Consider the following 57,671-nt stretch of genomic DNA (forward strand, 5'->3'; position numbering starts at 1 on the left):
AAGGGTCAGGCGCAAAACCTATCGGACCAGAAGACAGGCTCGCGCCGATGTGTTCGATTACATTGAGAGGTTCTACAATCCAACGCGTCGCCACTCGACCATCGGCTATCTAAGCCCTATGACCTTCGAGGAGCGAGCTATGAAAGCTTAAGTTGCCGTCCACGAAACCGGCAGCAGCTCAGTGCCCCCCATCCCCGGTCCGCAACTCGGACACACCCTAGGAAAACGAAAATCGTAGGCGGCGTTCACCCGGCATATGAAAGATCGAAACTCAACTTGGGACAACACCCGGAGGTTGACAGAAACACAACTCAGACAGCATAAGTGTGACACGAAGTGCGACACACAACTCAACCTCGCACTCGATTATTTAGGCCGTCCAATGGCTTAGAAAAATGGTAGCGGGTCCGGTACTCGCCTCCAAATTCCAAGCCCCGAATTCCAGCGTGCCTCGCATATTCATTCCCGACCGGATTTCAATCCGGTGGAAACTGTCTGGCCTGCTCCATCTTCCAAAGCGCAACACCGCGCGTCCTTCGGCGACAGATTCACCCGCGAAGCATTGACACGCCCCCTCCCTCTCTCCAGTCTCTGCGCCAACCGGTGTTGTCGCTCGGAAAGTTGTTTTGGAACAAGCCTCTCAGACCCCCACGCAGATCCTTGTTGTCGATCTCGACGGCACGGTTCTTCGCTCTGACATGATCTATGAAACCTTCTGGTCCGGCCTTGCCCGGGACTGGAAACTGCCGTTTCGGGCGCTCGCCGCCCTCACCAACGGCAAGGCCGCGCTCAAAAGGCTTCTGGCGGAGCGCTCCGATGTCGATGTGACCACCCTGCCCTATGACGAAACCGTGTTGCAGCGGCTGCGCGACTGGCGCGCGAAAGGCGGGCGCACGGCGCTTGTGACCGCAACCGATCAGCCCATCGCCGAACGGATCGCCGCGCATCTCGGCCTGTTCGACGTGGTGATCGGCTCCAACGGCACCGCGAACCTCAAGGGCCCCGCCAAGGCCGAACGGCTGATCGCCGAGTTCGGCGAGGGGAATTTCACCTATATGGGCGATCACGAGGCGGATCTGGCGATCTGGAAGGTCGCGGGTGGGGCGATCACGGTGAACGCCTCCTCCGCACTGCAGGCGCGGGTGCAATGCGGGGGCCCCATTGAGCACCTGAGCACCACGACCCGGACCCTGCGCCCCTATGTCAAGGCGATCCGCCCGCATCAGTGGCTCAAGAACATCCTGATCTTCGTCCCGATGCTGGCGGCGCACGAGTTGAGCTTCGGCGTATTCTTTCGCGCGCTCGTCGCTTTCATTTCATTCAGTCTCATCGCCTCCTCGGTCTATGTGCTGAACGATCTGCTTGACCTGAAAGGCGACCGGGCGCATCCGCGCAAGCGTCTTCGGCCCTTCGCTGCCGGGACGATCCCGATTGAACGCGGTACGGTCATGGCAATCGCACTGCTGATCGCCGGGCTGATCCCGGCGATCCTCCTTGGCCTACCCTTTCTCAGGGTCATGGTCGCCTATTACATCCTGACCACCGCCTATTCGCTCTGGCTCAAGCGGCAACTCGTGGTCGATATCTTCGCCCTCGCGGGGCTTTACACCCTCCGCATTCTCGCAGGCGGCACCAGTTCGGGCATCCCCATGTCGGTCTGGCTTCTGGCCTTCTCGATCTTTTTCTTCTTTTCGCTCGCCGCCGTGAAGCGTCAGGCCGAACTGGTCGACAGCCGCAACTCCGGCAAGCTCAAGGCACACGGGCGCGGCTATCATGTCGAGGATGTACCGATCGTGACCATGATGGCGCTCGCCTCCGGCTATGTCTCCGTCCTCGTCATGGCACTCTATATCAGCGCGCCGACAGTGCTCGAAATGTATCCCCGACCGGGCTATCTCTGGGGCGCCTGTCTCGTATTGCTCTACTGGATCAGCCGCATGGTGATGACCACCCATCGCGGCCAGATGAATGACGATCCCGTGCTCTATGCCGCCAGGGACAAGGTCAGCCTGTTCTGCTTCGGCCTCATTCTCGCCCTCGGCGTCGCGAGCGCAGTTTGATGAGCGCCACGCCGCTGTCCCTGCCCGCTCTGGTCCTGCGCTACGGCCTCTTCGCCGCCGTCGCAACACTGGTCAATCTCGGGGCACAGCGCATCGCCATCGCGCTTTGGCCCGGCCCCGGAGCATTGCTCGTCGCCCTCGTCACAGGCACCGGCATCGGCCTGGTGGTAAAATACCTGCTCGACAAGCGCTGGATCTTTTACGACATGGAAACCGGTGCCAGGGCCCATGGCCGCAAATTCGGCCTCTATACCGCCATGGGGCTGATCACCACGGCAATCTTCTGGGGCATGGAGGCCGGGGCATGGTGGATATGGCACAGCACCACCGCACGCGAGGCCGGCGCAGTCCTCGGCCTCGCCATCGGTTATGTGGTGAAGTTTCAACTCGACCGGCGCTATGTGTTTCACTCGGTGCACTAAAAAGCGTTCGGCCAAAGACTGTGATCGAGGTTTTGGGCCGAACGCTTTAGGCCTTTACGCAGGCGTCAGTCCCGGCGGGTGCGGCAGTTTGTGCCCGCTGTTCGCCAGACAACTCATCAACGCATCCTGCAAGGTCTCTTCCAGAACCGGGTGATAGAACGGCGCTTCCAGACAGGCGTCAATCGTCATCCCCTGCTCCATCGCCAGCGCCAACCAATGCGCCATATGCTCCCCGTCGCCAATCGCCAGCGTCGCACCCAGAAGTTTGAGCGTGCTCTTGTCGGCATAGACCCGGATCATCCCCACCGTCTCCGCCTTGACCTTGGAGCGCCCGTTGTTCTGCGCCGAAGCGCTGCCAATGGCAATCTGCTCCGGGTCGAGCGCATCGAAGGTCGCGCCGACCGTGGCAATCTGCGGCCCGGTGAAGGCAACCCCTAACGGCACGCGCCGCCGGAAGGGTTTGCGGGTCCCGGCAATGATGTTCAGCGCTGCGATCTTGCCCTCGTCCTTCGCCTCGTGCAGCAGCGGTCGGTCGGCGTTCACATCCCCGGTCAGATAGACCGGCAGATCGCCGATCTGAAGCGTCTCGCGGTCATAGGCGGGCATGCCATGGGCATCCAATTCGACGCCAAGGGTCTCAAGTCCCAGCCCCGTGATATTGGCCCGCCGCCCGATGCTGGCCAACACACGTTCGACATTGACCGTCTTGTCGCCCGCCGTGATCGTAACCGTACCGTCTGCTTCCAGCTTCGGCTCCACATTTGCGCCCGTGGTAATACGCATATCGCGCCCGAGCCATTCGGCGGCGGCCTCCGCCACCACTGGGTCCTTGATCCCCGCGATCACCGGTGCGGCATCAAAGCCATGCACCTCGACGCCCAGACGCCCAAGCGCCTGACCTATCTCGCAACCGATGACCCCAAGCCCAACGACCGCGATGGATTTCGGCAGGTCCGGCTCTTCGAAAAACGTGTCCGTCGTCAAAAGCGCATCCCCCAGCGCCCGAAACGGCGCAGGCAGCACCGGAGTCGAGCCGGTCGCGATAATGATCGCCCCGGCCTCGATCTCCTCGCCATTCACCTCGACACGGTTCGGGCCGGTGATCTTCGCATGCCCGTCGATGAACTGAGTCTCGTCGAGATGTTTGTGCGTGCGGGTGATGAACCCGTTCACAAGCTGGTCCCGGATCGCCCGCACCCGCGCCATCACGGCCGGGCCGTCGACCCGAAGCGCCTCCGTCCCGCGCAAACCGAACATCTCCTGACGGTCCTTGTCATGATAGAGCGACGCCGCCTCGATCAGCGCCTTGGACGGCATGCATCCCACCCGGGCACAGGTCGTCCCCTCCGGCCCGGAATTGATCAGAACGACGCTCTTGCCCGCCCTGAGCAACACGAAAAGCGCCGTCACACCGGCACTGCCCGCCCCGAGGATGGCCACATCGACTTTGCGTGTCATGAAACGAATCCTTTATCTGCACCCACGAAGCGCCCCAAACCGGCGTCGCCCCGTGGCTTCAATCATCTTGATATCTACATAACATGTATCTTTTGCAGAACAATTGTCGAGCCACGCGACATGACGACACCCGCCTGCGAAAAACCCCGTAAACATCCGGGTCACGAAGCCGTCGCGGCTGTATATCTACGATGAAATGTCCTGAGAAATTGGCGATCCCTTGAGGACTCGAACCCCAAACCTGCTGATTAGAAGTCAGCTGCTCTATCCAGTTGAGCTAAGGGACCGCACTTGGGCCGTGTCGGCCATGAAAAAGCGCCGGAAGACCGGCGCTGTCTCCTTGAGATGTGGCGCCGGATCAGTGGGTCCAGGGGGCGCGTCTGTTCGTGGCGAAGTTCTCGCCATAGCCGCCCGGGCGCACGTTGTGCCGACGTTTGTGCGGCTCCTGTACCACGTAGTCGATGCCATGTTCTTCGGCATAGGCGATCGCGTGTTCCTTGCTGTCGAATTTCAACCGCACTTGGGTTTGCGTGTCATGCGACGAGGTCCAGCCCATAAGCGGGTCGATGTCACGCGCGGAGGCAGGCGCATAATCGAGATACCATTGCTTGGTCTTGGCTTGCCCGGATTGCATGGCGTTGCGGGCGGGCTGGTAGATACGAGCGCGCATCGAGTGACTCCTTTTTACCTTGGTGCCGGTTATCCCCGTTTCCGGAAGGCGTTTCAAGCCCTTCACGTACTGCCCCATGGTCCAGACGTAAGAAAACCCGCCAGAGCGGGTTCGATACGATGGTTTGGCCGTTGCTTTGGGTGACTGCCCGGTCGGATGTGAGGGAGCGAGGGTTGGGGGTGGGTATACACACCCGACCGGGTCAGTCTTTTCTGCTGCTTGCAAAAACAGGTTAGGCGCAAAGGCCGTACCGATACAAGGAAAAATATCGCTATGATTGCAATATAAGGAAAAAATTCTCCTTAAAGTGGTAAGCTTTTGTTAATCTCCAGACTGCGGACCACAAGACTTGAAAGGTGAACAAAAAGGGATCATCTGTTAACCAGCCCCGAAACCTCACCTGACAAGACGAAAAGGGACCCAATGGATCCGCGCCTGATGACCGATCCGCCGAAGGATCTGAAACACCGTCCGAAACTCGAAGGCGGCAAGAGATTCGTCATGCACAGCGCCTTCGAGCCCTCTGGCGATCAGCCTACCGCCATCGCGGAGCTTTCCGCCGCCATCGAGGCAGGAGAGCGCGATCAGGTGCTCCTCGGTGCGACCGGCACGGGCAAGACCTTTACCATGGCCAAGGTGATCGAGGCGACGCAACGCCCGGCGATCATCCTTGCCCCGAACAAAACGCTCGCCGCCCAGCTTTACGGCGAGTTCAAGGGCTTTTTCCCGGAGAATTCCGTCGAATATTTCGTCTCCTACTACGACTATTATCAACCAGAGGCCTACGTCCCGCGCTCCGACATCTTCATCGAGAAGGAAAGCCAGATCAACGAACAGATCGACCGGATGCGCCACGCCGCCACCCGAGCCCTGCTCGAACGTGACGACGTGATCATCGTGGCTTCCGTCTCCTGCATCTACGGCCTCGGCTCGCCCGAGCTCTACATGGCGATGACCATAGACCTGCAAATGGGTCAGGACTACGACCAGCGCGATCTCATGGGTGAGCTGGTCGAGCTGCAATACCGGCGTAACGACACCGCTTTCGACCGCGGCTCCTTCCGGGTGCGCGGCGACAGTCTTGAGGTTTGGCCCGCGCACATGGAGGACCGGGCCTGGAAATTTTCCTTCTTCGGCGAGGAGTTGGAGAGCATCACCGAGTTCGACCCGCTGACCGGCAAGAAGACCGACACGCTCGAACACGTCCGGATTTACGCCAACAGTCACTATGTGACGCCGAAACCGACGATCCGGCAGGCCATTGCGGGCATCAAAAAGGAACTCAAACAACAGCTCATCAAGTTCACTGACGAGGGCAAACTTCTTGAGGCCCAACGCCTTGAACAACGGACCAACTTCGATCTTGAAATGCTGGAGGCCTCGGGCTTCTGCAATGGGATCGAGAACTATTCGCGTTACCTGACGGGGCGCGCGCCGGGCGAGCCGCCGCCCACGCTGTTCGAATTCATCCCCGACAATGCGATTGTCTTTGCGGATGAATCCCACGTCACCGTGCCCCAGATCGGTGGCATGTATCGTGGCGACTATCGGCGCAAGTTCACGTTGTCGGAACATGGTTTCCGCCTGCCGTCCTGCATGGACAACCGGCCTCTGAAATTCGAGGAATGGGACGCCATGCGCCCGCAATCGGTCTTCGTCTCCGCCACGCCCGCAAAATGGGAGATGGAACAGACCGGTGGCGTCTTCACCGAACAAATCATCCGTCCGACGGGTCTTCTGGACCCGGTGGTCGAAATCCGCCCCATCGAGACACAGGTGGACGATCTTCTGGACGAGGCCAAGAAAATGGCCGCGCTGAACCGACGCGTCCTTGTCACCACGCTGACCAAGCGCATGGCCGAAGACCTCACCGAATATCTCCACGAACAGGGCGTCCGCGTGCGCTACATGCACTCGGACATCGACACAATCGAACGGATCGAGATTCTGCGCGACCTGCGGCTCGGTGCCTTCGACGTGCTTGTCGGGATCAACCTCCTGCGCGAGGGTCTCGACATTCCCGAATGCGGCCTTGTCGCCATTCTCGACGCCGACAAAGAGGGCTTTTTGCGCTCGGAAACCTCGCTGATCCAGACCATCGGCCGCGCCGCGCGCAACGCCGAAGGCCGCGTCATCCTCTATGCCGACAAGATCACCGGCTCGATGCAGCGCGCCATGGACGAGACCGACCGCCGCCGCGCCAAACAGATGGCCTATAACGAGGAACACGGCATCACGCCGCAGACCGTCAAGAAGAACGTCGACGACATTCTGGCGGGGCTGTATCAGGGCGACGTGGACATGAACCGCGTGACCGCGACCATCGACAGACCGGCGGCGGGACAGAATTTGCAAGCGGTTCTGGAAGGCCTGCGCAACGACATGCGCGTGGCCGCCGAGAATCTGGAATTCGAAGAAGCTGCGCGCCTGCGGGACGAGATCAAACGCCTGGAAACCGTCGATCTGGTGCTCCACGACGACCCGCTGGCGCGGCAATCCGCGGTGGACGACGCGGTGGCAGATGCGAAGGCGAAGAGCGGGCGGTCTACCGCGGGGAGACCGGGGCAACGCGGTGGCAAGGCTGGACGGGGGAGGAAGAAGTGAATCTGGGTTTAGGACTTGGCTTAGGAAGCATTGCAGTTCACCAAAGACCTGCAACCGTACGCGCAAATTTGGACAATCTCTCACATGAATTGATAATTCCAATTCAATTGCTGCAAGTTGAAGAACGTGTTGCACAAGGGACGATTGTCAAAGCCCTCTCCCACCCATGGGAGGCAGTATTTGAGCAAATCAAAACAAATTCCAACCTGCTTTATCAATTTTCAAAATTCCCCAGAGAATTTGAAGAATTCATAGCGGCATCGTATGAAAGGCAGGGCTTTAAAGTCCTCCTCACTCCGCGCAGTGGCGATGGAGGGGTTGATCTTATTGCGGAGAAAAGTGGTATCGGCACATTGCGCATCTTAGATCAGTGCAAGGCTTTTTCGAAAGGCAACCGGGTTGGACTTAACGATGCGCGCGCGATGATGGGCACTTTTAAACGCCTTACGGACTTCAATAACACGCCTACACGAGCAATCCTTACAACAACATCAACTTTTGCTCCGACGGCAAAAACCGAATGGAAAGACTATATCCCCACGCAGCTTGAACTACGCGAACATGATGATCTGATTAAGTGGCTATCTCGATCCTAGTGTCGACAACCTGCCCAAATCTCTGATTTGGGCACTCGCCTGCCCCTCCCCCCAGGGGAGGGCGCGTTTCACGCCCCCACCCCTAGGGCCAGGCGCGGGGCTAGATAGATCACGTTGCCCCCTACTCCGTCACCGTCAACCCCAGCATCCGCCAGACCTGCATCCCGCCGCGGTAATAGAAAATCTTCTCCGCCGGAAAGCCCGCTTCGATCATCCGCCGCGCTGCCGTGGGCGACTGGCCGCACCACGGCCCGTTGCAATAGAGCGCGACGGTTTTGACCTGATCGCCTTCGCAGATGAAGCCTTCAAAATCCGGCTCACAGCCCAGCTCGCCCAGACGATCCGCCGCCTCCGTGTAAGGCATATGCACCGCACCGGGGATGGCGCCGCCATCGAAATCCGGTTTCACCCGGCTGTCGAGTACCATCGCGTCGGGGTCCTGCAACATCGCGATCAGTTCCAGTTCGCCGATCGTGGTTACGCCTTCCGCCGGGGTCATCGGCTGGATGCAGAAATTCGGACAGGGGCGCGAGGTCTGCGCCCATTCGCCGCTTACCTCGTTCGCATTGTCCTGAATCCGCGAAATCTCCACCGGACCGGAAGGCGTTTCCACCACCGCCGACATCATGTCGGGCGTGATCCCCACCGGATCGGCAAATGCGCCTCCGGTCATCAAAACCAAAGCTGTCGCAGTCAAAATCTTTTGCATCAATACACTCCTTCCACGTCATACATCACCGGCTCAAACGACTTGCACATGCCGTTGATCACCCGGTTGCGGGCGCGCATTTCCTCGGTGCGCAACATCGCCTGATAATCCTCGCGCCGATCCCATTGCGAATAGTTCGCGATCCTTGTCTGCGCATCGTTGATATGCAAAGCCGCCGAGATGAATCCCGGCTGTTGCGAGATCACCTCCGCATAGGCGGCCTGCAACGCTTCCATAAGATCTTGCGCCACGCCGGGCGTCGTCTCGAACGTTGTCAGAACCGTCTGGCAGGTCGTGTCCTGTGAAATAACCGGCATCGTCTCCTCCCTGAAATGAGCCTGGCCTGATCTGAGCCTGTTTCAGCATAGCATGAATATCCCGCATGTTCGCCAGCCCGGATTTGGCGAATGTCGCTTGTTGAAACCCATTGAAATGTCATGATTGTCACCACTGGTTTGGTCACGCAAAACCCGACAATAAAACTCGGTTTTCTCTGGCCTGCCTGGGCTTTACGCATTAGACAAGAAACATGACACAGGACATCCCCTCTCCGATCCGCCCGACCGACACCGAAGCCCGCACCATGGCGCGGGATTTGATCACCGGTGCGCGCATTGCCGCCCTCGCCGTTCTCGATCCGGACAGCGGTGCCCCGCATGTCACCCGGATTGCCTTCGGCCTCGGCTCCCGGGGCACATGGCTGACCCTCGTGTCCGATCTTGCAGCCCATACGAAAGCGCTGCGTGCGTCTCCTCGCGCCGGGCTGTTACTTGGCGAAGCGCCGAACAAGGGCGACCCGCTGGCCTTCCCGCGCCTTTCGGTCCGGGCCGATGCGCGTTTTGTGCCACGCCACACGGAAGAGCATCTGAGCCACCGTGCGGCCTGGCTGACGCATCACCCGAAGGCCCAGCTTTACGTGGATTTCGCGGATTTCTCCTTTGTCAGCTTCACGCCCCTGTCTGCCGATCTCAACGGTGGCTTCGGCAAGGCCTATCACCTGACACCGGACGACATGGACCTGACGGTCTGAGCCAGACAGCAGAACCCGACATGAAAAACCGGACAGCCAAAGCTGCCCGGTTTTCCGCCTGCATCCCGAAAGGGCTCAGATCGGCCGATCCATCCGCGCGATCATGTTGACCGTACCCTTCACCGCCTGCGGGAAGGTCAGCCGGATCTGGTTGTTGGAACTGCCGTGATTCACCGTCACATAGGGCATCGCGGAGACCGCATTACCCGAAGCATCGGTCAGTACATTGCGGAACACGAGCCCCTCGACCACCCGCGCCCAGCCGCCGAAGGGCAGATAGCCGGAAGGATCTAGCACCCAGGCCGTCGAAGCCGTGCTCTGGGTGTATTCCGCAGACACCGGATTGACCGTGATCTGGCTCACCCCGTTGAACGTGTTGCCCTCGAAAGTGACATTGCGTGTCGAATTATATTCGAGATCGGCGAATGTGGTGTCCACCCGATCCACCCGCTCGATGAAGCCGTTGAGCGCCTTGAACGTGTTGTTCTGCACCGCCAATCCCTGAAGGAAATGACCCGGACCATAGGGCTTGATCACGATCCAGGAAAAATAGCTCGCCACATCGTTCGCCGTAAAAATATTGCCCGTGATCGTCAGCCCGCCAAAGGAATATTCCGACGAGAAATCCGGCGCGGCATCGTGTTCGTTCGTCATCTCGATGTAGGAGTTGTCGATGTAATTGCCCGTCACGATGGATTTCACGTTCGGATAGGTGAACACGAGCCCCGCCACGCGTGGGCTGTCGGTGTCCTCGTCGCCCTGAAACCAGTGGTTGCCGATGAACATGTGGCCGTTGCCATAGACGATCCCGGTGTGGCCAAAGCGCTGGAACCGGTTGTCGCGGATTTTGCAATCGTTCGAATTGATGTTGAACGCAACCGACTGACGCGCCGTCGCACTGACCGTCGGCTCGTTCGAGACAAAGGAACAGCGGTCGATATGCAGATCCTGACAGCCACCGCCGATCGAGGTCACGCCGCGATTGAGCGGCGATTTGATGTGACAATCGCGCAATTGGAAATTGTTCCCGCCCGGCGAGAGCATCACGCCGGAAGCGCGCCCGTTGCACAGAAGCTCCACATCGGAGAGATGGAACTGCGACAGTTTCGAGAGGCCGGAGAAATCGAACACGTATTTGAACCGCGTGAACGTGTAGGTCTGGCTGGAATTCGGCCCGTAAAGCGGCTGGCTCAGGGTCAGGGACTGATTGCCGACATTGACATCGCGCACATAAACCTCGCGCCCGACGCCGGTGCCGGTAACAAGGCTGCCGATCTGAATATTGGCGATGTTGGTGACATTGCTCAGGGTCTTGGGCGAGGTCGCGCTGTAGCTCGCTGTCGAGGTTGCCACATCGTTGTCCCAGTTGCTCGACGCGTTCACCGTAATCTGACCGTTGCGGATCACCCGGCGCACCTCAAGCGAATCCGCCCCGGTGATCGCCGCCACGTCCAGCGGCTCGTCCAGTTCTATCCGACGCCCGCGCATGTCGAGACTGTCATGGTCGGTGTAATAGAACATCGCCTGAATGGCGCGTTTTAACCCTTCGACCTCGCTCCCGAAAGCGTCGATATAGGCATTCAGGTGGAAATTCTTGCGCTGCACCAGACGTTTGTCTGCGGGCATGGTCACGGTGCCGTCGAACACGACCTCTTCGGTGAAGGACACCGTGTTCGCGAGATGATAGACACCTTCCGGCACGATCACCTTGCGCCCGGCGGCAGCGGCATTGGCGGCGTTGAACGCGCCGGAAGCATCGGTCACGCCATCGCCCACCGCGCCATAATCGCGCACGTCGATCATGCCGGAACTGTCCGCCAGAAACCACTGGGACACATCCTCGATCTCGATATCGTCGACCCTGACCGTCCCGCCATTCGCGCCGGTCAGATCGAGGCCGAAATGACCATAGACCGCATCGAGGCCCCAAGGCATATCGACCCCGCCACGCCGACCGGAGCCGACGATGGCCGTGACCTCGACCACATCGCCATAGGCGGTCAGAGTGGTTTCCCCGCCGATCTCGGTCAGCCCGTTCACATGGGCAAGCGAAGCGTTCCCCGCCCAGCCCGCGATGCGCACGGTCGGCAGATTGCCGGAAATCGCCTTCACCCGTGCCTTGATCTGAAGATACATGCCGGGCTGGAGCGGCGTCTCGCCCATGTAGCGCAGTTTCGTCAGAGTGTCGTTCTTGACGATTTCGAGACAGCCGCCGAAATCGGCATCCGCCGCCACCAGAGCGGCATTCGCCGCCCCGTCATAAGTGGCCGAACCGGGCGTGCCATCTTCGCTGGACCATACGGCCAGACCGTCCTCAAACGCCGGCGGCATCAGCACCAGCCCATCTGTTATGGCCTTGTTCATCCGAACCCCTTTCAATCCTTCAATTCGATGCGCGCCATTCGGCATGACGACACCCTGCGCGACCGGGGCCTCCGGCACGTTCAATCGCAATGTCTCGTCATGAAACCCCGAAGCGCGCATGTGCCCTGAGATGCAAAAAGGTCTACCGCATGGGGCTGACGATGCTGTTAACCCTACGGACGCCACGCTCGATGCCTGCGCAACATCGCGCCGTTCTACCTGTCATGTCTCCCTGTCATGGACCGGTCACATATCCTGTCCTATGTTGGGCATGAGAGGTGATCATGAGCTACCGCATCCGCCCCAAAGACCCCGACATGAGCGCCACGCTCCGGCGCATCGCCGAGGACCGCCTGAACCGTGCCATCGAGGCCACGAAGGCGGAAACCGCCGAGACCCGAATGCCTGCCGTGCACGACATTCGCAAACGTCTCAAGGAAATGCGCGCTCTGCTGCGTCTCGTCCGACCGGATTTCGACGATTTCAAACCGGCGGACCGCGCTCTGCGTGACATCGGGCGCGAACTGTCGGCGCTACGCGACATCAATGTACGTTGCGACACGCTGGGCCATCTGGCCGATTATGTCGATCTGCCGGACGATCCTCTGGCCCCTTATCTCGCAGAGCTGACGCGGAGTCGCGACACGGCCTATGGCCCCGCCTCCGACAGTCTGCTCGCTACGACCCGCACCGCCCTCATCGCAATGCGAGATGCGTCCGCGCACTGGCGGCTGCGACACAACGGTCGCAAGGCGATCTTTACCGGTCTTTCAGGAACTTACGCAGATGCACGCGAAGCCATGGGACGCGCTCGTGAAACCCGTGCGCCCGAGGATTTTCATGAATGGCGCAAGCATGTGAAATATCACTTCTACCACGCCCAGATCCTCTCCCCGATTTGGCCCGAAGCCATGGAGCCCCATATCGCCGCCGCCGAAGCTCTGGGCGAGTTGCTGGGCCAGCATCACGATCTCATTGTGCTGGGCGAAGAGGCCCGCGCCGCCGGTCTCCCCGCCGCACCGCTCGCCGTGCTGGAGGCCGGTCTGCACGACCGTATCGCAGCGCTTGAGAAACAGGCCTTCCTCGACGGAGCGCGCCTTCTGGCCGACAGTCTGGAAGCCCTGTCGCGGCGCTGGTCCGTCTGGTACCGGCTTTGGCGCCACGCCAACTGAAAAGGGCCACCCCGAGAGGCAGCCCTTTGTTTTAGAGAATTAAAATCGGCTTACGACAGATCGCCGTTCAGCCCCTTCTCAAGAAGCGCAATCGTCTCGTTCACACCGTAAAGCGCCGCGAAGGAACCGAAACGCGGACCCTGGCTCTGCCCCAGAAGCACCTCGTAAAGCGCCTTGAACCAGTCGCGCAGGTTCTCGAACCCGTGGTTCTTGCCGACGGCAAACACGATGGATTGCAGGAAGTCGCCATCGGTGAAATCCACGTCCGGCAGCGGCTCGTCGTTGCCCATGGCGGCGTTTTTCCGGGCGATCTCGGCCAGAGCCACCTCGGCGGAACCAAACGCCGCCTTGAGGTCTTCCATCGCCGCGCGTTCCTGATCGTTCGGCGCGCGGAAGGTTTTTTCCGGTTTCACGAAATCGTTGTAATAGCGCACCGCATAGCCCGCCGCCGCGTCGAGCTGCGGGTTGGTTTCCGGCGAAGCCTCCGGCGCATAACGCTGAATAAAGCCCCAAAGCTGCTCTTTCTCCTCGGCTCCCGCGACAGAGGCAAGGTTCAGTAGCATCGAGAACGGCACCACCATGTCGGAGGCCGGCACATCCGCACCGTGGATGTGGAAGACCGGGTTCGCCGCCTGCTGTTCGGCCGTCTGGCCGGGATAGGCCCGAAGTTGCTGGTGATATTCGTCCATCATCCGCGGGATGACATCGAAATGCAGCCGCTTCGCGGTTTTGGGTTTCTGGTACATGAAATAGGCGAGGCTCTCGGTCGAGGCATAGGTCAGCCATTCGTCGATCGACAACCCGTTGCCTTTCGACTTGGAGATTTTCTCGCCATTGGCGTCGAGGAAGAGTTCATAGGTGAAGTGCTCCGGCTTCTGCCCGCCCAAAATCTCGCAAATCCGGTCGTAGATCGGCGTATTGGTCGAGTGGTCCTTGCCGTACATCTCGAAATCGACATCCAGCGCGGCCCAGCGCGCCCCGAAATCCGGTTTCCACTGGAGTTTTACATTGCCGCCGGTGACCGGAAGCGTCCACTCGCGGCCATCTTCGTCATCGAAGGTGATCGTGTAATCGTCCCTGTTGACCGATTTCATCGGCACATAGAGCACACGCCCCGTCTCCGGGTGAATCGGCAGGAAAATGGAATAGGTCTGCTGGCGCTCTTCGCGCAAGCTTTTCAGCATCACCTTCATCACCTCGTCGTATTTATCGACGGCACGTTTCAGAACCTCGTCGAACTGACCCGACTTGTAGAACTCGGTCGCCGAGTAGAATTCATACTCGAACCCGAAGGTGTCGAGGAACCGGCGCAGCATCGCGTTGTTATGATGACCAAAGCTCTCATATTCTCCGAACGGGTCCGGCACCGAGGTCAGCGGCTTGTGCAGGTTTTCCTGCAAAAGCTCCTGATTGGGCACATTCGAGGGCACCTTGCGCATCCCGTCCATGTCGTCGGAGAAACAGATCAATCGCGTCGGCACGTCGGAGATCACCTCGAAGGCACGGCGGATCATCGTCGTGCGCAGCACCTCGCCAAAGGTCCCAATATGCGGAAGACCCGACGGACCGTAACCGGTCTCAAAGAGCACATAGCCCTTCTTGTCCTTGGACGCTTCATACCGCTTGAGGACAGTCCGGGCCTCTTCAAAGGGCCAGGCTTTCGAGCTCATACCGGCATCACGCAGGTCCGTCATTTTCAGCAATCCTTTTGTCGCACGGGGATCGTCCCGCAAGGCGCAACTCCTATTGCCCCTCCCCGCTTGCGTCAATATTGTTTGACCGCACACGCCCTATGAAGAGCCAATAAAATGAACGATATTCCCCATTCCCTGACCCCGCAGGACTGTCTCGTCGCCGTGATGATCGCCCAGTCCATGTCCGACGAGAACATCCGCACCGCCGAGCTTGTCACCATCGAGAATATCGTCAACCATCTTCCGGTCTTCGGCGAATACGACACCGACCGGATCAAGGTCGTGTCCTCCACCGTCTTCGATCTCTTCTCCGAAGAAGACGGGCTGGACGCACTCTTCGGCCTCATCCGCGACAACCTGCCGGAGTATCTCCACGAGACCGCCTATGCTCTGGCCTGCGATGTCGCCGCCGCCGATGGGCATACCTACGAGGCCGAGCTGCGTCTGCTCGAAGAGATCCGCTACGAACTCAACATCGACCGGCTGCACGCCGCCGCCATCGAGCGCGGCGCGCGGGCACGGTATATGCTGGTGCATCCAACCAACTGAGGCCCGCCATGAGCCTGATTTCGGAACTTGCGGAGATCGCGGCAAAGCAGCCACAGAAGATCGCCCTGATCACAGAAACCAGCCAGATGAGCTATGCCGATCTGCTGGACCTGATCCAGAGGCTTGACGGGCCTCTGGCGATGAAGGGGCTGCGCGCCGGCCACACCATTGCCCTCGACAGTAGCCGCGCCGAATTCGTCATCGCCATGATCTTTCTGGCCAGCCTGCGCGGGCTGACCCTCGCGCTCGCCCCTTCGGCGCGTTGCCGGGCCGTCGGCTTGATTCCCGATTTCAGCCTCGTGCACAAAACCGACCCCACCCTGCCCCGCGACCGGCAGATCGTGATCGAACCGGGCTGGTTCTCCACGCCGCTGCGCCAGCGCGCCGATTATCGCGGTCTCGGCAAAAACACGGCGCACTATATCTTCCAGTCCTCCGGCTCCACCGGCCAACCGAAACTCGTGATCGCCGAGGAGAGCGAATGGCGCGCTGCCATGGCACATGCCATGAGCCTCGGCACCGATCCCGAACGCGGACAGCGCCTGCTCTCCACCCTCGCGCCAACCACCAACTGGGCGGCCGGCTGTAACATCGAGACCTTGCTCATCGGCGGCAGCATCGTCAGCCTCCGCACCCAGAGCGACCGGCTATTGCAATATATCGACCTCTATCGCGTCGACACGCTGGCCACCGCCCCGGGCATGGTGCCGAAAATCCTCGAAATGCCGCAGGCCGGGCAATACCTCACCTCCCTGCGTGACGCGATCTTTGCCGGCGCCGTGGTCAGCCCCGCCCTGCTCGACCGCTTCGCAGAACTCTCCACCGCGCGGCTCCATATCGACTACGGCTCGACCGAGGTCGGTGTCTGTTTTCGTGCCATCTACCACCCCGGCACCCCGCAGACGCCAGGCCATGTCGGGCGGCTGGTGCGCCCGGATCTCGAAGTGGTGTTCTGCGACGACAGCCTCACCCCCGACCCCGAGGCATGTGAAGGGCGCATCGCCTTTCGCCGACCCGCAGGACAGATGCGCGCCTACATCGACCGCACCGGGCCGGACGAAACCGGTGCGGGTTTTACCGATGAGGGGCTGTTCCTGCCCGGAGACCTGATGCGGCGCGAGGGGGAAGACTATTTCATCCTCGGTCGGGTCAAGAACATCGTCAATTGCGGTGGGAACAAATACCGTCTCGAACACATCACGCAGATACTTGAACAGGCCTTTCCCGGCAGCCAGATGGTGCCCCTGATCGAAACGGGACGCGATGACCTCGAAGGCATCGCGGTGGCCTATCGCGCCCCGAAAGAGATCACCGCCGCAGAGATGATGGCCGTGCTCAAACCACAGTTCCGCGGGCTCGACATTCTGCGCATTGTGCGCCGTGACAGTTTCCCGCTGACCCCGACTGGCAAGATCGACCGCCCTGCCCTGTCGGAACTCCTTGCGGAACACAACTAAGATAGACAACAAAACGGGCGCCTTCAGGCGCCCGTCTCAAACATTTGGCTATACACCGGTTCAGAACCGGAAGCCGACCCGCACGGAAGCCGTGGTCAGCTTGTCGATGCCGACATAATAGGGATCGGCGTCGCCGCCATAGACCGTGCCATCGACATCGAGATCACGGCTGAGCAGTTCCAGACCGACGAAAGCACTGCCCTTCAGCATGGTCTCGACACCGACGCCATAGTTCATGCCTTCCACCTCGACGTCCTTGGCATCGTTACCGTAGATCGTCGTGTTCGGCTCACCCTTGCTATAGCCCAAAATGCCATAGACATAGGTCTTGCCGAAGACCCGACCGAATTTCGCCTTCAGGTCGACCATATTGTCGATGCCCGCGCCGTCAATCCCGTCGAGATCCAGCCCGCCGTTGAACGCCACTTCGCCACCGAGAACCCAGCCACCGAGATCGGCGTTGTATCCGGTGAAGAACCCCGGTGCGACGCCGGACAGGTCATCCGTGTCGCTGAAATTGTAGGTCATCTCCGAGTCGAATGGAAAAGCCCCGGAGAGGCCTGCGTAGAACCCGGTGAAATCCTGCGCCATCGCCGGCGCGACAAACCCCAACATCGTGGCTCCGCTCGCGAAAACCACGCTACCAATGGTCGTACTGACCGTCTTGTTCACCATGATGCACCCCCTTATGAAATATATTTCAATAGGTGCATTTTACCGCCGAAACCGCCTTTCCGACAAGCTCTGTCGCTACGTAAGGCACGGGGGGTGTTGCGCCTGCATCACCCCGTATAAACCTCCGCCCAACGCTCGATCAGCGCCTGTTGCAGCCGTTTCGCCCGCGTGTTGAAGGTCCGCGCGCCCTGCGGTCGTTCTTCTGCTCCTGCCGCTTTCGCCGCCTCACGGCGCGGCACATCGGCGGCGAACACGGCAAAGGCCATGCGCTGACCACCCGGCGCATCGACATAGCCCGCCAGCGCGGAGACGAAATCCAGCGTCCCGGTCTTGGCATGCACGCTCACCGGGCTGTTCTGGATCACATTGCCCTTGTCGTCGCGCATCGGGATCGGTTTCATCAAGGGTGCAAGCGTGGCCTCGACCCCCGGCGCGCTCAGCATATGTACCATGTCCACCGTGGTCACCTTCGAGGCGCCGCCGAGTCCCGAATGATCCACCAGCGCCACATGCCTCATACCCAAAGCCTCCCGCGCCCAGTCGCTCATCGCCGTTGCCGAAGCCGCAAGCGACCCCGGCGACAGCCCCCGCGCCCTGCTCGCCGTCAGACCGATCACCTCCGCCGTCAGGTTGGTCGAGTATTTCAGCATATCGCGCACCACGATGCTCAGGGGCGCACTCTCGATCCGCGCCACCTCCGTGCCACTCATCACCTTGCGCTGTCCCTGCGGGAGACGCACGCCCTGCGCGCGCGCCACCGCCTGAAACACCTCCGCCGCGTAAAGCCCCGGCAGGCGCACCGGCAACCACCGCGCGCCGCCATTGCCAAGCGCTGCCTGCGCGACTGTCCAGTCGTCATAGCCCTGCCCGGCGACGTGATCGAACACCGGCACATCCCGCGCCGCCACTTGCATGCGTGCGATCCGCACATCCGGCGCATAGCGTTCGGCACGTGCGTCCATCTTGAGACTGTAGCTTTCGCCCTGCCGCTTCCACTCGAAATGCACCCGGTTGTAATTCAGGTTCAGCCCGGAAATCGTCGGATTATATCCGGCATATTCCACCTGTTCTCCGTCGATCTGTTCGATCTGCGGCAGAGCCGTGTCGTCGACACAGAACCGCCCGTTGACCCCCGTGATCCCCGCCTCGCGCAGCTTACCCGCCAGCGCGGCAAGGGCATCCGTATCGAGCGTCGGATCCCCGCCGCCCACCAGCACCAGATCGCCTTGCACTACCCCGCTCACCACCGGCCCGGTCGCAAGCACCCGCGTCACAAACCGATGCTCCGCCCCCAGATGATGCAGCGCGTAAAGCGCCGTCACCGTCTTCGCCACCGATGCCGGCGGCAGGCGCAACAGAGGCTCATGCACCTCGTAAATCTCCCCCGCACTCCCCGCGACCGCATAGCTCACCTCGCCCGACAGCCCCGCTGCGGCGACCAGTTCCTCCCCTGCGGGGATCGACTGTTTGAAAAGCTCCGGTGGACGCGCTTTCGGGATCGGCGAGGCGATCAGCCCTTCCGCCCCGGCCCGCATGGCCATGACTTGCGCCGCGCCGCCCAAAAACAGCCCAAGCGCGCGTCGTCGGGAAATCTGTCGGTTGATCTGAGAAAATCCGTGCTCTGTCATGACCGCGAGTTAAGCGCGGCTTTGCGACACGAGCAAGACGGGAAATCCCGTCTTGCGCTTTCCGTGCTCATTCCCCATGCCATGTCGTGCTCGAATACGCCGTTCTCCGAGCCAATCGACATCAGAGCCAATATGCGTCATCACCGGTCACACATGGATCGTTCCCCTCGCGTTAACCTTAATCTGATTAACCTTAACGCTTTCGGGAACCCTGGCAGAGCATCGCGACACGATCCCTGTCACCCCCGCGCCCAGCCGCCCCGCGCCCGGATGTCTGTTGAGGAGGCGTCCGACATCGGCACGTTGATGAAACACCAACACGGTGCCCCGCAACGCCCCAGAAGCCGCGAAGCACGCGCGGGCAGTCTCGCATGGGCAAAGCTCTGCGCCGCCACCGAATTGCGCGCCGCGCCGCGTGTTCCGGGACGGGCGATCACCCCCACCGGCGTTGTTTCCATGATGTCCTTCCAATCCTGCCAGAGATGGAATTGCGCCAGATTGTCCGCGCCCATCAGCCACACGAATGTGACGCCGGGGTACAGCCCCTTGATCGCGTCCAGCGTGGCCGCCGTATAGCGCGTACCGGTCCGGGCTTCGAGATCGGTCACCCGAACCTTCGGGTGCTGCATGATCTGCCGGGCATGGGCGAGGCGCTTCCCCATCGGTGCGGGCCCGCGCGTTTTCAGCGGATTACCGGGGCTTACCAGCCACCACACGCGATCCAGCCCAAAGCGTTTCAGCGCCATCTTTGTAATATGCACATGGCCCTCATGCGCGGGATCGAAGGATCCCCCGAGCAACCCGATCACCTGACCGGGACGGGCGTATGGCAGGTCGGAGCGCATGGTAAACTGCATGACGCTCTGCATGGCGACAAGCATGACGCCTGTCAATCTCCCACGCTTTCGAACATCTTGACGAAAGATTGTAGCTGACTAAAGTCAGACAAAATAACAGACCAAAGTCAGGTATATTTCATGCCCCTCTCCCCGATTGCCCGCATCCGCCGTTTCAACCGCGCCGTCACAACGGAAACCGGCGCGTTGGACCAGAGCTTTCTCGGGCGCGGACGCCCGCTCGGCGCTGCACGGGTTCTGAACGCCATTGGCCCCTCCGGTCGTGCCGTGTCCGATATCCGCGACTTTCTCGATCTCGACACGGGGCTTCTGTCGCGCCTGCTGCGCGCTCTTGAGGACGAGGGGCTGATCGGCGTCGTCGAAGATCGCAAGGACAAACGCCGCCGCTTCGCCGTCCTCACACAGGAAGGCCATCGTGAATACGAAGCCTATGAGAAACTTTCCAACGACCGCGCGCAAACCCTTCTGGATCGCCACCCGCACCCGGAACAGCTTTTGGCCGCGATGGACCTCATCGCCTCCGCGCTGGGCCGCGACCGGATCGAGATTGTCGCCACGGACCCGGAAAGTGCGACCGCCTTTCACTGTCTGGAAAGCTACTACGCCGAACTGGCGGCGCGCTTTTCCATGGGCTTCGACCCCGCCAAAGCCGCCCGCCTCGACAGCGCCGACATGCGCCCCCCGCGCGGGCAGTTCCTCGTCGCCCTTTCCGACGGGCTTCCGTCGGGCTGCGTCGGCCTCAAGGGCACCGATAAAGGGTTTGCCGAAATCAAACGCCTCTGGGTCGCGCCGTCTGCGCGCGGACTTGGCCTTGCCAAACGCCTGATGTCAGAGATCGAAACCCACGCGCGGGAAATGGGCATCACCACTTTGCGGCTGGACACCAACTCCGCCCTGCCCGAAGCGGCGGGACTGTATCACAAGCTCGGATGGACCGAGATCGAGCGGTTCAACGACGATCCCTACCCGGATTTGTTTTTTGAGAAGAGGGTGTGAGGCTGGACCCTTTCAATGCGACCTTTTTTTCATCGAAGTCAGATAAAAGGAATGCGTGACTGCTTGATATCAGGTCGACCACATCCAAACTGAAAGAAGTAATTTTCGGCATAGCGCTCAAGCTTGTCAAAATTCATTTTCGGCCCAGCCCAAAGCTCCTTAATAGCTAGCGGCTTTTTCAACTTCATAAATATTTTCTCATCATCAAAACTCAGTCGAAAGATTTTGCGAAATTCGCCATTTACAACTTGGTAGGACTGACGGAAACGGTCAATAGAAACGATACCTCCACGACAGAGAAGTCGGTATTCTTTTTCTTCTCGAAAGGCGTCGTTTTTACTGAGTTTTATCCAATCATCAACCTGACATACGACCGACATGTGTCCGCCCTCCGCCAACTTTGTCCGAACATCCGTCCCATTGAGTTGAGGGAGGAAAGACGCATCATAACGCACCCTTTGAGGGTCGGAGAAATGACTTAACTTATTCTCCAGATGCTCTTGCGCCAAAGTTTTCAGATCTTCCACGTTGAACACAATCGCAACGGCCTGATTTCCGCCAACGGCCCCGCCATATCCGCGCCACATCGACAGACTGTCTCGCGCTTCTGAAAGGCTTATAATTTGACCGTTACAGCGTGTTTCAAGGTCACTCAAGACGTCCTCTACTTTCTCGAAGTGGTCAGAAGGCGCAAACCCTTCTCTGGCAAAAATCTCTTTCAAAACATTAATGCCGTACTTGAATTCCTGCGTATCATTCAACGCGCGAAAATCTGTGGCCAACAAAGACTGAGACTGAAGAATAGCCGTCAAACTATCGAATGTCGTGTAGTGCCAAAGCTCTGATGGTTCAGACAAGTCAATGCCTCCTGTGAAATCAGGAGCCATAATATCCACTCAGACAGTGACGCGCAAAGTGGGTTCCTTCGCATCCCCCCTTCCCATCCCCCCTCTTCCCACGCTAAACCACCGCCCAAACCAGACATCCCAAGGAGCCCCCAATGGCAGCCTATCAATACGTCTACCACATGGACGGCGTGTCCAAGACCTACCCCGGCGGCAAGAAGGTGTTCGAGAACATCCGCCTCTCCTTCCTTCCGGGCGTGAAGATCGGTGTGGTCGGTGTCAACGGCACCGGCAAATCGACCCTCATGCGCATCATGGCGGGCATCGACAAGGAGTATCAGGGCGAGGCCTGGGCCGCCGAGGGTGCGAAAGTCGGCTACCTCCCGCAGGAGCCCGAGCTTGACCCCTCCCTCGACGTCCGTGGCAACGTGATGCTCGGTGTCGCCGCCAAGAAGGCCATTCTTGATCGCTACAACGAACTCGCCATGAACTACTCGGACGAGACCGCCGACGAGATGGCCAGGCTCCAGGACGAAATCGACGCCCAGAACCTCTGGGATCTCGACAGCCAGATCGACGTGTCCATGGAGGCGCTGCGTTGCCCCCCCGATGACGCCGATGTCACCACGCTGTCGGGCGGTGAGAAACGCCGTGTCGCGCTCTGCAAACTGCTGCTCGAAGCCCCCGACATGCTCCTCCTTGACGAACCCACCAACCACCTCGACGCCGAAACCATCGCCTGGCTGCAACAGCACCTCATCGAGTACAAGGGCACGATCCTGATCGTCACCCACGACCGCTACTTCCTCGATGACATCACCGGCTGGATTCTCGAGTTGGACCGCGGCCGCGGCATCCCCTACGAGGGCAACTATTCCGCATGGCTCGAACAGAAAGCCAAGCGGCTTGAGCAGGAAGCCAAGGAAGACAAGGCCCGCCAGAGGACGCTTGAACGCGAACTTGAATGGATGCGGCAGGGGCAGAAAGCCCGTCAGGCCAAGCAAAAGGCCCGGATCGACCGCTACAACGATCTGGCCTCACAATCCGAGCGCGACAAGATCAACCGCGCACAGATCGTCATCCCGAACGGACCGCGCCTCGGCTCCAAGGTCATTGAGGTGCATGGCCTCTCGAAACACATGGGCGACAAGCAACTGATCGAAGATCTGTCCTTCTCTCTGCCGCCGGGCGGCATCGTCGGTGTGATCGGCCCGAACGGCGCCGGTAAATCGACGCTCTTCCGCATGCTCACCGGCCAGTTGGAGCCCGACGCCGGCACCATCGAATATGGCGATACCGTCAAGCTGTCCTATGTCGACCAGTCCCGCGACGATCTCGACCCGAACGCCACCGTGTTCGAGGCGATTTCGGATGGGCAACAGGTCATCGCCTTGGGCGACGCCGAAATGAACGGCCGGGCGTACTGTTCCGCCTTCAACTTCAAAGGCGGCGATCAGCAGAAGAAAGTCGGCGTCCTCTCCGGCGGTGAACGCAACCGTGTGCACATGGCGCGTCTGTTGAAAAGCGGCGGCAACGTGCTCCTACTCGACGAACCGACGAACGACCTGGACGTCGAAACGCTACGCGCGCTGGAAGACGCGCTGACAGACTTCGCAGGCTGCGCCGTGGTCATCTCCCACGACCGCTTCTTCCTCGACCGCATCTGTACCCACATTCTGGCGTTCGAAGACGACGCCCATGTGGAATGGTTCGAAGGCAACTTCGAGGATTACGAGGAAGACAAGAAGCGCCGGTTGGGGCCGGATGCCTTGGAGCCCAAGCGTCTGAAATACAAAAAGTTTTCCCGCTAAGAACGTGCAAAGGCTCCCTCGGGAGCCTTTGTCACGAGCGCGAGGCAGCGTATTTTCAAAGAAAATGCGCGTTCGCTCCCTGTGGAGCAAGGGCGGAAGGTTTCAGATCAGGATCATTGACAAAGGCGCCCTCGGGCGCCTTTATTTTTTAGATAATGGCAATTCTGCTTTTACACTGCGACCGACATACGCGACGACATCTTGAGTATTTTATGTCCCAAAACATCAACAAAAACGCTTTAAAAACGAACCTCTTCAATGAAGGTCAGAAAGCATTAGATGCTCTCGGAATTCATGAAGACATATACATATGCCCGCTGTGCCTAGACGAGCACGACAGAGGTTCCCTTGGTCGTGAGAACGGGCAGGAGCCGCAACTCACATTAGAGCATGTTCCGCCGAAATCAGTCGACGGAAAAGAAATCATCCTAACATGTAAAAAATGTAACAACTTCGCAGGCCATGCCTACGACGCCCATCTCGCTGGCGCAGGAAGATTACACAAACGCTCACATGGCACATTGAGCAAAAGCGATGGCGAGTATGGCTCCATCAAAATAAGTGCGGCAAGCATCACCGTAAATGCAAAAATTGCAGTAAAAAACGGGGGATATCATTTCCAAATAATTGAAAACACTAATGACCCTTCAAAAATCAAACAATTCGCAGACTTCATGCATGGCGTGAAAGCAGGAAGCGAAATGACATTTACATTTGAGGAAAGGGCAAATGCCAAAAGGGCAAATTTTTCTCTGCTCCGTAGCGCGTATCTCACAATGGTAGCAGCGTTTGGGTACACTTATGTTTTCGCACAAAACATTCAAAAATTACGCTTGGCAATTGTTAACGAACAACTCGATTTCCCAACTCGCTTTGTCTATCCGCGAAACGAACCCGGGAATAAAATTATCTTCATTAGTGATCAGAAAATCGCGCTTGTTCAGTTTGATCGAGTTGCTGTCGTGATGCCACTTCTTCACTGCGACGAAGAATCTTATCAAGAAATCACCCGTTCAGCGCACAAGATTTCTGGTCAATGCGAATCCATTAAGTTGCCTCAAAGCTTCATCGCGCAGCTAGACCATTCTGGACGTTATTCGGCCAAGTTTTACAATCCCCCCGCGCCTGACCCTTAGGGGGAGGTGCGTGAAACGCGCCTTCCCGTCGCACCAAAGGTGCGCCGTTCATAGTCGGCACGCCTCCGGCGTGACGGGGAAAGGGTAAGGCGGCTCCGCCGAAGGCTTGCGTCAAAGATGCCAAGGCATCTTTGATTGATCTCCATTCCCCCACATTCAGTCTCTCTCACACCCCTCTCAGAACACACCTCTCCCAGCGTCTTTGCCACGCTGAGAAGCGAACACCAACAAGCTTTCACGGCCCAACACGAGGGGGCGCGTGCGGTATTCGAGGGCGTTGAGGCGTCCGTTGCGGGCTTTTTCTGCAAAGTTGGTCATGGCATCTCTCTGTATGTATCTGGGCGGTGTTGGGCTGGGGGCGTTCGGGGCCTGAGCCGATCAGATCAGGCGACCGGACCGTTCAAGCGGCGTGTTGCAGAACACAAAGATCCCCTCGTTCCTGCGGCGCGGCGCAATATGACGCGTGCGTTGCTCGGGCGTGTTGTTCCGGTCAGGATGCGTGATGCCAGCGAAAGTATCCATGGGGCTGTTCCCTGTAAGTCGGTGTCTCGTTTGTTACTCGAACCGCCACAATCGCTACGTTGAATCACTATTGCGTCGCGTTTTGTCGGAAAATGGACCAAAAAGCGCCCAAATCGCGCCCATTTTTGGCCAAAACTGTGTCAACCAGAGGCTGGACCCTTCTTTAAAAGGGATGTTTTGGGCATCAATGTGATCAAAAGGCGGTTTTTCCTGACATCTCGCCCAACTTGCGGACACGGCCCGACACACCGTTTCGCCATGGAAGAACCGCAATCCTCTCGTTGCCCGGCCCTTCTCTCTCCGGAACGTTTCGCCCTTGCGGAAATCCCTATACAACTCCCCGAAAACCTGTCATACGGACGGCGCGACGTTACCTCTATCGACCCTTCTGTTCTCCTTTACCGGCCACAGTCTTCGATCGACCACTGACTAGCCGGGTCCCTGCAATCTCGTGAGGGACAAAACAAAACAGGAGTACACACGATGGCCAATGGCACCGTGAAATGGTTCAATTCCACCAAAGGTTTCGGCTTTATCCAACCGGAAGGCGGCAGCAAAGACGTGTTCGTTCACATCTCCGCCGTCGAGCGTTCCGGCCTCACCGGCCTGGCCGATGGCGCGAAGGTCACCTTCGACATCGAAGCCGGTCGTGACGGTCGCGAATCTGCGGTGAACCTCGTTCTCGCCTAAACTTAGGCAAACGCAGGACAATTCGGCTCGGGCGCCTGTCGCGTCCGGGCCTTTTTCATATCCGGCGCGCAGAAAGATAGACAGGGCATCGGGGTCATTCCCCGCAGCCAGAGGGAAAGCGATCTCCACTCCAAAGCCTCAGGCAAACGCCATCAGATCGCCATCGCCCTCGCGGTCATGGCGTAGCGTCAACCCGCTCGCCACCACCGCAAGGCCATTGACCTGCACACCGCGATCTTCACGGATCACGCAGGGCGTCATACGGATGGAGCCAAACCCCGCCTCCCTCAGAAGGGCCTCGACATAAGCCTGTGAATGAGCAAATCGGCAGCTCTCGCGCAGTTGCACCGGCGCCACGCCAAGCTCGACGGTAAAGGCCAGAACCCCGCCCACGGCCAGTGATCCGGCGCACCAGCCGATCACCCGTTCCAGCGCGCCCAGATAGATGAACACATCCGCCGCCACGATCAGGTCGTAACGCCGTTCCGTCACATCGAGCCGGGCGATGTCGCGCTTTTCCAACACGTCGTAAATGCCTTTGCGATCCGCCTCGACCAGCATGCCATCGGAGATGTCATAGCCTACGAGATGTGTGCAAACGGGGCGCAGAACCGCCCCCATCAATCCGGTGCCACAGCCGAGGTCGAGCGCAGAGCCGAACTGCGTCCGCCCGGCCAGTCTCAGGGACTCCATGAGAATTTCCGGCCCGCGATAAGCGAGCTTGTCCACCAGAGAGCGTTCGAAACGTGGGGCATATTGATCGAACAACAATTCGACGAAGGCGGGTGGCATGGCCTCGGCCACCGGCACCCGGCGCGCCAGATCGCGTTTCAGTCCGGCGCCCAGAGGATCGCGCGGGTCGGCCAGAACCGCCTTGTCCCAGGCCTGACAGGCCGCTTCGATCTCACCCGCAAGTTCGAGAAATTCGCCCAGACGAAACCATCCTGCCGCCCAGACGGGCGCTAGTTCGAGCGCCCCGGACAGGGTTTCGATCGCCCCGGCGAGATCGCCCAAATGCGCAAGGGTTTCGGCAAAGGACGCCCGACGGTCTGCCGTCAGATCGCCCGAGGGAAACAGGCTCCCCGCCATGATCCGGATCTTTCAAAAGGGCCCGCTCATTTGCCGCGTCGGAAATATCGACGGGCCACGCGACGGGCGGCACGCTGCATCCATGTGCATCATCCGCCCGATACGCCACCTTTGGAAATCTGTCAATTGTCCCGTGAACCGTTCCGCGATCTTCCCCGAAACCGCGCATCTCAGCGCTTTTTCACGAACTCGGTCAGGATCACGATGCGCTGACCTTCGACGCGACCCTCGATATGGTTCGCATTGTCAGGGACAAGCGAGATGCCCCGCACCGCCGTACCGCGCTTGGCGGTAAAGCCTGCGCCCTTGACCGGCAGGTCCTTGATCAGGGTCACCGTGTCACCGGCGGAGAGCACGGCACCTTGGCTGTCGCGGTGGATGATCTCCGGACCGGCCGCCTTGGCCCAGTCTTCGATCTCCGGTTCGAGATAGAGCATATCGAGCGCATCCGCCGCCCAGGCCTCGTCGCGGAACCGGTTCAGCAGGCGCCAGGACAGCACCTTGACCGCATCGCGCTCCGACCACATCGAGGTGGTGAGTGCCTGCCAATGCCTCTCCGGCACCGGCTCACCCTTGAGACCCGCGGCGCAGGTATCGCAGAGGGCAACCACATCCGTACGCGGGCTCATCGCCACCTCGGTCAAGGGACCCGATGCCCCACAAATCTCACATTCGGCCATCTCGCCCTCCATTTTTCGCGGACCCTAAGGCGCTCCCCCTATCGGAGCAAGCGACAAACTGCCGCCCATGTCGCAGCAGAACCTGAAACGGGGAGAAAATCGGCGCAGAGCCCCTTTCCTCCCGCGTGCAAAATCCGCATAGTCGCAACGACGGGGGGACCGTCTGAGGGAAAGTCGACCGTGCCGAACGCGACAAGATCAACTGTTCTATCCGCCATCCTGCTGCTCTGCGCCAGTGCCGCGCAGGCCTTTGACGCGCGTCTGGAAACCACTGCGGGAGACGATCTCAAGGCCCAGCTCAAAGCGGCCTCCGCCGTACTGGAAGCCGCCGAAACCGATGTCTCTGCACCCGAGGAAATCATTGCCGCCGTACAAAGCGATTACCGCAGCCTGATCGGCGCGCTTTATCGGGAAGGCTATTACGGGCCAACCGTTTCGATCCGGGTGGACGGTCAGGAAGGCGCGTCCATGTCGTTGATTTCCCTGCCATCGTCCATCCGAAACGTCGTCATCTCCGTCACCCCCGGCCCGCGTTTCGTCTTCGGCACTGCCCGCGTTGCCCCGCTTGCGCCCGGCACCGAACTGCCCGAAGGCTTCGCCTCTGGCGAGACAGCACAGTCGAACCTCATCGCGGATGCCTCTGAGATCGCCATCGACAGCTGGCGTGCCGCCTCTCATGCCAAAGCCGAACTGGCCGATCAATCCATCGTCGCTGATCATCGTGACAAAACACTCGACGCGAAACTGACCATCGCCCCCGGCCCCGCCGTTACCTTTGGCAAGCTGCACTTCGCCGGCAAGACGACCGTGCGAAACAGTCGCCTCTCGCGCATCGCCAACCTGCCGACGGGGAGCGCCTACAGTCCCGAAAAGCTCGACCTTGTGACCAAACGGCTGCAAAAGACCGGCACGTTCCGCTCCATCACGCTGCGGGAGGCCGAAGACCTGAACCCCGACAACAGCCTCGACATCACCGCCACGCTGGTCGATGAGAAACCACGCCGTTTCGGGTTCGGTGCCGAATTGTCCTCGCTCGAAGGTGGCACACTCAGCGCCTACTGGATGCATCGCAATCTGACCGACAATGCCGACCGGCTGCGCTTCGAGGGCGAAGTGGCCGGGCTCGGCAGCACGACCGGCGTGGATGTGACCCTTTCGTCCAGCTACCGACGCCCCGCGACGGTGACGCGCAAGACGACACTGGTTCTGAACGCCACCATCGAGCATCTCGACGAACCGGAATATCTTTCCGACAGCGGCGAGTTTACCTTCGGGTTCGAGGTCGAGACCTCGCCCAATTCGACCTTTTCCGCGGGGCTCGGCTATCGGTATTCCGAGGTCGAGGACGATTTGGGCTCGCGCAGCTTCTCCCATGTGATCCTGCCGATGGAAGGGAGCCGCGACACCCGGGACAACTCTCTGAACCCGACCTCCGGCACCTATTTCGAGGCGGAAATCCAGCCCTTCATCGGGGTGAGCGGATCGGCCTCCGGCACCCGGATTTTCGCCGACGGACGCGCCTATCGCGCCTTTGGCGACGACGACCGCTTCACTCTTGCGGGACGGTTGCAACTCGGGTCCATCCTGTGGGCCGATTACACCGAAGTGCCACCCGACATGTTGTTCTTCTCCGGCGGCGGCGGCACGGTGCGGGGCCAGCCTTATCAGTCCCTGGCCGTCGATCTCGGCGGCGGGGACGAGACCGGCGGGTCGAGTTTCTTCGGCTTTTCCGGCGAGCTACGCACCAAGGTCAAAGGCAATATTTCCGTCGTGGGCTTCTACGATCTCGGCGGCATCGGCACCAGTTCCCTGCCGGGTGACAATGCCGAATGGCATGCGGGCGCGGGGCTTGGTCTGCGCTACAACACGGGCTTCGGTCCGATCCGTTTCGACCTCGCGGGGCCGGTCTCCGGCAACACCGGAAACGGCATGCAAATCTACATCGGGATCGGACAGGCGTTTTGAAAAAGCTTCTCCCCATCACCCTCGCCGCGACCCTGCCGCTCGCGCTTGTCGCTCAGGACAATACGTCTGACGGCGAGAACGCGGCCGAAACCGCGCGCGACCGTTCCATGATCGTCGGCTTTCTCGAAGACAACCTGTCGGGCGCCGGGCGCGACATTCGTATCGAGGGCTTCAAGGGGCTTTTGTCCTCCACCGCCACGATGGACGAACTGACCATCGCCGACGAGACCGGCGTCTGGTTCACACTGCGCGATGCTGAACTGAACTGGAGCCGCACGGCGCTTCTGGCCGGACGGCTCGAAGTGACGCGGATCGCCGCAGGCGAGATCCTGTTCGACCGTCTGCCTGTCGCAGGTCAAGAAGAGGGCGTGGATCTGCCCGACCCGGAGGCCAAGCCCTTTTCCCTTCCCGATCTGCCGGTCTCCATCGACATCGGCGTGATCGAGGCCGAACGCGTGCGCCTTGGCGCGCCGGTGCTCAAACTCGGCGAGGCGGTTGAGATCAGCCTCACCGGTTCCGCCCGGCTCAAAGATGGCTCGGGGGAAACCGCGCTCGAAATCGCCCGGATCGACGGCACGGAGGGGGCGTTTTCCCTTTCCGCGTCCTTCGACAACGCGAGTGAAGAACTGTTCCTCGATCTGTCACTGGCCGAAGGCCCCGGCGGCATCGTCTCGACACTCGCCAACCTCCCCGGCTCGCCCTCGCTGGCGCTGACCGCCAAGGGATCGGGCCCTCTCGACGGGTTTGCCACCGACATCACACTGGCGACGCAGGGACAGGAACGACTCACGGGCCGTGTCGCACTGACCGCAGAGCCCGATCCGGAAACACCCGACGCGCCCGCACCACGCCGCTTTGCCGCCGATCTCTCCGGCGATCTGACTCCGCTGTTCAGCGCCGAATACGCCCGCTTCTTCGGCCCCTCCTCCACCCTCACCGCGCAGGGCCTGTCCTATCCCGAGGGCGGTTTCGATCTCGAACGGTTCGCGCTGTCGACCCGCACCCTGTCGCTGGTCGGTGCCACGAATATCGCCGCCGATGGCTGGCCCAATTCCTTTTCGCTCTCGGGCACACTCGAAAGTCCCGACGACCGCCCCGTGCTTTTGCCCTTCGGCTCTTCCCGCTCCATGGTGCAACATGCTGAAATTCTCGCCAATTACGACGTGACGCGCGGGCAAAGCTGGTCCGCCTCCCTCGATATGCAGGAGTATGCGCAGGACGGGCTCGATATCGGTTCCGCGCGTTTGGGCGCACAGGGCACGATCACCCGGCAACGTCGTGAAACGGGCACCGATGCGGGAACCATCCTGGGCGCGATCAAGGCCCGTTTCGGTCTGACGGTTCAGGACTTTGCCTCCGAAGACCCCGCCCTGCAAGAGGCCGTGGGCAGTGCACCCGCGCTCACCGGACAGGTGTTCTGGCGCGAAGGACAGCCTTTTGTCATCGAAAGCCTTGAGGCACGCACCGACGCCACCCGCGCCACCGCTTCCGGCAGCATCGACGGGTTCGACGACGGGTTCGAATTCACCGGGCGCATGACGCTCGACACGCCCCGGCTCGCCCGCTTTGCCGCGCTCTCCGGACAAGACCTGTCCGGGGCGTTGAGCGCCACCGCGAAAGGCAGCCTCTCGCCGCTGAACGGCACGTTCGACATCGACATGGAGGCCACTGGCACGGACCTGAAATTCGGTATTGAGCAGCTTGACGCCCTGACCGGGGGCGAAAGCTTGTTGAGCGTGGGAGTGAAGCGCGACGAGACCGGCCTGACCCTGCGCCCGACCACGCTGAACACCCGTGCTCTCGACGTCGAGGCCGAAGGACAACTGACCACCGAGAGCGGGGCGCTGTCGCTCACCGCGCGGCTCGACGATGTGGCGCGGCTTGGTGTGGCGCTGAGCGGTCCGCTGAGTATTGAGGCCCAGATGAACCATGCGGGGGCCGAGACGCCCTGGAGTGCGCAGGCGGAGATGACCGGACCGGGCGGCTCGGATGCAAAGCTTTCCGGCACGTTGGCGCAGGACTTCGCAACCGCCGCCCTCTCCCTCACAGGCACCGCGCCTCTGGGCCTGTCGAACCGTCTGACCAGTGCGGCGCTGACCCAAGGCACAACCAGTTTCGATTTTGCCGTGAACGGCCCCCTCGCACTCTCCTCGGTCAGCGGGGAGGTGCAGGTCAATTCCGGCGCACGGGTGGTAATTTCCACAGCCGGGCTGGCGCTCACCGTCGATCTCGGTGTGGTGACGCTCAACGGCGATCAGGCGCAACTCGATTTCGCGGCCAGCGCCGACACCGGCGGCAGCCTGAGCACGAGCGGCCGGATCGGTCTCACCGGCACGCTGCCCGCCAGTCTGACCATCGGACTCAACGCATTGGGCCTCACCGATCCGCAGCTTTACAGCACAACGCTCGACGGCGATCTGAGCTTTGACGGTGGGCTTGCGGGCGGCGGCAATATCGCGGGCACCCTCACGCTCGGGCGCACCGATGTCACCGTCTCACCCGCCGCGCTTGGCAGCGGCGGCGACATTCCCGAGATCACCCATGTCGGCGCCTCCTCTGCCGTCACCACCACGCGCGATCGGGCGGGGCTGATCTTGAGCGAAAGCGGTGGCAGCAGCGCGGCCTATGGGCTCGATCTCACGATCCGCGCGCCGAACCAGATTTTCATCCGCGGGCGCGGACTCGATGCCGAGCTGGGCGGTCAGCTCAGGCTGCGCGGCACCACAGCGGATGTGATCCCGGTCGGACAGTTTTCCCTGATCCGCGGGCGGCTGTCGCTTTTGGGCAAACGCATCACCATGGAAGAAGGCTTCGTCACGCTTCAGGGCGAGTTGGACCCGACCATGCGCCTTGTGGCGGCAACCGAAACCGACACGATGACCGTGCAACTGATCACCGAAGGCCCGCTCAGTTCGCCGGAATTGACACTGTCGTCTTCACCGGAACTCCCCCAGGACGAAATTCTCGCGCAGTTGCTTTTCGGCAAAGATCTGACCGAAATCTCGGCCTTTCAGGCCGCGCAAATGGCCGATGCTGTAGCTACACTCACCGGCGGCGGCAGCGGACTTGTCGGCTCGATCCGGGACAGTTTCGGATTGGACGATCTCGATCTCCAGACGTCGGAGGAAGGCGGCAGCTCGCTCAAACTCGGCAAGTACATTTCCGACAAGGTCTATACCGATGTGACCATCGACAATGAGGGACAGTCGGTGATCAACCTCAATCTCGACGCCAGCCGCAACGTAACGATCAAGGGCTCCGCCAGTTCCGATGGCGACACCGGGGTCGGTGTCTTCTTCGAACGGGACTATTGATCTCCTTGACCCGGCGCAAAGCCATGCCGTGAAAAGGTGCTAAGATCAGACAACGAGATCAGGGAGAAGCGACGTGGCGGAAACGGTCTTTCATACAGAGAAGCTTGTGAAGACCTATCACACCGGCGGCACCGAAGTACGCGCGCTCGACGGTGTGGACCTCGATCTCTATGCGTCCGAATTGACCGTGTTACTGGGGCCGTCCGGGTCGGGCAAATCCACGCTTCTCAACATTCTCGGCGGGCTCGATCATGCCACCTCCGGGCTTGTGGAGTTTCGCGGGCGCGATCTCACCCTGCTGTCGGATCGTGCGTTGACCCGCTACCGGCGCGATCATGTCGGCTTTGTCTTTCAGTTCTACAATCTGGTGCCTTCGCTCACCGCCCGCGAAAACGTCCAGATGGTCACCGACATCGCCCCCAACCCGATGAGCGCCGAAGAGGCGCTGGATCGCGTGGGCATGAGCGACCGGATCGACCATTTCCCCGCCGAACTCTCCGGTGGTCAGCAACAGCGCGTCGCCATTGCACGCGCCATTGCGAAACGCCCCGAGGTGCTGTTGTGCGACGAACCCACCGGGGCTTTGGACAGTGCGACCGGAGTGCAGGTTCTGGAAGCGATCCGCGACATCAACGAAGACCTGGGCACCACCGCCATTGTGATCACCCACAACGCCGCGATTCAGGCCATGGCGCATCGCGTGGTGCGATTTCAGGATGGCAATATCGCCTCGGTGTCCACGAACGAAACCCGGATCAAACCCTCCGAGATCGTGTGGTGAACCATGCATGCGCTCGACAAGAAACTCCTGCGCGATTTCCGACGGCTCTGGGGCCAGTCGCTCGCCATCGCGCTGGTGCTCGCTTGCGGCGTGATGATCCTTCTGACCGCTTTTGGCATGTACCGCGCTCTCGACGACACGCTGGAGGCGTTTTACGAGCGCAATGAATTCGCCGACGTCTGGGCCTCCGCCGAGAAAGCGCCACGTCCACTCCTGAGCGAGATTGCCGCCATCGAGGGCGTGCAACGTGCCGAGGCGCGGGTGCAGGAATATCTGATGCTCGACATTCCGGGCCGGGTAAAATCCGCCACGGGGCTGGCGCTGAGCCTGCCGGAGAATGGTGAATTGCCGGTGCTCAACGTGCCCATCCTGCGTTCCGGTCGTTTGCCCGATCCGCAGGCAACCGACGAGGTTCTGGTGACCGAACCCTTTGCCGAGGCGAACGGATTTACTCTGGGCAACACATTCGATGCGCTGATGTCGGGGCAGAAACGCACACTGATCATCACCGGTACGGCGCTCTCGCCGGAATTCGTCTATGCGATCGGCCCGGGGTCTCTGATGCCGGATGATGCGAGTTTCGGCGTGATGTGGATGCCGCAGCACATGCTCGCCTCGGCATTCGATATGTCTGGCGCGTTCAACACGCTTACCTTGTCGCTGTCGCGGGACGCCAATGAAGACCGGGTGATCGACGCGCTGGACGATCTTCTGTCGCCCTATGGCGGCACCGGTGCCTATGGGCGCGAGGATCAGGCCTCGAATGCTTTCGTGGCCACCGAGATCAAACAGCTCAAGAGCATGGCGACCATATTGCCGCCGGTGTTTTTCGGCATCTCCGCCTTTCTGGTGAATATGGTGATCGGGCGGATCATTGCACTTGAGCGAGCCGAAATCGGATTGCTCAAGGCGCTCGGCTACACCGATCTTCACATCGCTGCACATTATGTGTTGATGGCCGGTCTCATTGCCGTGCTGGGCATCGTGATCGGCTGGATCACCGGCGGCATGTCGGCGCGCTGGATGGCGGCAGAATATACGGAGTATTTCAAATTCCCCTACCTGATCTTCAACGTCTCCTATGACGCCTATGCGATCTCCGGCTTTCTCGCCCTGCTGACCGCCGCCTTCGGCGCGTTGCGCTCCGCCATGGGAGCGGCCCGCCTGCCCCCGGCCGTTGCCATGTCGCCCCCTGCTCCGCCGCGTTACAAACGCACGCTTTTCGACAGAATGCTCGCGAGCGCCCGCCTCAGCCAGCCTTCGATGATGATCTGGCGGTCGGTCTTTCGCTGGCCTGTGCGCGCGGCGGTCTCCGCGCTTGGTCTGTCGCTCGCCGTGGCGATCATGATTGCCGTCGGGTTCTTTTCCTACTCGATAAATGAAATCTCGGACGTCGCCTTCAACCAGTCGAACCGCGAGGACACCGTGCTTCTGTTCTCCAAGGACCGCTCGCTGTCCGCGCTCGAAGACGTGCGCAAACTGCCCGGCGTGATGGAGGCGGAGGGCGAGTTCTACTCGGCCGTCAAGCTGCGTAACGGGCATCTGGAAAAACAGCTTTCCATCATCACCCGTGAGCAGGGCGCGACTCTTGCCCGTTCCATCGACGAAGACGGGCATGTGGTCGAAGCGGAGGGTGGCGGCCTGTTGATCACCACTCGCGTCGCAGAGGTGCTGGAGCTTGCTCCCGGCGATATGGTCGAGGTCGAGTTCATGTCGGGTCGGCGGGAGACCTATAGCCTGCCCGTGGCCGGGGTCACCGAACAGTTTTTCGGCCTCGGCGCTTACATGACGCGGGAGGAAATGGCCCGCATCACCCGCAGCATCCCGCAAATCTCGGTCGCCAATGTCACGCTCGACCCGTCCGAGGATGAGGCCTTCAACGAGAAAATCAAGGACACGCCGATGATCTCCGGGGCGGTGCGCGTCACCGATATGAAAGCCTCGTTTCAGGCCACGGTGGATGAAAACATCTCGATCATGAACGGACTTTTCATCATCGTCGCCGTGCTGATCACCGTCGGGCTGACCTACAACAGCGCCCGCATCCAGCTCTCGGAACGCGCCCGCGAACTCGCGTCCCTGCGCATCCTCGGCTTTTCGAACTGGGAAGTGTCCTACGTTCTGGTCGGAGAAATCATGCTGATCGCCGCACTGGCGCAACCCTTGGGCTGGCTGATCGGCTACGGGCTGGGACATCTCATGGCCGCAAGCTTTACCTCCGATCTCTACAGCATTCCGATGGTCCTGCCGCCCGCCGCCTATGCGACGGCCTCGCTTGTGGTCTTGGCGACTGCTCTCACCTCCGTCATGGTGGTGCGGCGGCGGGTGGACCGTCTTGACCTTGTCTCCGTGATGAAAACCCGGGAGTGACCCGATGACTTCGAAATCCCGCAAATCTCTTCTGGCCCTGATCGTCTTGGCCCTTGTCGCCGCACTGCTGTTCATTGCCTTCCGCCCGCATCCGGTGGCGGTGGACCTTGCCGAGGTGACGCGTGGGCATATGGAGGTGACGATCAACGCCGATGGCAAAACCCGCATTCGTCATCTCTACGAAGTGTCCTCTCCCATCGCGGGCACGGCGCTGCGTTCGCCCGTCGAGGAAGGCGATGCGGTGATTGCCGGGAAAACCGTAGTCGCGCGGGTCGAACCCGTCGCCCCCTCGCTGATCGACGCGCGCAGCCGGGTGCAGCTTGAAGCCGCCGTGCGCGAAGCCGAAGCCGCCGCCGATCTCGCCGCCGCGCAATTGAGGCAGGCAGAGGAAGAACTGTCCTATGCGCAAAGCCAGTTCGAACGCACCAAGGCACTGGTTGCACGCGGCGTCTCCTCGATCACCACGTTGGAGGACGCGCAACAGGTGCTCTCCGTGCGCAACGCCGCACGCGACGCCGCCGTGTCGAATGTGCAGATGGCCCAGTCCTCTCTGGCCCGAGCCAAGGCGGCGCTGATCGAACCGGATGCGACGGAGAACACCGGAGAAAGCTGTTGCGTTGCGCTGACCGCGCCCATCTCCGGCACGGTGCTTTCGATTGAACAGGTCTCGGAACATGCCGTTTCCGTCGGCTCGTCGCTTTTGTCGATCGGCGATGTGACGGACCTTGAAATCGAGGCGGATTTGCTGTCCTCAGACGCGGTGGGGCTCGTCATTGGCGCCCGCGCCATGGTCGAACGCTGGGGCGGGGCACCCGCACTCGAAGCCCGGCTCAAAAGCCTCGCTCCCAAAGCCGAAACCCATACCTCCTCACTCGGCATCGAGGAACAGCGTGTCTCCGCCGTCTTCGATCTCGTCACGCCTGCCGAAGACCGCCCCGGCCTCGGCCATCAGTATTCGGTCTTTCTCAAGGTCGTCGAATGGGAAGACGACGATGTCCTCATGATGCCGGTGTCCGCGATGTTCCGGGATGGAAACGGCTGGGCGGTCTTCGTCAATGACGGCGGCACGGCACGACAACGGGCGATCGGGATCGGCCATCAGTCGGATCGCATGGTCGAGGTGCTCTCCGGGCTGCAAGAGGGCGATCAGGTCATCCCGCATCCTGCCGACACCATTTCGGACGGGGTCAGCATCGTGGACCGCGACAAACTTTGATCCCATCGCCCATTGCGCCCCTACCCCGCCTGTACTGCGACGCACATCGTCTCAGGAGAAATAGCCGATCTGTTCCGCCAGCGACCGCCCCTCTTCGGTGTCCAGAATATGCGCCACCTTGGCCTTATGTGTCGCCACGGCAAAGTCATGCCATTCGGCCAGTTCCGGATCGCGGGCAAACGTCGCCCGGATCTTGCGCGCGGCAGGTGAAGGCGTGGCATAGCGCAGATCGTCATCGCCGGGGGTGTTATAACCCTTCCAATAGTTCAGAGAAGCCCCCAGCCGCTCCGTCAGCACCGCATCGCCCCGATCCACCTTGACCAGAAAGGCCTCCATGCTGCGGATGGCGTAGTGGTTGAGCTGGGCAAATTGTACCGTGCTCAGTGCATCAATCGCCTTGGCGCCACCATCTGTGTATTCCGCATCCAGCACATGACCCGATCCGTCTCGCCAGACATAATTCGTCTGCGAAAACTCCGGTAACAAGGGACGGTGATTGCGTCGCCTGTGGAAATGGATGTCGTTGCGAAAGATCGTCTTCACCGCGTTCATGACCGGCTTGCCCGCCTGTTTCGCCGCTTCATATGCCTTGTTGCGCTGGGTGAACTGTCCCACCAGCGGCGCATCGACCAGTTCCTTCTGCCCGTTGCTGTTGTAGGGGATCGAGGTGAAGGAAATCACATCCGTCGGTCCCACCCGTTCCAGAAATCCGTCGAGGGTCTTCGACCGGGTGTTGACCTGAAGATATTCGTCCACGTCGGAGAACATGATCCAATCCGCATCGCGGTAAATGTTGAACAACGCAGCATAGCGCAGCGTCATGACATGCCAAGCGCCCTGACTGCGTTTGAGCATACGCGGGTTGGGCACATGGGTGACATGACCCATCTCGGCCAGACGGTCGAGAATGCGGTCGGTACCGTCGTCGCAATCGTTGGTCACGACAAAGAAATGATCGAACCCGAGGGACATGTGATGGGCCACCCAGTCGAGGATGTAGGGCCCTTCGTTCTTCATAGGGGTCACGATCATGTAGCGGCTTTTCTTCGCCATTCTCAGCGCCCTTCTTCCATGCCGGTCTGTGTTGGCAGTTTCATCGTCCGGGCGACAGCCTCCACGTCCGAGATTCCTTCGAGGATCACCACAGAGGCGCCAAGCCGGATCTGCACCTCCTCCCCAATGACGTCGATCTCCAGCTCGCCCGGCCAGTCGGACAGATCGAGCACCACCCCCGGATGCCAGTCGGTGATCCGGGTCAACCCACCATAAGCGATGACATAGCGCGTGTTGCCGGGACCACCTGTCAGCGTGTTCTCCCCGGTGCCCACAAGGATCGTGTCGTCGCCCTCTTCCGAGATCACCCGGTTGCGCCCCGGCCCGGTGTCGATCTCGGAACTGCCCGGCCCGTCGTAAATCACGTCATTGCCATGCCCGCCGAGAATGGTGTTATGGCCTTCGTTGCCGTGAATTTCATCGTCACCCGTGCCGCCGTCGAGATGGTCATGACCACCGCCTCCCCACAGGTAATCGTTGCCCGCGCCGCCAAAGAACCGGTTGCGGTCCTTGCGCCGTTTCGAGCGCGCGATCAGCCGGTCATTGCCCGCCCCGCCGTGGAATTCCGCGCCCGCGTATTTCGGCCCGATCATCACGTCATCGCCCAGAGAGCCCTGCACCTCGATGGTCACACGCTCCGAGGTCTCGAACTCGATGGGGCTGTCGGGATGGGCAACGATGCGCAGGCGTTTGCCGTCGCGCGAACCGTCCGCATTGGCTTTCTCGTTGCGCGAGACCACCGTGGCGATGCGGATTTTCTCGACATTCGCGGGGGCATACAGCACGTAATCATCCGGCCCGGCCATGTACCACAGCGTATCCGTACCGCCGTCTTTTTCCTCAACGATCTTCTCGGCATCTGCACCATAGGCCCAGTAATCGTTATTGCCGCGCCCGCCGGCCATCACCACCGTGCCATCCACCGCCATCATCGCGTTCACGCCGTCGGCGGGGTTCTCGAAACCGCGCAGATCAAGCCCGAGGTTGAGCGCACCCCGCACAAGCTCGTCGCGCAACCGCTCAAGGGGGGCGTTCCCGACAAGGTTCGTGGTCTCGCCCGGATCGGCCACAACGTCATAGACATGCTCTTCACCGTTCGGATAGCGGAAGTAGCGATACTGGCTCAGCCCCTCGATGGAGGGCCTCACGGAAAGCGTTCCAAACACGCAAGTGATCGGCGATTTCGTGGTGTCGAAATCCCCGAAACTCTCGTCGATCAGCGGCAAAAGGCTCTGCCCCGACACCCAGTCGGGTCGGTAGGGCAGCCCCGCAAGGTCCATGATCGTCTTCGGTACATTGTGCAGCGACACCGGCAAGGCAACCTCCGTCCCCGCCTCCATCCGCGGCGACCAGACACAAAGCGGCACATGAGCGGCGCTGTCCCATTGGCTCATCTTGTGGAAACTGTCGTGATTGCCGAGATTGAAGCCGTTGTCCGAGAGCAGAAGCACCGTAGTGTTGTCGGCAATCGGGGAGGCCTCCAGCGCATCCATGAAGCGCCCGATCTCGTGATCCACATGCGAGCAAGCGGCGAAATAGGCGCGCACCACCTGCCGCCAGCCCTCATCCCCCGCCTTCTCCGGCGTCCATTGGCCGTTGACGATATAGGCGAGCTCATAAACCGCCATGCCCGGCTGCGGGCCGTGGTAATCCTCTTCGGCGGCAATCTCCGGCCAGACGATCTTGTCGACATCATACATCTGATAGAACCGGTCCGGCGTCACCAGATTGTAATGCGGATGCTTGAACCCGAGCTGGATCAGATGCCGCCGTTTGGGGTCGATCTTAGGCAGATGCTCGATGGCATTCTGCGCCACCCAGTAATCGAAAAACCTGTCGTCCTGTGAGCCGTCGTCATTCGGGTGATTGACGCCCGCAACGCCCGGCCCCTTACCGTCCAGATAGTCCTTGACGCCCTTGCGCCCGCCCTTGTCGTTGGCCTCAACGTCGTGATGGAACAACAGACGTTTGTACTCCTCGGGCATTGCCTTGTAATTGCCGTCGGTTTTGCCGGTGGTAAAGGTCTCGAACCCCGCCCGCCGCAGGTCGTATTGCCAGGCAGCCGTCGGCGGCAGCACATCGCGCCACAGCCGGTTGAGGTCCACAAGCCCGGTGCGGAACGGCGACAGCCCGGTCGCAAGTTCGGCGCGGCAAGGCGCGCAGAGCGGCACCGTCGCATAGGCATTCGTGAACCGCGCGCCGCGTGCCATCAGCCGGTCGATATTGGGCGTCCTGATCTCGATCCCGAAGGCGTTGCGCCATGTGAAAATGTCGATCATGTCATCAATCCAGATGACACAGATATTGTCGCCCTGGACGCTTTCGCGATCAAATCCCATAGGCCGCCTCCTTCTGCCAACAGGCAATCAACTTGTCATAGCGCTCGCCCGCGAAAACATCTTCCCCCGCCCAGATCCAGAGCCGCGCGATCTGTGCCTCGCCCAGCGTCTTGACGATCCCGGCGCGGTCACTGCGACAGCCGATGAAAAGGTCATGGAACCCGCTCTCCAACCCCGAGGGCACGGCAAGCCCACCCGGCGTCTCACCATTCACAGCGAGCTTCATCTTGCCACCCTCGACCGAGGCACAGACCAGCGTAAAACGCCCCTCGGAAAGCGGACAGGGCCGGGTCAGACCTGCCACACCATCACGGAATTTCAACTCCACCACCCCGTCGCTCTCGGTCAGGAACAGGTAATCGCGCCCCTCACGCGGATTCAGCGTCATCAACGTGCCCGCCCGACCAAGCGGGGAGGCGAACACCACCGCCACGCTGAACCGGGGCTGATCGAGCAGCAGTTCCTCATGGGCAAACCCGCAATTCACCCCGTCGCGCAGCCGCAAGACCGGGCGCGCGCCAAGTGTTTCCTGCCGCGCATGACCTTCGTTGGGTTTCGACGGACGCGCGAGCCGCATCCCCGAACGATCGCGCCAACCGGTCACTGTGTCACCCTCGATCACCAGACCCGCCGCATCGAAAACGATCCCGCCGGGGTCCTCGGCGGCTCCCGGTTCCAGCAACAAAGCGCCTTGCGGCAGATCCAGATCGACATAAAGCATCAGCCATGCACCTCAAGTCGGGCGGGTAAAGCCCAGCGTTTCACATCCGGCGCGAGCACGGAGGTCCAAGTATCGCGCAGCGCACCGGGACCGTCCCAGGCATAACTCAGCATCAGCCCCTTGCGCGGGGCCTCCTGCGTCAACTCGATCAGGATATCGCGCGGCTCCTCCGGGTCCACTGTAACGGAGGCTGTCTCCACCGCCCCCTCAGGTCCCTCGATCCGCAATCCGTGATCGACACCGGCCCCGAACGGGTCGTCAGCGTCGATCACCAGAGGCTCTGCGGCGTCGGAGCGCAACCGGATCATCCGCTCCCCCTCCCACTCGGCCAGAAGCAACCGCGGACAATGCCAATTCCGTCCGGCCTCCATCTCCATGAGCGCCGCCGCCTCGGTGCGGGCGCGCTGGCGCATGGCCTCATCGGTCGGACGCAGGGTCGCATTCATCTTCATCGCATAACTCGGAAGGGTAAAAACCGGCCCCATCTCGCCGCCATAAACCGCCAGTTCCCATTGCGCCTGCCGCCGGTCACGACCGGGCACAGAGGCCGTGGTGTCGAACACCATCAACACCGGCACCGGACGCAGGTCGATCTTCCAAAACGCCCGCGCCAATGTTTCAAGCAAGCCACGCATCGCGGAGGCGAACTCCGCCTCCAGCGTCAGAATGTCTTCGAGCACGAAATCGACGCTGAGAGCGGCAAGTTTCGCGGGTTTATCCAAAGTTGCGGCCAGCGCCTTGAGATTGGCGGCGGCCCGCATCAGGTTCCCAAACGCCTTGCCCGCCGCCAGATCGGCCAGAGACGCGGCGCGATCCGTCTCGCAACGCGTCAGCATCAGCGGCAGCCCGCGCCCGGCCTTTTGCCGGAGCCGCAGCATTTCTTCGGCCAGAAGCGCGTCCTGCGTCTGCTCGCGCAACCCTTCGGCGCGAGCGGTCTCCGGCGCATCCTCGATCCCGGCCATACCGACCGCGCCAATGTCATCTTCGGGGGCAACGACGTGATAGGGATAATCCCCCTGCCCTGGAATGGCCCGAGTGCGCCGCGCACCACCGAGGCTCAACACGCCCAGCACCGGCCCCGGCGTCTCCGCCAGAATGGCCCCGCCCGTGACTGCCCGACGATAGCCACGCGGCCCCGCCATACCCGGCAGATTAGCATCGAAAAAAATCCAGTCACCCATCGCCCGCAAGTTCCAGGCATCGAGATCGCCCAGCATCTCCGCGTCCATCGGAGCAAAGAGGCGCTGACGCAGATCCGCAACGACCTGATCGGAGAGTTTCAGGATCAGCCCGGTCTCGTCGAACCGGATCACATCACCGTTGCGCGCGCGCAAAAGCACCCGCCCGTCACCGCCCCGTTCATTCTCCTGTTCGCTGCGCCTGTCGTCGGAAGACATCACCTGTCCCTGTTGAAATCTGTCTGGAAGATAGTCCGAAATGGATCGCCCTGTCACGCCGTCACGTCGGGGTGCGCTCAAGGGGCGCGGTTGCGGTCGAACACCAGCATGCCGCGATCCTGCCAATCTTCGTTCAGGGTGAACCCGAGACCTACAAGCGCCTCCGTATAGGACTCCTGTGGGCCCTCCTCGCTGAACAGCTCCATCGGCAGGATGATCCGCCGCAACCGATCTAGCGTCATCTTCATAAGCACGCCGGACGTCACATCGCGGTCGCAGATACGCAGCACCGAGGGCCGGAAATCCTTGGCATAGGCGAGAAACCCGCTGGCCTCATCCTGACCGTCGCTGGCAAAGACCAGCGGCCCGTCGGTGACCCGGAGCCGGGAACTGTCCATGAGATCGTTGCGTCGCGCCAGTCCTTCAGTCACACGGGCGATGTCGGGACGGCTGTGCTGGGCCATGGCAACGAGATCGGGCACGGTCTTGAGCGCCTGAAGCACCACAACGCCTGCCTCCCCACCGATGTTGAGAAAGCGGTCTCCGGCCTGCAACTGGCCCGTGATATAGCGCATGTGACGGCGGGCGTATTTCCCGGCCGCGATCTGATCCAGCGCATCGGGTCCGAAGACAGCGGCATCGGCGGGGATCATGATGGCATGGTTGGCGGCCACCTCGACATGCGGATTGTCCTGCAGGCGCACTTTCGGCGGCAGGAAATCGTCGTGCCAACCATCCGCGACCGGGTTGCGACGCTCTTCTTTCGGCTTGTCGGAGACGGTTTTCTCGACCTCGCTCATCAGCGCTGCGATCTTGGCCGGGTCACGCGCCTGCGGCGGTTTGGCGACAACCTTGTTGATCGGCACCTTCCCCGCCTCGATCAGCCCTCGCTTCATCTCGGCATAAGCTTCGGTCTGTTTGTACTCATTGAGACGCGCCTCGACACGCTCAAGGGCGGCAAAATGCAGCTTGTTCAGAACCGGGTCTTTCAAAAGCTCCGCCATGATCTCCGCACGGCGTTTCGCATGGCGCAGAATCGAGTCGTCTTTCACCTCGTTGCGGTCCTGAAGCGACCAGTAATCGGCGTTGTACTTGTCTTTCTTGTTGTTGACGTTGCCGCGGAACTTGCGGATTGCATAGGCGTCGATGCCCTTGACCGCGTAGTGGTTCATCTGCGCCCAGTCGTAGCCGAGCGTGCGCCGGATCGACCGCCAGCCGCGGAACTTGAAATAATCCTCCATCGGCGCGCCGGAACCGTTGAGCCAATGCACGGTCTCGGGGAAACCGTCCTTGAGATGCTTGGTCTTGATCTTCGGGCGGTGGATGCCGAGCTTCCAGTATTCCGGATCGAACTTGAACAGCGTCTTCACCCCCCAGCCCTTGTTCCACAAAGGCGGTGCGGCGTAGAGATATTGCTCGGTCACCGGATCGCGCGACCAGTCCTCGACATAGCCGGAGCCGAAAATCCGCCAAGTAATAACGATGCCGTTGGCGCCCTTTTCCTCCGCCTCGCTCAACATGCCGTCCAGCGTACCGTCGCCATGTTTGATGCAGAGGAACTCGTCGGCATCGAACACCAAAACCCAGTCTGCCGCACCGACCAGAGGCTCCTCCTGCGCATAGTTGAGCGCGGAGGGCTGCGGTTTGATGCCTTCGGGGATGTCATTGCGCCGGTGATAGCCCAGCCCCAGCTCTTCGAGCCGGATCAGCATATCGTCCGTGCCGTCGCTGCAATCGTTGGTGTAGACGAGAATGTCCGTAAAACCGACCGCCATGTGATGGGCGAACCACTCCAGAAGATAGGGCGCTTCGTCCTTCATCATCGACACGGCCATCACCGTGCCATGCGGACTGACATGCTTTTTCAGGGCCATGCCGTGCGATCACTCCAACGCCAGAGACGGGTCGATGCCCACCTCCTTGCACATACGATCGGCATAAGAATTCTCCAGCGGCACGTTCTTGCGCCACCACGGCTTGGTGCCGTTGGTGTAGAGATGCACGCTCACGGTGTTCTCGGTGAACCAGCCTTCGACACGCCCGTAGGGATCGTAGAAAATGTCGTTGAGCTGGAATGGCACCGGATAGAGCACATCGTTGGTCATCGCGCGCTCGATGTCACCGGTCTGTTGCGCGAAATAGGTGAAGGCCTGCGGCCCGAAGGCCGTGCGCTCGGTTTTGTAGATTCGGACCGGCAGCGGGATGGACGGATCGAGCCGGTCCATTTTCTTGCGCTGGTTCTTGTTCCACCAGGCCGGATAATCAGGCAGGTTCTCGTAGTAATCCAGCAGACGGTCCATCAACTCGCCCTTCTGCGGGATACCCACCACACCGCAGTTGAGCGCCCCGCGCATACCGTGGCCCGCATAGATATGCTCCCATTCATCCGGGAAGGGTTTGTGGCAAAACGCGTCGCAGTCGATCCAGATCGCGCCGGTCTTCTGGATCATCTTGTAACGGAACACGTTGGACAGGAAGGAAGCGGAAGTGTTCTCCACCACGCTCATGTCGATGTCCATGATCTCGGAGGCCGGGCGGATTTCGACGCCTTCGGGCGCGTTCGTCACCTCATCGGTGCAATAGAGCGTCGTGGGATGACCATGACGCAGGTGCGACTTGAGACACAGCTGATTGAGATATTGCAGCTTGTCGCCAATCCAAAGGGAGGCGACGGGGCGACGGTTCAGTTCCATGATGATGATAATCTCTGCCCTGGTTGACCAAATGAACAGGGTCTGCGCCCTTTTCCTGCGGAGCTTATCCCATTGCACCCGGGCCTGTCTATCGCCCTGCAACGGCCGCAGACGGGGAAAATCTCTGGAAATCGCGCGGAAACCGACGCTTGGCCCAGCCTGTCGCCAGCGCAACACGATTGCGCCCCAGGCGATCTGTGCTAATCTCCGCCCCACAGGCCAAAAGTAACGAGATCCCTCCCGTGTTCAATCCCCAGACCCCGCTGACCGGTGACATCGTCACACTCGAAAATGCGCTCATCGTGCCATGGGGAGAAGGTCGCAAGCGCGGCATTTCACGCCCCGCCGGTATTTATGATGCGGATGGGACCTACCAGCCTCTCAGCCAGTGTTTTCGCAACACCTCTGCCGTCACGACGACCGAACCGAAAGGGCCGGTTCCCGAGACGGAGGAGGAGCTGAAGGGCACATGGCTCTATGGCGGCCTGCTCTATCAGCACTTCGGGCACGCGCTTCTGGAATCCACCTCCCGGCTCTGGGCCCGCAGCGTGATGCCCGAGGTCGAGAACGTCGCCTTCCTGATGAAAAAGCAGGTGAACAGGCCCGGTCGCTTCACCCGCCCCATGAAGCCGATGATCGACATGTTCGCGGGCGGGATCGGCGAAATGGCCGGGATCAAGGCTCCGACACGCGTCGAACGTCTCGTCCTTGCCCCGCAGGCCTTTGGCACTGGCGACATGATCGCCGGAAGCCCGGATTTTCGCGCCCACGTCCACAGGGTGCTGACCGACCGCGTCAAACCTGTGGGACCGGAAAAGATCTACATTTCCCGCACGGAGCTTTATTCGAAACGCGGCCGCTATTTTGCCGAAGACCGGATTGAGGCTCTGCTCGAAGCAGAGGGTTATCACATCTACCACCCGCAGCTTCACGATCTCGACGCGCAGGCGGCGCAATACGCCGCCGCTCATACCATTATCTCAAGTGACAATTCCGCCCTGCACATGGCCGCTTTCTTCGCCCGGCCCAACAGCCGTCTGGCAATCATCCAGCGCCGCCCCGCCGATGTGCTCGACGATTACCTGAGGCAATACGAGTGGTTCGCCGACGTCCATGTCAATGTGATTGATGCCCTCAATGGCCGTTATTATCAGTTCGACGGCGCTGGCCAATCCAATGAGCTTTACGCCGAACTGGATTTTCCAACCCTCGGACGTGATCTGGTCGAGAACGGGTATATTCGCGACACCTCCGGTTGGGACAATCCCGCCCCGGAAACGATCGAAGCGGAACGCAGACGTCTGAGCGAGAAACTGGGCATCGACATCCGCCCTTTCGAAATCTCCTGACAGGGCCGCCCCCGCGCGATCAGACGTTGTAATATTGCCGATACCAGCGGACGAAATTCGCAACGCCCTCCGGCACCGCGGTTTTCGGGGCGTAGCCGGTCAACCGTTTCAGAAGCGAGGCATCCGCCCATGTCGCCGGAACATCGCCCGGCTGCATCGGCATCAGGTTGCGCTCCGCCTCACGCCCCGTCGCAGTCTCGATGGCGGCGATGAAATCGGTGAGCTGAACGGCGTTGTTGTTGCCAATGTTCACCACGCGGAAGGGCGCGACGGGCGAAAGGCTGTCCCCCTCTTCCACCTTGCCGTCTTCGGGCCGCACCGGCACCGCGTCGATCAGCAAGCGGATGGCATGTACGAGGTCTTCGACATAGGTGAAATCGCGCTTCATATCGCCGTAATTGTAAACGTCGATCGGCTTGCCGTTCAAAATCGCCTTGGTAAACTTGAACAGCGCCATATCGGGCCGCCCCCAAGGTCCGTAAACCGTGAAAAAGCGGAACATGGTGATCGGAAGGTCGAACAAGTGCGCATAGGAATGCGCCATGCTTTCGGTCGACTTCTTGGTCGCAGCGTAAAACGACATCTGGTGATCGGCCTTGTCGGTCTCGCGATACGGCATCTCCTCATTGGCGCCATAGGCCGAGGAGGTAGACGCCAGAAGCATGTGTTTCGGCGGACAGGCCCGTGCCGCTTCCAGCAACTCAAACGTGCCGACGATATTGCTCTCAAGGTAGGAGCGCGGGTTCTCGATGGAATAGCGCACCCCCGCCTGCGCCGCGAGATGGATCACGACGTCCGGCTTTTCCTCCTCGAAGAGCGACATCAAGAGGCCGGGTGTTTCCACCTTGTCATGGACGGAGCGATAACCTTCATAGGCCATAAGTGTCTCTTCGCGACGCTCCTTGAGGGCCACGTCGTAGTAATCCGACAGGCAATCGAGACCAATGACGCGCCAGCCGTCCTCCAGAAGCGTGCGACAGACGAAAGAGCCGATAAACCCGGCGGCACCGGTAACGAGAGCTGTGGGCATGAGAGGTCCTTAGTCGGCGTGGAACAGATCACGGGTGAAAATTTTATCGGCCACATCGGCGACCTCTTCGGTCATCCGGTTGGCGATGATCACATCCGCCTCTTTCTTGAACGTATCGAGGTCGCGGACCACACGGGAGCCGAAAAAGTCGTCCTCCTGCATCACCGGCTCGTAGACGATCACCTCGATCCCCTTGGCCTTCACGCGTTTCATGATGCCCTGAATCGAGGACTGACGGAAATTGTCCGACCCGGCCTTCATCACCAGACGATAGACCCCAACGATCTTCGGGCGCTTGGCGATGATCTGATCGGCGAGGAAATCCTTGCGCGTGCGGTTGGTGTCGACAATGGCCGCGATCAGGTTCTGGGGCACCTCGGAATAGTTGGCGAGCAACTGTTTCGTGTCTTTGGGCAGGCAATAACCGCCATAGCCGAAGGACGGATTGTTGTAGTGATTGCCGATGCGCGGATCGAGTGAAACGCCCTCGATGATCTGGCGCGTGTCCATGCCGCGCGACATGGCATAGCTGTCGAGTTCGTTGAAGAACGCCACCCGCATGGCGAGATAGGTGTTGGCGAATAATTTGATCGCCTCGGCCTCGTCCGCGTCGGTGAAGAGCACCGGCACGTCCTTGTCCACCGCGCCCTCGATCAGCAGATCAGCAAAGGTGCGCGCTCGTTCTGATTGTTCGCCGACGATGATCCGCGACGGGTGTAGGTTGTCGTAAAGCGCACGCCCCTCGCGCAGGAATTCAGGGCTGAAGATCACCTGATCGGTGTTCATCTCCGCCCGCACCCGGGTGACAAAACCCACCGGAATGGTCGATTTGACCACAATGGTCGCTTTCGGATTGACCGCGATCACCTGTGCGATGACCGCCTCCACCGAGGAGGTGTCGAAATAATTGGTCTGCGTGTCGTAATTGGTCGGCGTCGCGACGATGACGAAATCCGCGTCCTTGTAGGCCGACGGCCCGTCCGTCGTGGCCGTGAGGGTCAGCTTCTTATGCGCCAGAAAATCCTCAAGCTCGGCATCCACAATCGGAGACTTGCGCGCATTGACCAGAGCCACCCGCTCTTCCGAAATATCGACCGCCGTAACCTCATGATGTTGCGACAACAAAACGGCATTGGACATGCCCACATAGCCGATCCCGGCAACCGCAATTTTCATCTCAGGACCCTCAATAGAAATTCTTGTTCAACGTGTTACCGGATACGGCCTCACCTATCCAGTCCGCTTTTGTCGCGGCTCTCTCAAAACCGCTCTCCGGATGACAATCTCCGCTGTTCCCGGGTCATCTGTCATGGCCCTGAGACAATTCCCGCCTATGACCGGGACAACGATACGAAATCAGTCCTGTGGGGGAACTGAAAATGACCGAGATCCGACCCTTTGCCTTTGTTCTGGCCTGTCTGTGGGAACCCTCCCGCAACGGTGTGCGCGCAACCTTGCGTCGCGTCCTGAAATTCTGAATCGACACGCCTTCCTCTCGCCCCGGTTTTCTGGCTCAATGCCGGGAGAAAGCGGGCGGCAAAGGAGGGCGTGCCATGACATCCGAACCTGAGAAGACTTTCGCCCGACAGAAGGCGGTCCATCGCGCCGTCCCGGTGGTGTCTCTGGACATCCGGCTGGACCGGCTGAACCGGCTCGCGACCGCGCTTTTGGCCTCGGAGGCCCGACTGATCACAGCAATGTCCGACGATTTCTCGCATCGCCCCGCGATGGAGAGTCGCCTTTACGACATCGACCTCGTGATCGGTGAAATTCGTCACGCCAAACGCCATCTGAAACGCTGGATGCGCACCCGCCGCGCGCCCGTACCGCTGATCTACAAACCCGCCCGCGCCGAAATCCGGCCTCAGCCTCTGGGGGTCGTGGGCATCATCTCGCCATGGAACTTTCCGGTACAGCTTGCGCTTGCGCCCATGGTCGCGGCGCTTGCGGCGGGCAACCGGGTGATGCTCAAACCCTCCGAACTGACACCACGCACCTCGGAAGAACTCGCGAGCCTGATCGAGGACACTTTCACCGAGGAAGAGGTCGCCACGATCACCGGCGGGCCGGAAGTGGCCGCCGCCTTCTCCGCCCTGCCATTCGACCACCTGTTTTTCACCGGCTCCACCGCAGTCGGGCGCAAGGTGGCGGAAGCGGCAGCACGGAACCTCACCCCTGTGACGCTGGAACTCGGCGGCAAAAGTCCCGCCGTCATCATGCCCGGTGCCGATCTCGACAAGACGGGACGTCGCATCGCCTGGGGCAAGGCGATGAACGCCGGACAGGTCTGTATCGCCCCGGATTATGTCCTGGTTCCGCGCAAGAAAATGCTGCCCATGGCGGATGCGATCATGGGCGCTTTCATGCGTTTCTTCCCGCAGGGTCCCGACAGCCCCGATTACGCCGCCATCGTTTCCGACCGCCATCTCGCGCGGCTTGATGCAATGGTGAAAGAGGCGGAGGCGCGGGGCGCAAAAATCCTTCGCCTTGAGGGCGACATAGGAAATGCCCGCAAATTCACCCCCACCGTGGTGCTCGATCCGCCCGCCGACATCGCACTGATGCAGGAGGAAATCTTCGGCCCCATCCTTCCGCTCATCCCCTATGACGACCCTCAGGAGGCGCTCGATTTCGTTGCGGCCCGCGATCATCCGCTGGCGCTTTACGTCTTCTCTGAGGACAAGGACGAACAAAACCTCTGGCTGGACCGTTCGATTTCCGGTGGGGTCACGGTGAACGATACCGCAATCCACGTCGGCTTTGGCACGCTCCCCTTCGGCGGCATCGGGACTTCGGGACAGGGCGCCTATCACGGTCGCGCGGGGTTCGAGACGTTCAGCCATCTCAAACCCGTGGTGCGTCAGGCGAAATGGAACGGCATGGCTATGGCCGAACCGCCGTTCAGGGGCTGGCGCAAACGCGCGCTCGGGATGATGCGCAAGCTGATGTGATCCTGTCACGCAAGTTTTGTCATCTTTTGACCTGACGGTCGCAAAGCTGTTGCTTTTCTTCGCTTTCCTTATGCGCATCGCCCGGTGCCCCTCAGTGCCGGAACGCGAAAGAAACACTCCAGACAGGACAGTGACATGACCAAAACCGTTTACGGCGCAGCCCTCGCTGCGCTTTTGCTTACCGGCACGGCCCAGGCCCAAAATCAGGCCCAGGACGCCTTCCCCGCCACACTCAAGGCCCATGCCGAGCTTTCCGCACACTCGTTTGTGCCGGCCCCCGAGGGCGCCGCACCCTATTACAACGTCTCCGGACGTTTTACCAAAGGTGCGCGCAACGAGACGCTTTACGGCAATTATCAGGACGCATCGGGGCTGGCCCTGCCCTTCCCCGGCCAGCCGCTTCAGGGTTTTTCCGGCATCCGCTCGCTTGGCGATGACCGTTTCCTCGTGCTGACCGACAATGGGTTCGGCGCGAAAGCGAACTCTTCCGACGTCGTGTTGATGTTCAACATCGTGAAGGTCGATTGGGACGCAGGACGCGTGGCCATCGAGAAGACCGTGCAACTGTCGGACCCGGACCACAAAGTCCCCTTCCCGATCATGAACGAAGCGACTGAGGCCCGCACCCTGACCGGCGCGGATTTCGACATTGAATCCATTCAGCCGGTGGATGAAAACTTCTGGATCGGCGACGAGTTCGGTCCGTGGATCATCGAGGTGAACGCCGCAGGCGAGGTGCTCCGGGTGCTCGCAACCGAGCCGGGCGATGAACTCATCCAGTCGCCGGACAACTTCTTCGTGTCCACCCCGAACCCGGGCGGTGCCCTGCCCGAAACCGTGCTGTCCTACCGCTCCGGCGGCTATGAGGGCATGGCCATTTCGGAAGACAGCAAAACCCTCTATCCGCTTTTGGAAAAGCCGGTCTTCGACCCGGAGACCGGTGGCAAGAAACACGTCAGCGGCAAGCCGGTGCTCTCCATGTTCGAACTGTTCCCCGAGACCGGAGAATGGGGCGACATGGTGCGCTATTACCCGCTTGAGGACGAGAACCACGCCATCGGTGATTTCAACCTGATCGAAGGCACCCGCGGGTTGATCATCGAACGTGATGGCGGTCAGGGCGATCCGCGCGAGGGCTGGGCCGAAACCCCGGCCATGTTCAAGCGCATCTACCTGATCGACCTCACCCGCATGGACGAGAACAACGTGCTTGATAAGATTGCCTATATCGACCTGATGAACATTCAGGATCCCGAAGGCATCGCGCCGCGCGGCACGATCGACGGCACCTTCTCCTTCCCGTTTGTCACTATCGAGGATGTGGACCGCGTGGACGAGACCACCATCGTCGTCGCCAATGACAACAACTACCCCTTCTCCGTCGGACGCCAGCAAGGCCGCGCCGATGACAACGAGATGATTCTGCTCGATGTCGCCGACTTCCTGAAGGCGGAATAAATCCCTTTCCCGGAGCGGCGAGCCGTCGCTCCGGGGTTTCCCCACTCTGACCTGTCTGGCCTTCCCCCGCCCCGCCTCATAAACTGCGCGGCATCTGAATTGGGAGACAGTGGGCATGTGGCTGGAACGCAGAGAACAATGGAGCGGGCACGCGGAAGACGCGCGTGGCGCAGGCGATGTCGATTATGCCCGCGTGATCCATTCCGCTTCCTTCCGCAGGCTTCAGGGCAAGACGCAAATCCTCAACCTCGGTGACAGCGATTTCTACCGCACGCGGCTGACGCACTCGCTCGAAGTGGCGCAGATCGCCGGAGGGCTGGCTCGCCAGTTGGCGCAGAGCTTTCCCGACCATCCCGCCACGGCCCATCTGCCGGATCGCTCTATGATCCAGGCCATCGGCTGCTCCCATGACCTGGGCCATCCGCCTTTTGGTCACGGCGGTGAGGTGGCGCTGAACTATTGCATGCACGGTGCGGGCGGGTTTGAGGGCAACGGCCAGAGCCTGCGCATCCTGTCGCGGCTGGAGAGCTTTTCGGCACAGAGCGGCGCCAATCTCACACGGCGCAGCCTTCTGGGCCTGTTGAAATACCCGGTGCCCTATTCGCGCGCCCAAAATTCCGCGCTCCGCCCCAAGCTCAGCGACAGTCCCGCAACGCTGAAACTGATCGACACGGAGGCATCGACGCCACCGAAATGCTATCTCGACAGCGAACAGGAGGTGGTCGACTGGGTGCTCGCGCCGCTTGCACCGGAGGAGCGCGTGGCATTTTGCGCCATAGGGACGCTTGAGACCGGAAAGCATCGCAAGGCGCTGCACAAATCCTTTGATTGCAGCATCATGGATCTGGCCGACGATATCGCCTACGGGGTGCACGATCTCGAAGACGCCATCGCGCTCACGCTTCTGACCCGCGAAGATTTCATGGCCCATGTCCCGGAGGAAGACATCGGTGATTTCCTCACCATGCTCAAACGCAAATATCCCGATCAGTTCGGCAATGATGTCTACGGCCAGATGCTCGACGGCCTCTTCGGCGACCGCAACACGCGCAAACGCTTCATCTCCCGTTTCGTGAATTACTTCATCACCGCCGTGGAATATACGGAGGTGCCCGAGTTCGCAGAACCGCTCCTGCGCTACCGTGCCACCCTGCCCGTGGCCCGCCGCCCGGTCCTCAAAGCGCTCAAGGATCTTGTCTTCGACGTTGTGATCAAAAGCCCCAACGTGCAGCAGCTCGAATTCAAAGGACAGCAGATGGTGGTGTCCGTCTTCGAGGCGTTGTGCTCCGACCCCGGGCGCCTTCTGCCGCGCGATCATCAGGAGCGCTTTACGGAAACGGCAGGCGACCTGCGGGTGATCTGCGACTATGTGGCCGCCATGACCGACGCCGCCCTGCTCAAGACATACGAGCGCCTGTTCGCACCGCGCATGGGATCGGTGTTCGACCGGCTGTAACCTATCAGGAACTCAGCTCCGGCAGAAGCGCCCGGAAATAGTCCACCGTGCGCTCAAGCCCCGCCTCAAGTGCGGTCTCTGGCGCCCACCCAAGCGTTGCACGCGCCAGGGAAATATCGGGCTGACGCTGTTTCGGATCGTCCTCCGGCAACGCGCGGAACACCAGTTCCGATCCGGCAGCGGTCATTCCGACCACTTTCTCGGCCAGTTCCCGGATGGTGAATTCGCTGGGATTGCCCAGATTGATCGGCCCACAAACCTCCGGCCCCGTCTCCATCAGCCGGATGACACCATCGACCAGATCGTCCACATAACAAAAGGACCGGGTCTGGCTGCCGTCGCCATAAAGCGTGATCGGCTCACCCATCAGCGCCTGCATGATGAAATTCGACACCACGCGCCCGTCGGCATGATGCATCCGCGGCCCGTAGGTGTTGAAAATCCGCGCCACCTTGATCTCAAGCCCGTGCTGCCGATGGTAATCGAAGAACAGGGTCTCCGCGCAGCGCTTGCCCTCGTCGTAACAGGAACGCGGCCCAATCGGATTGACATTGCCCCAGTAACTTTCCGGTTGCGGATGTACCACCGGATCGCCGTAAACTTCACTGGTCGAAGCCTGAAAAGTTTTACATTTCAGACGTTTGGCAAGACCCAGCATATTGATCGCGCCATGCACCGAAGTCTTTGTCGTCTGCACAGGATCGTGTTGGTAATGCACCGGCGAGGCAGGACAGGCGAGATTGTAAATCTCGTCCACTTCGACATAAAGCGGCAAGGTCACATCATGACGCATGAATTCAAAGCGTGGATGACCGTGCAGATGGTCGATATTGCGCTTCGTCCCGGTGAACAGGTTATCGACACAGAGCACCTCATGCCCCTGCTCCAGAAGACGATCCACCAGATGCGAGCCGATAAACCCCGCCCCTCCGGTCACCAATATCCGTTTGCGACTGTCGTAAAGGCGCACCATGACTGCTCTGTCCTATCTTTCGGGCCTCGCTCAGGTCCAGTTTTGCTCGATGATTTCAGTGGCCCGCCGGGTCTCGCTCTCGAAAGTCATGGCACGGGCAAAGGCCTGACCATGCGCCGCGATCTCCCGTGCCTCACGCTCGTGGCTGCGCACCCACTCGACCTTTTCAGCCAGATCGGACAGGTCCGCCTTCACCGGAACGAAATGCTCGAACGGCACAAGCTGGTCATAATACCACTGCCGGAACCCGAACTGGCTGTCTACCTTCAACACGCAGCATCCCAGTTTCAACCGCTGCATGAAGTTACACCACGCGTTGGAAAACCCGTCCACGTCGAGCGCATATTTGTCCCCGGCCCAGTCCTGCCAAGGGCGTCGTGGCCCCATGAGCCCGGCGGCCGCGCATTGCGCCTCCTGCCTGTGGGTCCAGCCCGACACGAAACGCGCATCGACACCTTCGATCCCGCGGGCCGCCATGGCAAAACGCACGCGCTGCATCACCCAGGGCTTGTCCATGTGTTCCGGCTCCAGCGAGAACAATCCGACACTGTTGTTTTGCCCGCGCCAATAGATCGTGTCACCCCGCGAGGACCACTCCGGTGCCGCCTGCGCCAGACGATCCGTCTCGGCATAGCCGCGATCGCGAAAGAAATGCTGATCCGGCAAGAGCACCTTGTCGCGAAAACAGCTCGAATAGGTAAATCGTGCATGTCCCACGAATTCCCCGTCCGAGAGATCGCAGGAGATGCGCGCGACCGTTGGAGCGCTTTGCAGGAACCAGTAGAGGTAGGCCGGGGAAAGGTTCTGGTTCTGGGGTTTGTAACGGAGGAAATACTCCGGATTGTAAAGGTAACGAATCCCCGTGCCATCGCGGACGAGATGAATCTCTAATTCGCTCGTCACCTCTTCCGATGGGGAAAAGGCAAGCTCGGGGAACGCAACCCCAACCCGTTCGAAATAGCCACGCACATGGGTTTCGACCCGGCTTTCGGCCTCTGCCAGTTTGCGCCGGGTCTTTGCCGTTCTCCGGCGCTGCCGGTAGGCCTGATACCATGCCGCGTTCTTCATGATGTGCAGCTTCCGCCTCTCCCGAAACCGGCGATCAGGTGTTGAACAGGAAGTGCATCACATCGCCGTCCTGAACGATATACCCCTTGCCTTCGGCCCGCATCTTGCCCGCTTCCTTGGCGCCCGTCTCACCGTTGCAGGCGACATAATCGTCATAGGCAATCGTCTCGGCACGGATGAAGCCGCGCTCAAAGTCACCATGAATGACGCCTGCGGCCTGCGGCGCGGCGGTGCCTTTGCGGATGGTCCAGGCCCGTGCCTCTTTCGGACCGACGGTGAAATAGGTCTCAAGGTGCAAAAGCTCGTAACCCGCACGGATCAGACGGTCGAGACCGGCCTCATGCAACCCCAGTTCCTCAAGGAACATCTCCGCCTCTTCCGCGTCGAGCTGGGAAATCTCTTCCTCGATCTTCGCGGAAATCACCACGGTGCCCGCGCCCTGTTCTTCGGCCATTTTCGCGACCGCGTCCGAGTAGGCATTGCCCTTGGCCGCATTCTCTTCCTCAACGTTGCAGACGTAAAGGATCGGCTTTTGCGTCAGGAGTTGCAGCATGTTCCACTGCTTGCGCTCTTCGTCACTCACCTCGACCGCGCGTGCCGGTTTATCGGCCTCAAGTGCGGCCTGCGCCCGGGCCAGAAGATCGTCCTGAAGCTTGGCTTCCTTGTCGTTGCCCTTGAGCTTGCGCACGAGGTTGGCGCGGCGTTTCGCGATACTTTCGAGATCGGCAAGCATCAGCTCCATCTCGATCACCTGCGCATCGTCGACCGGATCGACACGACCTTCGACGTGGGTCACGTCGCCGTCTTCGAAACAACGCACCACATGGGCGATGGCGTCGCACTCACGGATGTTCGCGAGGAACTGATTGCCAAGCCCCTCGCCCTTGGACGCGCCTTTTACAAGGCCCGCAATGTCCACGAAAGACATGCGCGTCGGAATGATCTGTTTCGATCCGGCAATTTCCGCCAGCTTGTCCAAACGCGGGTCCGGCACCGCCACGTCGCCCACGTTGGGCTCGATGGTGCAGAAGGGAAAGTTCGCTGCCTGCGCAGCGGCGGTTTTGGTCAGTGCATTGAAAAGCGTCGACTTGCCGACGTTCGGCAGTCCGACGATGCCCATTTTGAAGCCCATTGCGGCCTCCTTTGTCCGAAATTCCAAGGCTGTCTAAGGTGCAAAGGGGGCTCGCGCAAGCCTTCCCCATTGCACTTGCGTCAAAGATCGGCCAAACCCGTTGCGCAAACAGCCAGGGAGCCGCCCCATGACCCGCATCGACGCCAAATTCGCCGCGCTGAAAGCCGAAGGCAAGAAAGCCTTCGTCGCCTATGTCATGGCGGGCGATCCCGATGAAGCGAAATCGCTTGAGATCGTCAAGGCTCTGCCTGCGGCTGGTGTCGACATCATCGAGCTGGGCCTCCCCTTCACCGATCCGATGGCCGACGGCCCGACCATCCAGCTTGCCGGCCAGCGTGCGCTGGATCAGGGGATGACGCTGCAGAAGACCCTCGATATGGCGGCGGAATTCCGCAAGACCGACGACACCACACCAATCGTTCTGATGGGTTATTACAACCCGATCTATTCGCGCGGCGTGGACCGGTTTCTTGTCGATGCGGTGGAGGCCGGGATCGACGGGCTGATCGTGGTGGACCTGCCGCCCGAAGAAGACGACGAACTGTGCATACCGGCCCAGAAAGCGGGGCTGAACTTCATCCGTCTCGCCACACCCACCACCGACGACAAACGCCTGCCGACCGTGCTGCAAAACACTTCGGGCTTCGTCTATTATGTCTCCGTCACCGGCACGACCGGCGCCGCCGCCGCC

At 60.6% G+C, this 57,671-nt stretch carries 48 protein-coding genes and 1 tRNA gene (1 of these 49 running past the window's edge); 23 read left to right on the forward strand and 26 right to left on the reverse strand.

Features of this window, described 5'->3' with window-relative positions:
• The 3 genes from C8N42_RS06310 to C8N42_RS06320 all read left to right on the forward strand — a co-directional run.
• A partial coding sequence (locus C8N42_RS06310; RefSeq protein WP_146168246.1) for an IS3 family transposase occupies nt 1-151 on the forward strand: 151 nt, incomplete at its 5' end.
• Between the two features lie 475 nt (nt 152-626).
• Entirely contained in the window at nt 627-2,060 is a 1,434-nt protein-coding gene (locus tag C8N42_RS06315; RefSeq protein WP_107815713.1) for a UbiA family prenyltransferase, read from the forward strand.
• The gene (locus tag C8N42_RS06320) at nt 2,060-2,482 is read left to right on the forward strand and encodes a GtrA family protein (RefSeq protein WP_245889982.1); all 423 of its coding nucleotides are present in this window, start codon (nt 2,060-2,062) and stop codon (nt 2,480-2,482) included. Before C8N42_RS06315 ends, C8N42_RS06320 begins: the two co-directional genes overlap by 1 nt.
• A gap of 54 nt (nt 2,483-2,536) precedes the next feature.
• Here C8N42_RS06320 and C8N42_RS06325 read toward each other — a convergent pair whose 3' ends face one another.
• The 3 genes from C8N42_RS06325 to C8N42_RS06335 form a co-directional block, all read right to left on the reverse strand.
• Complete coding sequence (locus tag C8N42_RS06325) at nt 2,537-3,940, reverse strand: dihydrolipoyl dehydrogenase (RefSeq protein WP_107815714.1); 1,404 nt, start codon at nt 3,938-3,940, stop codon at nt 2,537-2,539.
• A gap of 210 nt (nt 3,941-4,150) precedes the next feature.
• Nucleotides 4,151-4,227: transfer RNA gene (locus C8N42_RS06330), tRNA-Arg, on the reverse strand.
• Nucleotides 4,228-4,298: 71 nt separating this feature from the next.
• Nucleotides 4,299-4,610, reverse strand: a complete 312-nt coding sequence (locus tag C8N42_RS06335; RefSeq protein WP_107815715.1) for an ETC complex I subunit — start codon at nt 4,608-4,610, stop codon at nt 4,299-4,301.
• 438 nt (nt 4,611-5,048) lie between these two features.
• On the opposite strand from C8N42_RS06335, the gene uvrB reads away from it, so the two are divergent.
• Entirely contained in the window at nt 5,049-7,214 is a 2,166-nt protein-coding gene (gene uvrB / locus C8N42_RS06340; RefSeq protein ID WP_170109227.1) for an excinuclease ABC subunit UvrB, read from the forward strand.
• Nucleotides 7,211-7,810: a restriction endonuclease gene (locus C8N42_RS06345; RefSeq protein ID WP_170109228.1), complete on the forward strand. Its 600-nt coding sequence runs from the start codon at nt 7,211-7,213 to the stop codon at nt 7,808-7,810. The genes uvrB and C8N42_RS06345 overlap by 4 nt, the downstream gene beginning before the upstream one ends.
• A gap of 121 nt (nt 7,811-7,931) precedes the next feature.
• Here the strand turns inward: C8N42_RS06345 and C8N42_RS06350 are convergent, their stop codons facing one another.
• Entirely contained in the window at nt 7,932-8,519 is a 588-nt protein-coding gene (locus C8N42_RS06350) for a rhodanese-like domain-containing protein (RefSeq protein WP_107815718.1), read from the reverse strand.
• Complete coding sequence (locus C8N42_RS06355) at nt 8,519-8,836, reverse strand: antibiotic biosynthesis monooxygenase family protein (protein WP_107815719.1); 318 nt, start codon at nt 8,834-8,836, stop codon at nt 8,519-8,521. Before C8N42_RS06355 ends, C8N42_RS06350 begins: the two co-directional genes overlap by 1 nt.
• A 212-nt stretch (nt 8,837-9,048) precedes the next feature.
• Here C8N42_RS06355 and C8N42_RS06360 point away from each other — a divergent pair, with 212 nt between their 5' ends.
• Nucleotides 9,049-9,549 (forward strand): HugZ family pyridoxamine 5'-phosphate oxidase, encoded by a 501-nt coding sequence (locus tag C8N42_RS06360; protein WP_107815720.1) that lies wholly within the window; start codon nt 9,049-9,051, stop codon nt 9,547-9,549.
• 75 nt (nt 9,550-9,624) lie between these two features.
• Here the strand turns inward: C8N42_RS06360 and C8N42_RS06365 are convergent, their stop codons facing one another.
• On the reverse strand, nt 9,625-11,913 hold the full coding sequence (locus C8N42_RS06365; protein ID WP_107816003.1) for a glycosyl hydrolase family 28-related protein: 2,289 nt from the start codon (nt 11,911-11,913) through the stop codon (nt 9,625-9,627).
• A 284-nt stretch (nt 11,914-12,197) separates the two neighbouring features.
• Between C8N42_RS06365 and C8N42_RS06370 the strand changes: the two genes are divergently transcribed.
• Complete coding sequence (locus tag C8N42_RS06370; RefSeq protein ID WP_107815721.1) at nt 12,198-13,085, forward strand: CHAD domain-containing protein; 888 nt, start codon at nt 12,198-12,200, stop codon at nt 13,083-13,085.
• Between the two features lie 50 nt (nt 13,086-13,135).
• Here the strand turns inward: C8N42_RS06370 and C8N42_RS06375 are convergent, their stop codons facing one another.
• Nucleotides 13,136-14,779, reverse strand: a complete 1,644-nt coding sequence (locus tag C8N42_RS06375; RefSeq protein WP_107815722.1) for a lysine--tRNA ligase — start codon at nt 14,777-14,779, stop codon at nt 13,136-13,138.
• A gap of 114 nt (nt 14,780-14,893) precedes the next feature.
• Between C8N42_RS06375 and C8N42_RS06380 the strand changes: the two genes are divergently transcribed.
• Together C8N42_RS06380 and C8N42_RS06385 are read left to right on the forward strand one after the other, a co-directional pair.
• Complete coding sequence (locus C8N42_RS06380; RefSeq protein WP_107815723.1) at nt 14,894-15,328, forward strand: tellurite resistance TerB family protein; 435 nt, start codon at nt 14,894-14,896, stop codon at nt 15,326-15,328.
• Nucleotides 15,329-15,336: 8 nt separating this feature from the next.
• Entirely contained in the window at nt 15,337-16,785 is a 1,449-nt protein-coding gene (locus C8N42_RS06385) for a class I adenylate-forming enzyme family protein (protein WP_107815724.1), read from the forward strand.
• Nucleotides 16,786-16,845: 60 nt separating this feature from the next.
• Here C8N42_RS06385 and C8N42_RS06390 read toward each other — a convergent pair whose 3' ends face one another.
• The 3 genes from C8N42_RS06390 to C8N42_RS06400 all read right to left on the reverse strand — a co-directional run bounded on the left by C8N42_RS06390 (nt 16,846) and on the right by C8N42_RS06400 (nt 19,933).
• Nucleotides 16,846-17,460 (reverse strand): porin family protein, encoded by a 615-nt coding sequence (locus C8N42_RS06390; RefSeq protein ID WP_107815725.1) that lies wholly within the window; start codon nt 17,458-17,460, stop codon nt 16,846-16,848.
• Nucleotides 17,461-17,567: 107 nt separating this feature from the next.
• Nucleotides 17,568-19,088, reverse strand: coding sequence for a D-alanyl-D-alanine carboxypeptidase/D-alanyl-D-alanine endopeptidase (gene dacB, locus C8N42_RS06395; RefSeq protein WP_211309151.1), 1,521 nt, complete (start codon nt 19,086-19,088; stop codon nt 17,568-17,570).
• Nucleotides 19,089-19,327: 239 nt separating this feature from the next.
• A complete protein-coding gene (locus tag C8N42_RS06400) occupies nt 19,328-19,933 on the reverse strand; it encodes a nicotinate-nucleotide adenylyltransferase (protein WP_107816005.1) in 606 nt (201 codons plus the stop codon).
• 132 nt (nt 19,934-20,065) lie between these two features.
• Between C8N42_RS06400 and C8N42_RS06405 the strand changes: the two genes are divergently transcribed.
• Complete coding sequence (locus tag C8N42_RS06405; protein ID WP_107815726.1) at nt 20,066-20,941, forward strand: bifunctional helix-turn-helix transcriptional regulator/GNAT family N-acetyltransferase; 876 nt, start codon at nt 20,066-20,068, stop codon at nt 20,939-20,941.
• 38 nt (nt 20,942-20,979) lie between these two features.
• Here the strand turns inward: C8N42_RS06405 and C8N42_RS06410 are convergent, their stop codons facing one another.
• Nucleotides 20,980-21,828, reverse strand: a complete 849-nt coding sequence (locus C8N42_RS06410; protein WP_107815727.1) for a DUF2971 domain-containing protein — start codon at nt 21,826-21,828, stop codon at nt 20,980-20,982.
• 113 nt (nt 21,829-21,941) lie between these two features.
• Between C8N42_RS06410 and ettA the strand changes: the two genes are divergently transcribed.
• Together ettA and C8N42_RS06420 are read left to right on the forward strand one after the other, a co-directional pair.
• Entirely contained in the window at nt 21,942-23,597 is a 1,656-nt protein-coding gene (gene ettA / locus C8N42_RS06415; protein WP_107815728.1) for an energy-dependent translational throttle protein EttA, read from the forward strand.
• 212 nt (nt 23,598-23,809) lie between these two features.
• A complete protein-coding gene (locus C8N42_RS06420; protein WP_146168247.1) occupies nt 23,810-24,733 on the forward strand; it encodes an HNH endonuclease in 924 nt (307 codons plus the stop codon).
• A 177-nt stretch (nt 24,734-24,910) separates the two neighbouring features.
• Here C8N42_RS06420 and C8N42_RS21555 read toward each other — a convergent pair whose 3' ends face one another.
• Entirely contained in the window at nt 24,911-25,051 is a 141-nt protein-coding gene (locus tag C8N42_RS21555) for a hypothetical protein (RefSeq protein WP_170109229.1), read from the reverse strand.
• 60 nt (nt 25,052-25,111) lie between these two features.
• Nucleotides 25,112-25,255: a hypothetical protein gene (locus tag C8N42_RS21560; protein WP_170109230.1), complete on the reverse strand. Its 144-nt coding sequence runs from the start codon at nt 25,253-25,255 to the stop codon at nt 25,112-25,114.
• A gap of 483 nt (nt 25,256-25,738) precedes the next feature.
• On the opposite strand from C8N42_RS21560, the gene C8N42_RS06425 reads away from it, so the two are divergent.
• Entirely contained in the window at nt 25,739-25,945 is a 207-nt protein-coding gene (locus C8N42_RS06425) for a cold-shock protein (RefSeq protein WP_066708083.1), read from the forward strand.
• A 138-nt stretch (nt 25,946-26,083) separates the two neighbouring features.
• On the opposite strand, the gene C8N42_RS06430 is transcribed toward C8N42_RS06425, so the two are convergent.
• Nucleotides 26,084-27,034, reverse strand: coding sequence for a class I SAM-dependent DNA methyltransferase (locus C8N42_RS06430; protein WP_107815730.1), 951 nt, complete (start codon nt 27,032-27,034; stop codon nt 26,084-26,086).
• A gap of 170 nt (nt 27,035-27,204) precedes the next feature.
• Nucleotides 27,205-27,714, reverse strand: a complete 510-nt coding sequence (locus C8N42_RS06435; protein WP_107816006.1) for a PhnA domain-containing protein — start codon at nt 27,712-27,714, stop codon at nt 27,205-27,207.
• Nucleotides 27,715-27,894: 180 nt separating this feature from the next.
• Between C8N42_RS06435 and C8N42_RS06440 the strand changes: the two genes are divergently transcribed.
• From C8N42_RS06440 to C8N42_RS06460, 5 genes are all read left to right on the forward strand, one after another.
• The gene (locus C8N42_RS06440; protein WP_107815731.1) at nt 27,895-29,679 is read left to right on the forward strand and encodes an autotransporter assembly complex protein TamA; all 1,785 of its coding nucleotides are present in this window, start codon (nt 27,895-27,897) and stop codon (nt 29,677-29,679) included.
• Complete coding sequence (locus tag C8N42_RS06445) at nt 29,676-32,993, forward strand: translocation/assembly module TamB domain-containing protein (RefSeq protein WP_107815732.1); 3,318 nt, start codon at nt 29,676-29,678, stop codon at nt 32,991-32,993. The genes C8N42_RS06440 and C8N42_RS06445 overlap by 4 nt, the downstream gene beginning before the upstream one ends.
• A 73-nt stretch (nt 32,994-33,066) precedes the next feature.
• A complete protein-coding gene (locus tag C8N42_RS06450; RefSeq protein WP_107815733.1) occupies nt 33,067-33,774 on the forward strand; it encodes an ABC transporter ATP-binding protein in 708 nt (235 codons plus the stop codon).
• Between the two features lie 3 nt (nt 33,775-33,777).
• Entirely contained in the window at nt 33,778-36,144 is a 2,367-nt protein-coding gene (locus C8N42_RS06455; protein ID WP_107815734.1) for an ABC transporter permease, read from the forward strand.
• Between the two features lie 4 nt (nt 36,145-36,148).
• Complete coding sequence (locus C8N42_RS06460; RefSeq protein ID WP_107815735.1) at nt 36,149-37,360, forward strand: efflux RND transporter periplasmic adaptor subunit; 1,212 nt, start codon at nt 36,149-36,151, stop codon at nt 37,358-37,360.
• A gap of 51 nt (nt 37,361-37,411) precedes the next feature.
• Here the strand turns inward: C8N42_RS06460 and C8N42_RS06465 are convergent, their stop codons facing one another.
• The 6 genes from C8N42_RS06465 to C8N42_RS06490 form a co-directional block, all read right to left on the reverse strand.
• The gene (locus C8N42_RS06465) at nt 37,412-38,413 is read right to left on the reverse strand and encodes a glycosyltransferase family 2 protein (RefSeq protein WP_107815736.1); all 1,002 of its coding nucleotides are present in this window, start codon (nt 38,411-38,413) and stop codon (nt 37,412-37,414) included.
• A 2-nt stretch (nt 38,414-38,415) separates the two neighbouring features.
• Nucleotides 38,416-40,752 carry a sulfatase-like hydrolase/transferase gene (locus C8N42_RS06470; protein WP_107815737.1) on the reverse strand — a complete coding sequence of 779 codons (2,337 nt, stop codon included), beginning with the start codon at nt 40,750-40,752 and terminating at the stop codon, nt 38,416-38,418.
• Nucleotides 40,742-41,473, reverse strand: a complete 732-nt coding sequence (locus C8N42_RS06475) for a LamG domain-containing protein (protein ID WP_107815738.1) — start codon at nt 41,471-41,473, stop codon at nt 40,742-40,744. Before C8N42_RS06475 ends, C8N42_RS06470 begins: the two co-directional genes overlap by 11 nt.
• A complete protein-coding gene (locus C8N42_RS06480; protein WP_107815739.1) occupies nt 41,473-42,870 on the reverse strand; it encodes a hypothetical protein in 1,398 nt (465 codons plus the stop codon). The genes C8N42_RS06475 and C8N42_RS06480 overlap by 1 nt, the downstream gene beginning before the upstream one ends.
• Nucleotides 42,871-42,947: 77 nt before the next feature.
• Nucleotides 42,948-44,744: a glycosyltransferase family 2 protein gene (locus tag C8N42_RS06485; protein WP_245889983.1), complete on the reverse strand. Its 1,797-nt coding sequence runs from the start codon at nt 44,742-44,744 to the stop codon at nt 42,948-42,950.
• Between the two features lie 9 nt (nt 44,745-44,753).
• Nucleotides 44,754-45,563, reverse strand: coding sequence for a hypothetical protein (locus C8N42_RS06490; protein WP_107815740.1), 810 nt, complete (start codon nt 45,561-45,563; stop codon nt 44,754-44,756).
• Between the two features lie 242 nt (nt 45,564-45,805).
• Here C8N42_RS06490 and C8N42_RS06495 point away from each other — a divergent pair, with 242 nt between their 5' ends.
• Nucleotides 45,806-46,912 carry a glycosyltransferase 61 family protein gene (locus tag C8N42_RS06495; RefSeq protein WP_170109231.1) on the forward strand — a complete coding sequence of 369 codons (1,107 nt, stop codon included), beginning with the start codon at nt 45,806-45,808 and terminating at the stop codon, nt 46,910-46,912.
• Between the two features lie 19 nt (nt 46,913-46,931).
• Here the strand turns inward: C8N42_RS06495 and C8N42_RS06500 are convergent, their stop codons facing one another.
• Both C8N42_RS06500 and C8N42_RS06505 read right to left on the reverse strand, forming a co-directional pair.
• Complete coding sequence (locus tag C8N42_RS06500) at nt 46,932-47,942, reverse strand: NAD-dependent epimerase/dehydratase family protein (protein ID WP_107815742.1); 1,011 nt, start codon at nt 47,940-47,942, stop codon at nt 46,932-46,934.
• Between the two features lie 9 nt (nt 47,943-47,951).
• Nucleotides 47,952-49,118: a nucleotide sugar dehydrogenase gene (locus C8N42_RS06505; RefSeq protein WP_107815743.1), complete on the reverse strand. Its 1,167-nt coding sequence runs from the start codon at nt 49,116-49,118 to the stop codon at nt 47,952-47,954.
• Between the two features lie 377 nt (nt 49,119-49,495).
• Between C8N42_RS06505 and C8N42_RS06510 the strand changes: the two genes are divergently transcribed.
• The 3 genes from C8N42_RS06510 to C8N42_RS06520 all read left to right on the forward strand — a co-directional run bounded on the left by C8N42_RS06510 (nt 49,496) and on the right by C8N42_RS06520 (nt 53,807).
• Complete coding sequence (locus tag C8N42_RS06510) at nt 49,496-50,893, forward strand: coniferyl aldehyde dehydrogenase (protein WP_107815744.1); 1,398 nt, start codon at nt 49,496-49,498, stop codon at nt 50,891-50,893.
• A gap of 135 nt (nt 50,894-51,028) precedes the next feature.
• Nucleotides 51,029-52,351 carry an esterase-like activity of phytase family protein gene (locus tag C8N42_RS06515; protein WP_107815745.1) on the forward strand — a complete coding sequence of 441 codons (1,323 nt, stop codon included), beginning with the start codon at nt 51,029-51,031 and terminating at the stop codon, nt 52,349-52,351.
• A 115-nt stretch (nt 52,352-52,466) separates the two neighbouring features.
• Nucleotides 52,467-53,807, forward strand: a complete 1,341-nt coding sequence (locus tag C8N42_RS06520; RefSeq protein ID WP_107815746.1) for an anti-phage deoxyguanosine triphosphatase — start codon at nt 52,467-52,469, stop codon at nt 53,805-53,807.
• A gap of 4 nt (nt 53,808-53,811) precedes the next feature.
• Here the strand turns inward: C8N42_RS06520 and C8N42_RS06525 are convergent, their stop codons facing one another.
• Genes C8N42_RS06525 through ychF form a run of 3 tightly spaced genes read right to left on the reverse strand, consistent with a single transcriptional unit; the run spans nt 53,812 to nt 56,980 of the window.
• Nucleotides 53,812-54,780, reverse strand: a complete 969-nt coding sequence (locus C8N42_RS06525; protein WP_107815747.1) for a UDP-glucuronic acid decarboxylase family protein — start codon at nt 54,778-54,780, stop codon at nt 53,812-53,814.
• A gap of 30 nt (nt 54,781-54,810) precedes the next feature.
• Nucleotides 54,811-55,848 carry a glycosyl transferase family 90 gene (locus tag C8N42_RS06530; RefSeq protein ID WP_107815748.1) on the reverse strand — a complete coding sequence of 346 codons (1,038 nt, stop codon included), beginning with the start codon at nt 55,846-55,848 and terminating at the stop codon, nt 54,811-54,813.
• 34 nt (nt 55,849-55,882) lie between these two features.
• A complete protein-coding gene (ychF, locus tag C8N42_RS06535) occupies nt 55,883-56,980 on the reverse strand; it encodes a redox-regulated ATPase YchF (RefSeq protein WP_107815749.1) in 1,098 nt (365 codons plus the stop codon).
• A gap of 127 nt (nt 56,981-57,107) precedes the next feature.
• Here ychF and trpA point away from each other — a divergent pair, with 127 nt between their 5' ends.
• Nucleotides 57,108-57,671, forward strand: the 5' portion of a protein-coding gene (gene trpA / locus C8N42_RS06540; protein WP_107815750.1) for a tryptophan synthase subunit alpha. 228 nt of this gene lie beyond the right edge of the window; 564 of the gene's 792 nt are visible here — the first part of the coding sequence; the start codon lies at nt 57,108-57,110; the stop codon falls past the right edge of the window.

Source organism: Celeribacter persicus, from assembly GCF_003050785.1.
Classification (GTDB): domain Bacteria; phylum Pseudomonadota; class Alphaproteobacteria; order Rhodobacterales; family Rhodobacteraceae; genus Celeribacter; species Celeribacter persicus.

Coding starts and splice junctions, on each gene's coding strand:
- C8N42_RS06505 (WP_107815743.1), bottom strand. CDS start 49,118: ATGAAAATTGCGGTTGCCGGGATCGGCTATGTGGGCATGTCCAATGCC.
- C8N42_RS06435 (WP_107816006.1), bottom strand. CDS start 27,714: ATGGCCGAATGTGAGATTTGTGGGGCATCGGGTCCCTTGACCGAGGTG.
- dacB (WP_211309151.1), bottom strand. CDS start 19,088: ATGACAGAGCACGGATTTTCTCAGATCAACCGACAGATTTCCCGACGA.
- C8N42_RS06475 (WP_107815738.1), bottom strand. CDS start 41,473: ATGCTTTATGTCGATCTGGATCTGCCGCAAGGCGCTTTGTTGCTGGAA.
- ychF (WP_107815749.1), bottom strand. CDS start 56,980: ATGGGCTTCAAAATGGGCATCGTCGGACTGCCGAACGTCGGCAAGTCG.
- C8N42_RS06360 (WP_107815720.1), top strand. CDS start 9,049: ATGACACAGGACATCCCCTCTCCGATCCGCCCGACCGACACCGAAGCC.
- C8N42_RS06370 (WP_107815721.1), top strand. CDS start 12,198: ATGAGCTACCGCATCCGCCCCAAAGACCCCGACATGAGCGCCACGCTC.
- C8N42_RS06405 (WP_107815726.1), top strand. CDS start 20,066: ATGCCCCTCTCCCCGATTGCCCGCATCCGCCGTTTCAACCGCGCCGTC.
- C8N42_RS06455 (WP_107815734.1), top strand. CDS start 33,778: ATGCATGCGCTCGACAAGAAACTCCTGCGCGATTTCCGACGGCTCTGG.
- C8N42_RS06350 (WP_107815718.1), bottom strand. CDS start 8,519: ATGCAAAAGATTTTGACTGCGACAGCTTTGGTTTTGATGACCGGAGGC.
- C8N42_RS06500 (WP_107815742.1), bottom strand. CDS start 47,942: ATGCCCACAGCTCTCGTTACCGGTGCCGCCGGGTTTATCGGCTCTTTC.
- C8N42_RS06335 (WP_107815715.1), bottom strand. CDS start 4,610: ATGCGCGCTCGTATCTACCAGCCCGCCCGCAACGCCATGCAATCCGGG.
- C8N42_RS06425 (WP_066708083.1), top strand. CDS start 25,739: ATGGCCAATGGCACCGTGAAATGGTTCAATTCCACCAAAGGTTTCGGC.
- C8N42_RS06390 (WP_107815725.1), bottom strand. CDS start 17,460: ATGGTGAACAAGACGGTCAGTACGACCATTGGTAGCGTGGTTTTCGCG.
- C8N42_RS06515 (WP_107815745.1), top strand. CDS start 51,029: ATGACCAAAACCGTTTACGGCGCAGCCCTCGCTGCGCTTTTGCTTACC.
- C8N42_RS06460 (WP_107815735.1), top strand. CDS start 36,149: ATGACTTCGAAATCCCGCAAATCTCTTCTGGCCCTGATCGTCTTGGCC.
- ettA (WP_107815728.1), top strand. CDS start 21,942: ATGGCAGCCTATCAATACGTCTACCACATGGACGGCGTGTCCAAGACC.
- C8N42_RS06380 (WP_107815723.1), top strand. CDS start 14,894: ATGAACGATATTCCCCATTCCCTGACCCCGCAGGACTGTCTCGTCGCC.
- C8N42_RS06325 (WP_107815714.1), bottom strand. CDS start 3,940: ATGACACGCAAAGTCGATGTGGCCATCCTCGGGGCGGGCAGTGCCGGT.
- C8N42_RS06365 (WP_107816003.1), bottom strand. CDS start 11,913: ATGAACAAGGCCATAACAGATGGGCTGGTGCTGATGCCGCCGGCGTTT.
- C8N42_RS21560 (WP_170109230.1), bottom strand. CDS start 25,255: ATGGATACTTTCGCTGGCATCACGCATCCTGACCGGAACAACACGCCC.
- C8N42_RS06355 (WP_107815719.1), bottom strand. CDS start 8,836: ATGCCGGTTATTTCACAGGACACGACCTGCCAGACGGTTCTGACAACG.
- C8N42_RS06430 (WP_107815730.1), bottom strand. CDS start 27,034: ATGGCGGGGAGCCTGTTTCCCTCGGGCGATCTGACGGCAGACCGTCGG.
- C8N42_RS21555 (WP_170109229.1), bottom strand. CDS start 25,051: ATGACCAACTTTGCAGAAAAAGCCCGCAACGGACGCCTCAACGCCCTC.
- C8N42_RS06530 (WP_107815748.1), bottom strand. CDS start 55,848: ATGAAGAACGCGGCATGGTATCAGGCCTACCGGCAGCGCCGGAGAACG.
- C8N42_RS06400 (WP_107816005.1), bottom strand. CDS start 19,933: ATGCGCTCCGACCTGCCATACGCCCGTCCCGGTCAGGTGATCGGGTTG.
- C8N42_RS06420 (WP_146168247.1), top strand. CDS start 23,810: ATGTCCCAAAACATCAACAAAAACGCTTTAAAAACGAACCTCTTCAAT.
- C8N42_RS06485 (WP_245889983.1), bottom strand. CDS start 44,744: ATGGCCCTGAAAAAGCATGTCAGTCCGCATGGCACGGTGATGGCCGTG.
- uvrB (WP_170109227.1), top strand. CDS start 5,049: ATGACCGATCCGCCGAAGGATCTGAAACACCGTCCGAAACTCGAAGGC.
- C8N42_RS06465 (WP_107815736.1), bottom strand. CDS start 38,413: ATGGCGAAGAAAAGCCGCTACATGATCGTGACCCCTATGAAGAACGAA.
- C8N42_RS06520 (WP_107815746.1), top strand. CDS start 52,467: ATGTGGCTGGAACGCAGAGAACAATGGAGCGGGCACGCGGAAGACGCG.
- C8N42_RS06510 (WP_107815744.1), top strand. CDS start 49,496: ATGACATCCGAACCTGAGAAGACTTTCGCCCGACAGAAGGCGGTCCAT.
- C8N42_RS06525 (WP_107815747.1), bottom strand. CDS start 54,780: ATGGTGCGCCTTTACGACAGTCGCAAACGGATATTGGTGACCGGAGGG.
- C8N42_RS06470 (WP_107815737.1), bottom strand. CDS start 40,752: ATGGGATTTGATCGCGAAAGCGTCCAGGGCGACAATATCTGTGTCATC.
- C8N42_RS06320 (WP_245889982.1), top strand. CDS start 2,060: ATGAGCGCCACGCCGCTGTCCCTGCCCGCTCTGGTCCTGCGCTACGGC.
- C8N42_RS06410 (WP_107815727.1), bottom strand. CDS start 21,828: ATGGCTCCTGATTTCACAGGAGGCATTGACTTGTCTGAACCATCAGAG.
- C8N42_RS06480 (WP_107815739.1), bottom strand. CDS start 42,870: ATGTCTTCCGACGACAGGCGCAGCGAACAGGAGAATGAACGGGGCGGT.
- C8N42_RS06375 (WP_107815722.1), bottom strand. CDS start 14,779: ATGACGGACCTGCGTGATGCCGGTATGAGCTCGAAAGCCTGGCCCTTT.
- C8N42_RS06490 (WP_107815740.1), bottom strand. CDS start 45,563: ATGGAACTGAACCGTCGCCCCGTCGCCTCCCTTTGGATTGGCGACAAG.
- C8N42_RS06385 (WP_107815724.1), top strand. CDS start 15,337: ATGAGCCTGATTTCGGAACTTGCGGAGATCGCGGCAAAGCAGCCACAG.